This window comes from Porcincola sp. LCP21S3_C12, from assembly GCF_052118625.1.
Taxonomy (GTDB): Bacteria; Bacillota; Clostridia; order Lachnospirales; family Lachnospiraceae; genus Porcincola.
The window spans coordinates 115344-173014 of sequence record NZ_JBQKGW010000003.1 but is presented as its reverse complement, the minus strand read 5'-3'; the positions used below and the strand labels follow the sequence as shown (position 1 = coordinate 173014).

Annotated in this window: 48 protein-coding genes and 1 tRNA gene (2 of these 49 cut by a window edge); 9 read left to right on the top strand and 40 right to left on the bottom strand. The window is 55.6% G+C overall.

Going from position 1 to position 57671, the window contains the following annotated elements; genetic code table 11:
* A protein-coding gene (locus ACTQ1N_RS02805; protein ID WP_441954405.1) for an alpha-amylase family glycosyl hydrolase crosses the window boundary here: on the bottom strand, positions 1-1982 show its 5' portion. 10 nt of this gene lie to the left of the window's left edge; only the first 1982 of its 1992 coding nucleotides appear in the window; it begins with the start codon at positions 1980-1982; the stop codon falls past the left edge of the window.
* Between the two features lie 276 nt (positions 1983-2258).
* Between ACTQ1N_RS02805 and ACTQ1N_RS02800 the strand changes: the two genes are divergently transcribed.
* Positions 2259-3419 (top strand): iron-containing alcohol dehydrogenase, encoded by a 1161-nt coding sequence (locus ACTQ1N_RS02800; protein ID WP_441954403.1) that lies wholly within the window; start codon positions 2259-2261, stop codon positions 3417-3419.
* A 167-nt stretch (positions 3420-3586) separates the two neighbouring features.
* Here the strand turns inward: ACTQ1N_RS02800 and ACTQ1N_RS02795 are convergent, their stop codons facing one another.
* Positions 3587-4150: a chromate transporter gene (locus ACTQ1N_RS02795; protein WP_321049746.1), complete on the bottom strand. Its 564-nt coding sequence runs from the start codon at positions 4148-4150 to the stop codon at positions 3587-3589.
* The gene (locus tag ACTQ1N_RS02790) at positions 4150-4854 is read right to left on the bottom strand and encodes a chromate transporter (RefSeq protein ID WP_441954401.1); all 705 of its coding nucleotides are present in this window, start codon (positions 4852-4854) and stop codon (positions 4150-4152) included. Before ACTQ1N_RS02790 ends, ACTQ1N_RS02795 begins: the two co-directional genes overlap by 1 nt.
* 216 nt (positions 4855-5070) lie before the next feature.
* Here ACTQ1N_RS02790 and ACTQ1N_RS02785 point away from each other — a divergent pair, with 216 nt between their 5' ends.
* On the top strand, positions 5071-5994 hold the full coding sequence (locus tag ACTQ1N_RS02785) for a ribokinase (protein WP_441954399.1): 924 nt from the start codon (positions 5071-5073) through the stop codon (positions 5992-5994).
* Between the two features lie 96 nt (positions 5995-6090).
* On the opposite strand, the gene ACTQ1N_RS02780 is transcribed toward ACTQ1N_RS02785, so the two are convergent.
* The 3 genes from ACTQ1N_RS02780 to ACTQ1N_RS02770 all read right to left on the bottom strand — a co-directional run bounded on the left by ACTQ1N_RS02780 (position 6091) and on the right by ACTQ1N_RS02770 (position 9059).
* Complete coding sequence (locus ACTQ1N_RS02780; RefSeq protein ID WP_441954397.1) at positions 6091-6678, bottom strand: hypothetical protein; 588 nt, start codon at positions 6676-6678, stop codon at positions 6091-6093.
* A 228-nt stretch (positions 6679-6906) separates the two neighbouring features.
* Positions 6907-6980, bottom strand: a tRNA-Pro gene (locus ACTQ1N_RS02775).
* Positions 6981-7163: 183 nt separating this feature from the next.
* On the bottom strand, positions 7164-9059 hold the full coding sequence (locus tag ACTQ1N_RS02770) for an RsmF rRNA methyltransferase first C-terminal domain-containing protein (protein ID WP_441954395.1): 1896 nt from the start codon (positions 9057-9059) through the stop codon (positions 7164-7166).
* A 355-nt stretch (positions 9060-9414) separates the two neighbouring features.
* On the opposite strand from ACTQ1N_RS02770, the gene ACTQ1N_RS02765 reads away from it, so the two are divergent.
* Complete coding sequence (locus ACTQ1N_RS02765; RefSeq protein ID WP_441954393.1) at positions 9415-9750, top strand: hypothetical protein; 336 nt, start codon at positions 9415-9417, stop codon at positions 9748-9750.
* A 53-nt stretch (positions 9751-9803) separates the two neighbouring features.
* Here ACTQ1N_RS02765 and ACTQ1N_RS02760 read toward each other — a convergent pair whose 3' ends face one another.
* From ACTQ1N_RS02760 to ACTQ1N_RS02630, 27 genes are all read right to left on the bottom strand, one after another.
* Entirely contained in the window at positions 9804-11618 is a 1815-nt protein-coding gene (locus tag ACTQ1N_RS02760; protein WP_441954391.1) for a hypothetical protein, read from the bottom strand.
* A gap of 3 nt (positions 11619-11621) precedes the next feature.
* Positions 11622-12572, bottom strand: a complete 951-nt coding sequence (locus ACTQ1N_RS02755) for an AAA family ATPase (RefSeq protein WP_441954389.1) — start codon at positions 12570-12572, stop codon at positions 11622-11624.
* A gap of 94 nt (positions 12573-12666) precedes the next feature.
* Positions 12667-13677 carry an ATPase P gene (locus ACTQ1N_RS02750; protein WP_441954387.1) on the bottom strand — a complete coding sequence of 337 codons (1011 nt, stop codon included), beginning with the start codon at positions 13675-13677 and terminating at the stop codon, positions 12667-12669.
* Positions 13678-13826: 149 nt separating this feature from the next.
* Positions 13827-15287, bottom strand: a complete 1461-nt coding sequence (locus ACTQ1N_RS02745) for a carbon starvation CstA family protein (RefSeq protein WP_441954385.1) — start codon at positions 15285-15287, stop codon at positions 13827-13829.
* Between the two features lie 290 nt (positions 15288-15577).
* Positions 15578-16747 (bottom strand): pyridoxal phosphate-dependent aminotransferase, encoded by a 1170-nt coding sequence (locus tag ACTQ1N_RS02740; protein ID WP_441954383.1) that lies wholly within the window; start codon positions 16745-16747, stop codon positions 15578-15580.
* Positions 16744-17226 (bottom strand): Lrp/AsnC family transcriptional regulator, encoded by a 483-nt coding sequence (locus ACTQ1N_RS02735; RefSeq protein WP_441954381.1) that lies wholly within the window; start codon positions 17224-17226, stop codon positions 16744-16746. The genes ACTQ1N_RS02740 and ACTQ1N_RS02735 overlap by 4 nt, the downstream gene beginning before the upstream one ends.
* 156 nt (positions 17227-17382) lie before the next feature.
* The gene (locus ACTQ1N_RS02730; RefSeq protein ID WP_441954379.1) at positions 17383-18483 is read right to left on the bottom strand and encodes an AIR synthase-related protein; all 1101 of its coding nucleotides are present in this window, start codon (positions 18481-18483) and stop codon (positions 17383-17385) included.
* A gap of 15 nt (positions 18484-18498) precedes the next feature.
* On the bottom strand, positions 18499-20085 hold the full coding sequence (locus tag ACTQ1N_RS02725) for a VanW family protein (protein WP_441954377.1): 1587 nt from the start codon (positions 20083-20085) through the stop codon (positions 18499-18501).
* Positions 20086-20160: 75 nt separating this feature from the next.
* Positions 20161-20310, bottom strand: coding sequence for a hypothetical protein (locus ACTQ1N_RS02720; RefSeq protein ID WP_441954375.1), 150 nt, complete (start codon positions 20308-20310; stop codon positions 20161-20163).
* 221 nt (positions 20311-20531) lie between these two features.
* Entirely contained in the window at positions 20532-21464 is a 933-nt protein-coding gene (locus tag ACTQ1N_RS02715) for an ROK family glucokinase (RefSeq protein ID WP_441954373.1), read from the bottom strand.
* 19 nt (positions 21465-21483) lie between these two features.
* Entirely contained in the window at positions 21484-22428 is a 945-nt protein-coding gene (gene hprK / locus ACTQ1N_RS02710; protein ID WP_441954371.1) for an HPr(Ser) kinase/phosphatase, read from the bottom strand.
* Between the two features lie 149 nt (positions 22429-22577).
* Positions 22578-24539 carry an excinuclease ABC subunit UvrC gene (gene uvrC, locus ACTQ1N_RS02705; protein ID WP_441954369.1) on the bottom strand — a complete coding sequence of 654 codons (1962 nt, stop codon included), beginning with the start codon at positions 24537-24539 and terminating at the stop codon, positions 22578-22580.
* Positions 24540-24665: 126 nt separating this feature from the next.
* Positions 24666-25370: a phosphatase PAP2 family protein gene (locus tag ACTQ1N_RS02700; RefSeq protein ID WP_441954367.1), complete on the bottom strand. Its 705-nt coding sequence runs from the start codon at positions 25368-25370 to the stop codon at positions 24666-24668.
* A 186-nt stretch (positions 25371-25556) separates the two neighbouring features.
* Positions 25557-27464, bottom strand: a complete 1908-nt coding sequence (gene ftsH, locus ACTQ1N_RS02695) for an ATP-dependent zinc metalloprotease FtsH (RefSeq protein WP_441954365.1) — start codon at positions 27462-27464, stop codon at positions 25557-25559.
* A 74-nt stretch (positions 27465-27538) separates the two neighbouring features.
* The gene (locus tag ACTQ1N_RS02690; RefSeq protein ID WP_441954363.1) at positions 27539-28171 is read right to left on the bottom strand and encodes an AAA family ATPase; all 633 of its coding nucleotides are present in this window, start codon (positions 28169-28171) and stop codon (positions 27539-27541) included.
* Between the two features lie 60 nt (positions 28172-28231).
* Complete coding sequence (gene cobT, locus ACTQ1N_RS02685) at positions 28232-29302, bottom strand: nicotinate-nucleotide--dimethylbenzimidazole phosphoribosyltransferase (RefSeq protein ID WP_441954361.1); 1071 nt, start codon at positions 29300-29302, stop codon at positions 28232-28234.
* A 37-nt stretch (positions 29303-29339) separates the two neighbouring features.
* Entirely contained in the window at positions 29340-30038 is a 699-nt protein-coding gene (locus tag ACTQ1N_RS02680) for a DnaJ domain-containing protein (protein ID WP_441954359.1), read from the bottom strand.
* The gene (locus tag ACTQ1N_RS02675; RefSeq protein ID WP_441954357.1) at positions 30022-30864 is read right to left on the bottom strand and encodes a DUF5685 family protein; all 843 of its coding nucleotides are present in this window, start codon (positions 30862-30864) and stop codon (positions 30022-30024) included. The genes ACTQ1N_RS02680 and ACTQ1N_RS02675 overlap by 17 nt, the downstream gene beginning before the upstream one ends.
* An 80-nt stretch (positions 30865-30944) precedes the next feature.
* Entirely contained in the window at positions 30945-31367 is a 423-nt protein-coding gene (locus ACTQ1N_RS02670; RefSeq protein WP_441954355.1) for a hypothetical protein, read from the bottom strand.
* 202 nt (positions 31368-31569) lie between these two features.
* Positions 31570-33957 carry a sensor histidine kinase gene (locus ACTQ1N_RS02665; protein ID WP_441954353.1) on the bottom strand — a complete coding sequence of 796 codons (2388 nt, stop codon included), beginning with the start codon at positions 33955-33957 and terminating at the stop codon, positions 31570-31572.
* A gap of 100 nt (positions 33958-34057) precedes the next feature.
* Entirely contained in the window at positions 34058-34765 is a 708-nt protein-coding gene (locus ACTQ1N_RS02660; protein WP_441954351.1) for a response regulator transcription factor, read from the bottom strand.
* A 160-nt stretch (positions 34766-34925) separates the two neighbouring features.
* On the bottom strand, positions 34926-35666 hold the full coding sequence (locus tag ACTQ1N_RS02655; protein WP_441954349.1) for a lysophospholipid acyltransferase family protein: 741 nt from the start codon (positions 35664-35666) through the stop codon (positions 34926-34928).
* 117 nt (positions 35667-35783) lie between these two features.
* Positions 35784-37415 carry a 4-alpha-glucanotransferase gene (gene malQ / locus ACTQ1N_RS02650; protein WP_441954347.1) on the bottom strand — a complete coding sequence of 544 codons (1632 nt, stop codon included), beginning with the start codon at positions 37413-37415 and terminating at the stop codon, positions 35784-35786.
* Positions 37416-37687: 272 nt separating this feature from the next.
* Positions 37688-37957 (bottom strand): septation regulator SpoVG, encoded by a 270-nt coding sequence (spoVG, locus tag ACTQ1N_RS02645; protein WP_441954345.1) that lies wholly within the window; start codon positions 37955-37957, stop codon positions 37688-37690.
* A 41-nt stretch (positions 37958-37998) separates the two neighbouring features.
* Positions 37999-39117, bottom strand: coding sequence for a glucose-1-phosphate adenylyltransferase subunit GlgD (gene glgD / locus ACTQ1N_RS02640; RefSeq protein ID WP_441954343.1), 1119 nt, complete (start codon positions 39115-39117; stop codon positions 37999-38001).
* Positions 39114-40388, bottom strand: coding sequence for a glucose-1-phosphate adenylyltransferase (locus ACTQ1N_RS02635; protein ID WP_277067914.1), 1275 nt, complete (start codon positions 40386-40388; stop codon positions 39114-39116). The genes glgD and ACTQ1N_RS02635 overlap by 4 nt, the downstream gene beginning before the upstream one ends.
* 220 nt (positions 40389-40608) lie before the next feature.
* Positions 40609-42951 carry a GGDEF domain-containing protein gene (locus ACTQ1N_RS02630; RefSeq protein ID WP_441954341.1) on the bottom strand — a complete coding sequence of 781 codons (2343 nt, stop codon included), beginning with the start codon at positions 42949-42951 and terminating at the stop codon, positions 40609-40611.
* A 230-nt stretch (positions 42952-43181) separates the two neighbouring features.
* Here ACTQ1N_RS02630 and murC point away from each other — a divergent pair, with 230 nt between their 5' ends.
* The 4 genes from murC (at position 43182) to ACTQ1N_RS02610 (ending at position 48636) form a co-directional block, all read left to right on the top strand.
* Positions 43182-44564 (top strand): UDP-N-acetylmuramate--L-alanine ligase, encoded by a 1383-nt coding sequence (gene murC / locus ACTQ1N_RS02625; protein WP_441954339.1) that lies wholly within the window; start codon positions 43182-43184, stop codon positions 44562-44564.
* 269 nt (positions 44565-44833) lie between these two features.
* Positions 44834-46198, top strand: a complete 1365-nt coding sequence (locus ACTQ1N_RS02620; RefSeq protein WP_441954337.1) for a DnaD domain protein — start codon at positions 44834-44836, stop codon at positions 46196-46198.
* A gap of 7 nt (positions 46199-46205) precedes the next feature.
* Positions 46206-47255, top strand: a complete 1050-nt coding sequence (locus ACTQ1N_RS02615; protein WP_441954335.1) for an ATP-binding protein — start codon at positions 46206-46208, stop codon at positions 47253-47255.
* 178 nt (positions 47256-47433) lie between these two features.
* Positions 47434-48636: a ribose-phosphate pyrophosphokinase gene (locus ACTQ1N_RS02610; RefSeq protein ID WP_441954333.1), complete on the top strand. Its 1203-nt coding sequence runs from the start codon at positions 47434-47436 to the stop codon at positions 48634-48636.
* Between the two features lie 282 nt (positions 48637-48918).
* On the opposite strand, the gene ACTQ1N_RS02605 is transcribed toward ACTQ1N_RS02610, so the two are convergent.
* From ACTQ1N_RS02605 to ACTQ1N_RS02590, 4 genes are all read right to left on the bottom strand, one after another.
* Positions 48919-50100 (bottom strand): phosphoribosylaminoimidazolecarboxamide formyltransferase, encoded by a 1182-nt coding sequence (locus ACTQ1N_RS02605; RefSeq protein WP_441954331.1) that lies wholly within the window; start codon positions 50098-50100, stop codon positions 48919-48921.
* Positions 50097-50822 (bottom strand): IMP cyclohydrolase, encoded by a 726-nt coding sequence (locus ACTQ1N_RS02600; RefSeq protein WP_441954329.1) that lies wholly within the window; start codon positions 50820-50822, stop codon positions 50097-50099. The genes ACTQ1N_RS02605 and ACTQ1N_RS02600 overlap by 4 nt, the downstream gene beginning before the upstream one ends.
* Positions 50823-51093: 271 nt before the next feature.
* Positions 51094-53151: an ATP-binding protein gene (locus ACTQ1N_RS02595; RefSeq protein WP_441954327.1), complete on the bottom strand. Its 2058-nt coding sequence runs from the start codon at positions 53149-53151 to the stop codon at positions 51094-51096.
* Positions 53152-53299: 148 nt separating this feature from the next.
* Positions 53300-54445, bottom strand: coding sequence for a metallophosphoesterase family protein (locus tag ACTQ1N_RS02590; RefSeq protein ID WP_441954325.1), 1146 nt, complete (start codon positions 54443-54445; stop codon positions 53300-53302).
* A 99-nt stretch (positions 54446-54544) separates the two neighbouring features.
* Between ACTQ1N_RS02590 and deoC the strand changes: the two genes are divergently transcribed.
* Together deoC and mscL are read left to right on the top strand one after the other, a co-directional pair.
* Positions 54545-55204, top strand: coding sequence for a deoxyribose-phosphate aldolase (deoC, locus tag ACTQ1N_RS02585; RefSeq protein WP_441954323.1), 660 nt, complete (start codon positions 54545-54547; stop codon positions 55202-55204).
* 160 nt (positions 55205-55364) lie between these two features.
* Positions 55365-55823, top strand: coding sequence for a large conductance mechanosensitive channel protein MscL (gene mscL, locus ACTQ1N_RS02580; protein ID WP_441954321.1), 459 nt, complete (start codon positions 55365-55367; stop codon positions 55821-55823).
* A 107-nt stretch (positions 55824-55930) separates the two neighbouring features.
* Here mscL and ACTQ1N_RS02575 read toward each other — a convergent pair whose 3' ends face one another.
* The 3 genes in view from ACTQ1N_RS02575 to ACTQ1N_RS02565 are tightly spaced (at most 13 nt apart) and all read right to left on the bottom strand, a layout consistent with a single transcriptional unit that may run on beyond the window.
* Positions 55931-56617: a D-lyxose/D-mannose family sugar isomerase gene (locus ACTQ1N_RS02575; protein WP_441954319.1), complete on the bottom strand. Its 687-nt coding sequence runs from the start codon at positions 56615-56617 to the stop codon at positions 55931-55933.
* A gap of 4 nt (positions 56618-56621) precedes the next feature.
* Positions 56622-57491, bottom strand: coding sequence for a class II fructose-bisphosphate aldolase (locus ACTQ1N_RS02570; RefSeq protein ID WP_441954317.1), 870 nt, complete (start codon positions 57489-57491; stop codon positions 56622-56624).
* A gap of 13 nt (positions 57492-57504) precedes the next feature.
* Positions 57505-57671: the end of a carbohydrate kinase family protein gene (locus tag ACTQ1N_RS02565; RefSeq protein WP_441954315.1), read on the bottom strand. It continues 961 nt past the right edge of the window; only the last 167 of its 1128 coding nucleotides appear in the window; its start codon lies off the right edge, out of view; the stop codon is at positions 57505-57507.

Genomic DNA, 57671 nt, shown 5'->3' with positions numbered 1-57671 from the left:
ACCTCCAGATATGCTCTCCCGGTGAACGGCGGAAGTCCGATGGGTTCCCCGAAGGACCGGGTCTTCCCTGTCACCCTTGTTCCGCCGCCATATCGTTCATCATCCGAATCAATCAGAAGCTGAAGGCCAAAGGTTCCCCCGGCTCCCGCGCGGACAGCCCCCTGCTCTTCCCCGTACAAGAACTCCTGGCACTGATCGGACAGGTTGAAGACACACAGGATTGTCTGTCCCATCGTCCTGCGCTCGAAGGCGTAGACAACATGCTCCGTATCATCGGCAGACAGCCAGTGAAAGCCATCCTCCACATAGTCCTCCTGCCAGAGCGCCGGATACTTCAGATAGAAAGCGCCGAGATCCCGGAAATAGCGGTGGAACGCATCGTGAATCGGATATTTCAGCAGCATGAAATCCTGCTGCCGCTTCTCATCCCACTCGCGGAACTGTGCAAATTCATTGCCCATGAAGTTCAGCTTCTTGCCCGGATGCAGGAACATATACAGATACAGGGCTCTCGCCTGCGGGAACTTTCTGTCATAATCCCCGGCCATCTTCTGGATGACCGTCGCCTTCCCATGGACCACCTCGTCATGGGAGAGCGGAAGCAGATATCGCTCGTTGTAGAAATAAGCCATCGAGAAGGTCAGCTTGTGATACTCCTGCGGGCGGTAGGGCGGATCGGTCCGGAAGAAATTCAGCGTGTCGTTCATCCAGCCCATATCCCACTTGTAGTCAAAGCCCAGGCCGCCCTCCGAGACCGGTTTTGTGACCCCCGGATACGCCGACGAGTCCTCTGCAATCAGCATTGTATCCGGATACAGCCGTTTCAGCCCGCTGTTCATCTTCTTCAGGAATTCGACGGTATTCGTATTGACCCCGCGCCGCTCGTCCCCCATCCAGTAGATCAGATTGCCGACCGCGTCAAATCGCAATCCATCGAAATGATACTGATCCAGCCAGAAAGCGCTGGCGGAATTCAGAAAGCTTGCGATATCGCCTCTCGAATGGTTGAAGTTGCAGCTCCCCCACTCACTCACGTTCACCGCGTCATTCGGGTATTCATACAGCTGCGTCCCATCGTAGCGGGCAAGCGCATAGTCATTGGTCGCAAAATGGACGGTCACGATGTCCAGGATCACGCTGATATCCGCCTGATGGAGCCGGTCCACCAGCTTCTTCAGGCCATCCGGCGTACCATAGCGCGAGGTCGCGCTGAAAAATCCGGTCGCCTGGTACCCCCAGGACTCGTCCGCCGGGTATTCATTGAGCGGCATGAACTCCACCGCATTGAAATGATTTTCCTTCAGATACGGGACAAGGAGATCTGCAATCTCCTCATACCGGTACCAGCCGGAGGAAACATCGATGCCCTCCCCCTTCTCCTTCGCCTCGTCAAGCTTCCTGGCCAGCTCTTCGGGATCATCCCTGCGCTTCCAGGAGCCCAGGTGAAGCTCATAGATGTTGAGCGGCCTGTCGAAGAACGGCGGCTGCTCCGGCCGGACTGTCACGTCTCCACTGTCCGGAATACTGGACGCGGCATCCGCCCCGATTCCGGCCCCGGACAGGCCATTTTGGCCGGACGCCCTGGTCCCAGTCATGCCGGCGCTGCCGCATCTGCGCCGCTTCATGTAGGCGCCGTCACGGAACCTGTAAGCACCCATATCCCAGATGATGGAAGCCGTCTCCGGGCGGAGCTGGGAACTGAAGGCATACGGATCGGCATGGTCGTACATCCCGGATCCGGAGGTAATCTGAAACTTATACATCTGTCCCGGCCTTGCCTCCGCAATCTCCGTCTCGAAAAACTGTCCATTCAGAATCCGGTGCATCGGAGTCCCCCTCCAGCCGTTGAACTCCCCGATCACAGATACCTCACGCGCCGAAGGCGCATAAGTTCTGAACACCACGCCTGACGGGGTCACGTGCGCCCCTAAGAATTCATAGAGAGAAAACTCCTGCCCGTCATAGAATTTCTGAAGATCCATCTGTCCACCTCCAAAAGGCTTATCCCATGAAGGCCTGCCGCCCCGGCTTCAGCAGTCTGAAACCCCCGCTGACCGGTCTCAGCCGCCTGGCGCCCGGCAGGGCCTGCGTCTTTCACGCTTTACAACTGTATATATCATACCCGAAAGCACACAGGCCGGCAACCGATATGTTCGAACATGAATGTGGAATTTCTGTGGAAGTAGTGGCAGAATGGATTCTGTGCGTTATAATAGCAGTAAATTCTGATGAAAATCTTTCACAATAAGGAGGTATATATGTACAATTTCACACTGCAGATGCCCACCCGGATTCATTTTGGAACGGGACAGATCTCTCACCTGAGTGAGCTGAAGGAAAGCGGCAGCAAGGTTCTGCTCGTGTATGGCGGCGGAAGCATCAAGCGGAATGGCATCTACGATGCTGCCATGAAGATTCTGAAGGAGGCAGGCCTGACGGTCGAAGAACTGTCCGGCGTCGAGCCGAACCCGAAGATCGAGACTGTCAGAAAAGGCGTCGCGCTCTGTAAGGAAGACGGCATTGATATGGTGCTGGCCATCGGCGGCGGGAGCACCATCGACTGCGCCAAGGTTGTCGCGGCCGGCGCAAAGTACGACGGCGATGCCTGGGATCTGGTCATCCACCCGGAGAAGATCCAGGGTGCTCTTCCGATCTATTCTGTCCTGACGCTGTCGGCAACTGGCTCCGAGATGGATGAGTTCGCGGTCATTTCCGATATGACGAAGAATGAGAAGTGGGGAACCGCCGCTCCGTGCCTGAAACCGGCGATGTCCGTACTGGATCCGACCTACACCTACTCCGTCTCGAAGAAGCAGACGGCGGCAGGAACCGCGGACATGATCAGCCACACCTTCGAGAATTACTTCAGCTTTGAAACCGGCGCTGATGTCCAGAAGCGTTTCGGAGAAAGCCTGCTGAAGGTCATGTTCAAGTATGGCCCTGTGGCGCTCCGTGAACCAGAGAACTACGATGCCCGTGCGAATCTGATGTGGGCGGCTTCCCTCGCGATCAACGGACTGACCCGTGTCGGCAACGCGCCTGCATGGTGCGTCCATCCGATGGAGCATGAGCTCTCAGCCTTCTACGACATCACCCACGGACAGGGGCTTGCGATTCTGACCCCGGTCTGGATGGAGCACATCCTCTCCGGCAAGACCGCACCGATTTTCGCCGAATACGGCCGCAATGTCTGGGGGATCACAGCTGCCGATGACATGAGCGCCGCCAAAGAAGCCATCGGGAAGACCAGAGAATTCTTCTTCACGACCATGGAGCTTCCGAAAAACCTCCGCGAAGTCGGCATCACCGAGCAGACGCATTTTGAGAAAATGGCCGAGAAGGCCGCTGCCGGCTGCGTCGGGTGCTTCGTCCCGCTAAGCAAGGAGGACATCATCGAGATCTTCAAGGCAGCGTTCTGATCCTGACGCTGATTGATTTAGTCTCTTAAAAATTGGACTCTTAAAAAAAGAAAAGATCGCCCCTGATCCGGAATCGTACAGATTCCCACCAGATCAGGGAGCGGTCTTTACTTTGTCTATGGCTGTTGAGTGAAACCGGCCCCAAGGTTCTCAGATTGATGAACACTTTAGAGCTGAAAGATGATTCCAGCTGCCGCGGCAGCCGCGATATACAGGATCGGATGTTTCCGGAACTTCACCAGCGTGATGTAGATCACCGCTGCCAGAAGGATCAGTTTCCAGTTGAAGAGGCTCAGCACAGAGCCCGTCTTGTGAAACAGGTCTGTTCGGAGCAGGGCGATCTTCGCGACCCCAAGACCGGCGGCTGCGATCAGGCCGGTCGATGCCGGACGAAGCCCATAAAAGAGACTCTGAACCACCTTTGCCTCCTTGAACGCAGTCAGAATCCTGGCAATGATCATGATCACCACAATCGCCGGGGCAATCAACCCGAGGGTGGCGACAATTCCGCCTATAATCCCGGCTGTCTTATGCCCGACATAGGTCGCCATGTTGATCCCCAGAGGTCCCGGCGTTGATTCAGAGACGGCAACCATGTCTGCGATGTCGGCCGTCGTGAACCAGCCTGTCTTGGCCGAAATATCATACAGAAACGGCAGCGTCGCGAGCCCGCCCCCGACGGAGAAGAGACCGACCTTGAAAAACTCCCAGAACAGCTGAAGATAAATCATCACGCTCTGTCCTCCTTCTCTCCATCCAGTGTGCCGGACATCTCAGGCTCCATCCCGGATGTTTCACCATCGTCAGCCGTTCCCGACGTCTCCCCGGAAGGCCTATCCTCTTTCATCCAGTCAGCCGTCTTCGCTGCACGTCTCTCTTCCACCGGCTTCAGAACAATACCCGCCACACCAGAGAGCACAACGAGAAGAACCGGCGAGATGCCGCTCAGCAGAGAAACCATCAGCACACACAGAAAGATAATCCATCCCCAGAGGTCCCGGATCGACTTTTTACCCAGCTTGATCACAGAATCCATGATCAGAACACAGACGGCCGCACGGATCCCATTGAATGCATGCTTCACAACCGACAGATCCGCGAAATTCTGAAGAAAGATCGAGATGATGGTGATGATAATGACGGACGGCGATACGACACCAAGCGTCGCGACAATCCCGCCGATCATGCCAGCCTTCGTATTACCAATGAAGGTCGCGGTATTGACCGCGATAATGCCCGGTGTGCACTGCCCGATTGCATAATAGTCCATCAGCTGCTCTTCCGTCGCCCAGTGCCGCTTCTCCACAAGCTCCCGCTGCAGAATCGGAAGCATGGCGTATCCGCCGCCAAAGGTTGTCGCCCCGATCTCCGCAAACAGGAAAAACAGCTCCAGAAGGACCGGTATGTGCTTCTTATCTTTCCTTTCCATTTCCATTCTGATTCTCCTCAAACGATTATTCAGACGGTATCGTATCACATTTTGGGGGCAGCATGTGTATAGTCCCTGTACAATCCCAGTCATACCGGTCTTTACTGACGGCCTTCGGCTGACAGACTTCAGCGGCCGGGATGTATCTTGTTGAAACATTTTCCAGCTTATGATATGAATAAGGTAATTTGGCGCGATGCCGCAGAAAGAGAGGTCTGTACGATGTCAGACACAATGAATCACAAAATTCTTTGCTTCGGATCCCTGAACATCGACCACGTCTATTCGGTTGATCATTTTGTAGCAAAGGGAGAAACCCTGTCTTCCCAGAAGCTCGAGACCTTCACCGGCGGAAAGGGGCTCAACCAGTCTGTCGCCCTCGCCAGGGCCGGGGCCGAGACGTACCATGCAGGCGCCATCGGACCGGATGGGTCTTTTCTCCTGGATACAATGAAAGAAGCCGGTGTCCACACCGACTATGTCACCGTGATCCCGGATGAGCATACCGGACATGCGATCATCCAGAGAGACAAAGAAGGGGACAACTGCATCCTGCTGTATGGCGGAACCAACCAGTTGATCACGAAGGAGCAGGTTGACAGCGTTCTCGAGCACTTTTCAGCAGGGGATTATCTTGTCCTGCAGAACGAAATCAATCAGCTTCCCTATATTGTGGAGAAAGCGCACACGCTTGGAATGACGATCGTCCTGAACCCGTCGCCGATGAATGAAAAGATCCTCCGGCTTCCACTCGATGAGGTCGATATCTTCCTTCTCAATGAAGTGGAAGCCGGCCAGATTCTGGGAAGCCAGGCAGCAGAGGGCGATGAGCTTGCCGCCGCTCTGCGGGAGCGTTTTCCGAACGCCACCGTTGTCCTGACGCTGGGCGGGGACGGCTCTGTCTGCGCATGCGGCGACGGGACATTCTTCCAGCCTGCGTACAAAACCCAGGTTGCGGATACAACTGCTGCTGGAGATACCTACACAGGCTATTTCCTTGCCTGTCTGCTTCATGGCAGCTCTGTTCCGGATTCGATGAAGGCCGCCTCCGCTGCCGCGTCGATTGCCTGCTCCAGAAAAGGGGCTGCCCCGTCCATTCCGGCTGAAGCGGAAGTGACAGCATTCCTGAACGCACAGGACAGTTAACGCGGGAAAACAGGATCAGAACAGATAAGATCCATCGAAAAAGGGGAAAGCGCCTCAGACGCTCTCCCCTTTCTTTTCTTCCTGTGATAGCTGAAGTTACTGGTCAACTGTCACATTGAAAGTAGCCTTTTGTTCAACATCGTTTCCGTCATAATGCTCCACATTGATTTTGAAGCTGCCTGGATTGTCCACGCCAATGCACACCTGTCCCTCACAAGTTGCGCCGACAGGGGTTTCCTGAGGATACATCGTGATATCTCCCGGGTATGAGTAACCCATCTTTCCTCCGGCATCGACAATACTGTCATCAAGTATAAAATACAAACCATCTGAAAGTCCATCCGGGTCCTTATATCCAATATTCTCGTACGTAAAGGTTACAATGTAAACGGCTGCCGGATGATAATCAGAGTATTCATTTCTCTCGTCCGTCTCTTCAACAGAATCAACCGTCAGCTTCCACTGTCCCTCGACGACCCATGGTTCTCCAATATTGTATTCATCCTGGTTTGTTGACTTTCCGGCAGCCAGCTGTTCTCTCAGATCAGCAACCGTTTCCTGTAATGCCGCGACCTCTGATTCCAGTTCCGCAATCCGATCATCTTTCGAATCTGCCAGCGCTGTAATCGGTGTTGCAGCAATCAGCCCACAAAGCAATCCAATAATCATCCTTCGATCCATCATACTCCCTCCCTGATTTGTTATTGTTTTCATCATATAGAGCGGTAAATATTCTGTCAAGCTGCCCTTAATCTCTTCACTGCGGCTCATGGACACAGGCACTTTTGTACCTGGTGCTGTGTTTAAAAAATTGCATCCCACATGGAAAGAGCCATCATTCAAAAACTTTTAGAGAACAAAAAAACCGGAGAACAACTTAAAAAGTCATTCTCCGGTGTCTCTCCCAAGAAGTCGATGCGACTGGATTTGAACCAGCGGCCTCTGCGTCCCGAACGCAGCGCTCTACCAAACTGAGCCACGCATCGATACCTGCAATTTCTTAAGCAAGCTTCGTTAGTATACCGCTATCTTTCAGAGATTGCAAGTGTTTTTTTCAATTTTCCAAGCGAACCCTCTGCTGCAAATCCATGCCATCAGGAAGACTCTTTATACTTCCAAAAAAACGTATACGTATTGGGAGAAAGGCATTCCGAACCGAATCATCGCATTTACCCGGGAATCCGCCAGCCTGCCGGGTATTTATTCTTCAGCTGGCCGCCTACGAGCTTGCCCCAGCCGATCGGATACCGTCCGGCGCACAGCAGTTTCCAGCCGTTTTGGCCGGCCTGCCGGACAGGAATTGTCTCTCCGTGGAGATAACGTTCGAGCCTGTCGTCCGCCGGATCGAGGCAGACATAGCGTTCTTCAACATCTTCCTTCACATCTTCCGCCACAGGCAATGGTTGTGCTGCGCCTGTCTGCAATCCCCCACTCGGAAATGGCGCCGCCGGCAGCATCATGGCGAGCTCCTGGGCTGGCTCGAAGCGGTTTTTCTTCAACTCTCCAAGATACAGACCTGCCCGCAGAGTCGGGATTCCGGGCACCCTCTCCACGCCCGCAGGCATCAGGTACACCTGGCCGTCATGCACCTCCAGCCTGCCTTTCTGCAGTTCCTCCCGGAGCAGCACGGCGAGTCTGTCCTCAGCCGTCCTGGCAGCAGCCTTGTCTTCCGCCCGAAGCGTCATATCACCCTGACTGCAGCAGATGTTTCCCGTCTCTGTCTCCGCTGCTGTGGCAGGCTGCGGCTGCTGCAGATAACCGGCAACAAAGTCCTGAATCATCTGCATTTCGTTTGTCTGGAGTTTCTCCGGCCCCGCTGCCCGGGACATGTTCCCTGCGCCGCCTCTCCTGCCAGCCTTCCCCGGCCTGCCCGCCCGATATGTCCCGTCCGTCTTTCCTGATCTGTCCGCTCGATATGTCCTGTCCGTTTTTCTCAGGCTGCCTGACTGTTCCGCCCCTGTGCGTTTCTCCGTTCTGCCTGTTCCATACGTCCTGTCTGTCTTTCCTGCTCTGCCGACTCCATGCGTCTCATCCGCTTCCCAGGCTGCTTCTCCGGGCTGCTCCTTTTGTGTCTCCCCGGCCTTTCGCTTCCTCAAAAGGGCACAGAAATGCCCCTCTCCCTCGATTTTATGCGGCCAGAGCCTGCAGGTTTGCGTGAGGTCTGCATTCAGCTCTCCCGCCGTCTCTTTATCCAGATACCCGAGCCGGATAAGCTGCTCCAGACTCATTCCCTCAGAAAAATACTGTCGGAAAGCGTCGTACGGAATCTCCATCAGCTCCATCTCCGGACGCTCTTTCAAAAGATGCAGGATGGTCAGTTCGTTTTCCTGCGGCGCGAATGTACAGGTCGAATACAGCATCATGCCGCCCGGCCTGAGCATATCTGCCGCACATGTGACAATTTCCCGCTGCATGCGGGCGCACTCCTGCACCTTCTCGGGATACCATGCCTGGGCGGCAGCCGTGTCCTTCCGGAACATGCCCTCCCCCGAGCACGGCGCATCGACCAGGATCCGGTCAAAGAAGGCCGGATAGCGCTCCAGAAGCCGGGCCGGTTCCGTGTTTGTCACACAGGCATTCGGGATGCCGAACAGCTCCAGATTCTTCATCAGAACGCGTGCGCGGGGCGCTGAGATCTCATTTGCCACCAGAAAACCCCGCCCCTGAAGGCGTGCTCCCAGCTCGGTTGCCTTTCCTCCCGGTGCCGCACAGAGATCCAGCACGGCCTCCCCCGGACTGACCGGCAGGATCTGCGCCGGCGCCATCGCGCTGGCCTCCTGCAGATAGTAAAGTCCCGCACTGTAGAAAGAATGGCGGGAAGGCTGGTCTTCCTCTTCATAATAAAATCCATTCTGTGTCCACGGGACCGGTGTCAGATGGAATCCGGTCTTCTTCCCGAATTCCCCGGCAAATGCTGCTGCATCCCTGACATCCAGCTTCAGCGTATTGATTCGAAGCGCCTTGCGGCAGGGACGACTGTACGAGTCCAGAAAGGCCTCGTACTCACTGCCAAGTATCTTTTTCATCTCATTCAGGTAGACGGAAGGAAGGTTGGATATACTCATACGTGTCTCACATCATCACTGTGCCGCACGGGCAAGGTACACTGTTATTCTTGTGGTCTCAAACCAACTTTTATCATTTCAGGTCATTTTTCCATCACAAGTCTGTGATCCTGATGATAGCACAGATTCCCGTCATACAGCGCTCCGAATGTGCTACACTCAGAACAGATGTCCCCGTATCCTGACAAGTCGTCCGGCAGTCAGGTGCCGGTGTCCATCCAGGCGCCTCAGGCAGATGGACATGCAGCCACGACGGACCGGTCACGATGCAGGCTGGCATCCATCCGGATCCCTTGGACATACAGCCGCTTCGCGCACAAGTCCGGACATCTGAACGAAAGGAGAAAACCATCACATGAGTCTGTTTGAAAAGAAGATTCCTGTATTCAGGAAGAGAGATAAGGAAACCTGCGAGAAGATCAAAACCGCACTCAGGGAGGCGGGGATCCGCTGCAGAACCGGTCACTACCAGATGGAAAACATCGTACAGGCCGGATACGCCGGTCTCGACATCCGGAACCTGGGACCAAAGGGCCGGATCGACCGGGATGTCTACTACGTCAATGTCCCGCTGTCCGAGAAGGAGCATGCGCTCGACGTCATCCGCGCGGCCGGACTCGTCACCGAAGTCCTGACCGTTGACCAGATGATGGAGGACGCCCCGAAGAAATATCCTGAATTAAACCGCTGAGCTGCCGCCTGGCGGCCCTGCCCCGGTCCGGTTCAGACACTGGCCTGGTTCATTCAGGCGCCCCCTCTGTCCTCCAGCGCCCTCTTGAGCAGGGCGCCGACGGCGTCCGAGAACTGGCTCAGGCTGCGGATCCGGACATAATTCTGTCCGTAGATCTGGTGGACATTGTCAAGATGGGCAGCCGCCCCGAAGAAAATCGCTGCTGTCCGGATTCCGTCCCGCTGCAGCTGCCGGACAGCAGCCGCAGCGTCCTGAACCGCCAGATCCCCCTCATATTCTCTGGCAAGCAGATGGTTCTCATCAGGCGGAACCTGCATGGAATCATTCGGGCTGGCATCCGTGAGCACCAGCAGAATGCGCTGGGAAGCCATCGTCTCCTGCTCATCCTTCATCAGATAATCCATCGTCTTCAGGCACAGACCATCCCTGTTCCAGCCCCCGGCATAATACCGGAAAATCCCCTCGCACTTTTTATCCCTGTACGGCTTCAGCCGCTGCAGGACTGTGTAGCCGCGCAGCGAGCGAAATGCACTGACCCGGACCGGGATGCCGCAGCTCTCAAAGCTCTTTGCGATAATATATGCCTGGGATGCGATCATTTCCTGGTTGTTCATCCGGGACTGGGAGGCGTCAAGCAGCAGATCGACGGTCACGGAGAACTCCGTGATATCCGAATCCGACCAGAATACATCCGGGTCCGACAGAACCGGAAGTCTCCAGGCTTTTTCCGCATCAATTCTTCCCCGTCTCGACCGCTTCGGCAGATCATGCATATAGGATGCAAAGATCGTATCCGTCTGTGCCGTCAGATCGCGGATGTTTTCCTGAATCCGGAAGATATGCGCCTGATAAAACCGGACATTCCGGAGCCGCTGATTCTCCTGATCCTGCTGAAGAAGCTTTGCCTGGTTCTGCGCTGCACCTGCCTCCCTCACAGAATGATTTGTGACTGGCTCTTCTGCTGAAGCAGCGCCCCCATACCTGGAACCGCTGCCATCCGCAATCCACAGTCTGCAGGCGGCATCTGTCCCTGTGCAGAGCGCATTTTCAAGAATATGCATCTCCCGGTCTGAATACAGGCAGGGCCCGAAGCAGTCCCGGATATAAACCTGATCCTTCTCCGTGCTGCCAGACGTATGCGCCTGTCCGATCCGGTGTCCCAACTGGACGCTGCCCTTCTGGTCTCCATTTCCGGATCCCTTCCTCAGAATCAGAAGGTCCGCGCTCCGGAGCTCTCTTCTCATGAACCGCCTTGCAAATGCATCTGCAAGCCCTCTGACCGTGATTTTCCTGTAGGACGGCTCCGTTCCATGTCCGGACCTGAGCCGAAACCGTTCCTCGCAGATCCTGGCCATTTCCCTGATGACGCCGTCTGTATCGAGATCTCCCGAAAACGACAGTTCCTTCGCCAGCTTTGAGGCAGCCGGAGAAAGCACCGCCTTCCTGCCGAGCACGCCTGCCCATCTGGCCTGCTCCTGGTCGAACACCTTCATGCTCTGGAGCATCATCTGCTGCCTTGACAGTCCCGAACTGTATACGTAAAAGGCTTCTGCCCGTTCTCTTCGAAGCTGCGTCAGGATGGGGCGGTCCGGGAGCTCCTTCTGATAGACGCAGTTTTCAATCCCAAGCCACAGAACCGCTGATGCCTCCTGCGCCGTGTTTGAAAGCCCCAGCCCGTCAAAAAAAGTGTTCAGCCGGTCGAGATCCAGCCATTTTGCCGCAAGGCCGATCACCAGATTGAAGTAATCGTCCGTGTCTCCATTTGGAAAAAAGGCCAGAAACGGCGGATCGAAGTCGTACCTCCCGGCGGCGTTCCATATGACGTTAACCGCACGGCGGCTGCTCCCCGTATAGTGCTGTCTGATCACTGCTCATTCTCCCTGTCCTGCCGTCTGTTCGAACACATCCTCCCGCTTCAGATCGGTCGGAATCCTGCTTTTGATGACATCCATCACAAGCCTGCGCTCATACGCGTCGAAGGTCTTGTTGACAATGCACATCTCCAGTGCGTCGCCTGAACTGATTCCCTTTTCCACCAGCCGGATTGCGTCGATCAGTCCTCTCAGGTCCAGCGCCCGCTCGGAAATCTCCGCCGCCTGCGCCTTCTTCTCAATCTCATAGAACAGATAGACGAACTGCTGGCAGATCTTCGGCTTGATCGCCGGGAAAACATCCTTCAGCAGCCGTTCCAGATCCGGTTCCGCAATCAGCGGCATATCCAGAACCGCGAAGCGTGAACAAAGCGCCTCATTCAGATCTCTCGTCCCTGCGTAGCCGTAGTTCATGGTTCCGATAAACCGGGCAGCCGGGCTCACGGAAATCCGGTCGTACCCTGCCACATCGATCACGTGGCGGAAATCGAGCGTGGCGTGAAGAACCGCCAGCGCTTCATTTCTCGCCATGTTGATCTCATCGAGCACACCAAAGCCGCCATAAACCGCACAATTGTAAATCGGACCAGGGCGAAATGTCACCCTGCTGCCATCGTAGGTGTCGGTTCCGATCAGATAGGAGGCGTCTACGTTGACATGAAAGCTGACGTCCCAGAGCGGGCGGCCGAACAGCTCGGCCAGGTTCTCGGCAAGGACATTCTTCCCTGTTGCCTTCGGCCCGGCCAGCAGCAGGTTTTCACCACTCAGGAGCGCGGCGACCGCCTTCTCCCAGACGCCCGTTCCGTAATAGCGGATCTTCGTCTGCGGAATCCGTCGGCTGGTTTCCGCCGGAATCTCCATGGTGTTATATCTCTTTCTGTATTCGGCTACGCGGTCCAGCAGCAGGCTGCTGACTCCCTCCTGCCTCAGAAACTCCATCAGGCTTTTCATAGATTCGCTGACTCTCCTTTACTGTCCTGGATCTTCTTTTCTCCCCATGCCGGTGCGCGGGTCATTGATGTGCAGCCCACCGGCAGATAGATCATCACTGATAGCTGCTCACAATGAACAGCGGTTTGATCGTCACAACCTCATCATATTCCTGCTGCGAGACGGTCACACTGGCGTTGAGCGCCTTCAGATCCTTCTTGACAGCCTCCAGCGCGCCTTCCTCGTCCGCCGCCCTGCCCTCCCGCACGACGCGGATCATCCGGTCCAGCACGACCGGGTGCGCGTACTGCGGCGGCACCGGGAATGTATCTGTCTTCCCGATGTAACCCTTCATCTGCCTCAGGGCCTCTTCCCAGTCCGCCTGCGCCGTCTTCCGGTTGCGGTGCGGCGTCGGCAGAATCTGCGAAGCCGCCACCGACAGGATAAATGCACCGCCGAACAGGGCAAGGTAAATGCCCATGCTGTTCCCCTTCATAAGCCGTAGATACAGTCCTGCAGCGATGAGAGCCGCAGAGCCGGCATCAATCAAGACAGCCAGGGTCTTCAGAGATGTCTTTGTCCCGTCAAGCGACCGCTTCTGCTTTGCCGCAAAGACGATCATCTTGCTGTAGCGCTCGTCCTGCTGTAGATATGTCTTTGCCTTCTCCAGATTTCTGACCGCAGCCGCCGCATCCTCCGGCAGCTTTTTCAGGTACCTGGCTTCCTGCTCTGCCTTTGCCTTCCGCAGCTTTTTTTCAGACTCCGCACTGTAGACCGGAATCTCCGGATGCCTTTTGTGAATCTCCTCCAGAGCCTCGTCGACCTCCGCCTCAATCTTGAAATTGCACTGCTGCTCAGTGCCATCGCTTCTCTGGACAACCAGGTACGGTGTTGTCGCAAAAATTCCTTTTCCTGTAAAGCCGCCCTTCGACATGGCGACTCTCTTGAATACCCTCCGGATGTCCTGCCAGCAGGTATAGTAGCATCGGCTGATATAAAAACTGTTTGTATACAGGGCACGCCCGCCGATTCCGACCGGGCCGATTTTATGGCACTGCTTCTTATCCTCAGCCAGTGTCTCCCGGCTCAGGGCTGTTTGTCCAAGTCTTGTAGGTGCGACTATCATATCTCGTTCGTTATGCTCCCGCTTCCGTAATTGCCTGCGTCGTGTATTGCTTCGTTCATTTTGAAAAAGGCGGGAGGCTTCCGCCTTCCGCCTTCTTCCGCGCAGGTCCAGGCGCCTGCGCCGTACAATTCAGTTATTCCTTTGTTCCGTCAAGCCTTGCGGTACTTCTTCGAGTTGACCATAAACAGGCACAGGCAGAACGCTGCAAAGATGATGCCAACCGGATAAGAAACTGCATGATTGTCATTCAGTGCCTTGATGTGACCGAGTGTCTCCGGTGCCATCATGAAGTAGGTGGATGTCACCGCGCTCATGAAGGTTGCCGGAACTGCGGCAATCCAGTAGTTCTTCTTCTCCTTCGCCAGGAACATAGCGCCGGCCCACAGCACCAGCATTGCCAGTGTCTGATTGGACCATGCGAAGTAGTTCCAGATGACATTGTAGTTCAGCCAACCGAAGGTCTGGCCGAAGCCGAGAAGTGCGCCGACACCGAGAACCGGGATGCAGACCGCAAGCCGCTTGCCATAGCCCTGCTGGTCAATCTTGAACCAGTCACAGATGGTCAGACGCGCGGAACGGAACGCTGTATCGCCGGATGTAATCGGGCATGCGATGACGCCGAGCATTGCAAGAATGAATCCGACGCCGCCCATCGTGCTCTTGCTCATGAAGTAGACGGTCGTGGAGTTTCCGCCGCCGGCAGCAAGAAGATCCGCTCCTGTGTACCAGGTGCAGGCTGCAGCCGCCCAGATCAGAGCGATGATGCCCTCCGCAACCATCGCACCGTAGAAGACGAAGTGTCCCTGACGCTCGCTCTTCATGCAGCGCGCCATCAGCGGAGACTGTGTGGAGTGGAAGCCGGAGCAGGCACCGCACGCAACCGTGATGAACATGTAAGACCAGACAGCCTTTCCTGCCGGATGCATATTGTAGAAATGCGTGAACAGCTCCGGGATGTCCTTTCCGCGGAGGATCAGCGTCCCGCCGCCGACACCAAGCGCCATCACAATCAGCGCAACACCGAAAACCGGATAGATCTTTCCGATGATCTTGTCGATGGAGATAAAGGTCGCGATGAAATAGTAGACCAGGATCACTGCCAGCCAGAAGGTCGAATTGACCAGGATGCCGGACTTCATGCCGGTATCGGTGAACAGCGCCTTCAGAAGGCCTGCCGGGCCGACCGCGAAGACCGTGCCGGTCATAATCAGAAGGATGACACAGAAGACACGCATGATGTTCTGCATCACCGGACCGAGCAGTCTTCCGGTTACCTCGGAGATCGACGCACCGTTCTCACGCTCGGACATCATCCCGGACAGATAATCGTGTACGCCGCCGGCAAAGATGGTTCCGAAGGTAATCCAGAGGAAGACAATCGGTCCCCACATCGCACCGGTGATGGCGCCGAAGATCGGTCCCAGACCGGCAATATTCAGCAGCTGTACCAGAAACAGCTTCCAGGCAGGCATGACAACATAGTCCACACCATCGTTGATCGCAACCGCAGGGGTCTCACGGTCATCCGGCGCGAATGTGTTGTCCACAAACTTGCCGTACGTGAAATACCCGGCGATCAGGATCACCAGACAAAGCAAAAAGCCAAACATAATGTTTTCCCTCCCTTTTGTGCATCCGCATAGCGCGGTGCCGCACAAAATATCCGGCGCTAACCCTGTCCTGGAATCAGAGCATTACGCCGGAAACAATTGAGCAGCCAGGCACTTTAACAAGTTAAACTGATGATAACACGGAGGTTTATTTTTTTCAATATGCTGTTTTCAGGCCGGTATGCCGTATCTGTTTTTGTAAGATATTCACCCTTTTCCGCCGGATTTCAGGCTTTCACAAATCAAATTTTCTGAATAACGCTGGATCCCGGAACAGACTTTTCAGTCACTCACCGCTGCCGCAGTTTCGTGATAAACGCAGAAAGCCGCTCCATCGCCACCTTCAGGCTGTCCAGTGAGTAGGCATAGGAGATCCGCACGTAGCCTTCCCCGCTGTCACCGAATGCGCTGCCCGGTACGACCGCCACCTTCTGATCCTTCAGCAGCTCCGTCGCAAACTCATCGCTGCTCATGCCGAATTCCTGAATCGACGGGAACATATAGAAGGCGCCGAAGGGCTCGAAGCACGGAAGCTGCATCTTCTCAAACTCATGCAGAAGGAACCGTCTTCTCTGGTTATAGGCCTCCCGCATCTTCACTACCTCGCCATAGCAGTCCCGAAGCGCCGCTACCGCGGCATACTGGCTGTTGGTCGGCGCGCACATGATCGCGAACTGATGGACCTTTGTCATCTGATGAATGATCTCCTCGGGACCGCAGCAGTATCCGAGCCGCCAGCCCGTCATGGCGTACGCCTTGGAGAAGCCGTTGATCAGAATCGTCCGCTCCTTCATCCCCGGGATCTGGATAATAGAGCAGTGATCTTCTCCCGTGTAGGTCAGCTCCGAATATATCTCATCGGAGAGCACGTACAGATCATGCTCGATGCAGACCTTCGCGACCGCCTCGAGGTCCGCCCGCGTCATGACCGCTCCGGTCGGATTGTTCGGAAATGGAAGCACGAGGATCTTCGTCTTCGGTGTGACCGCCGCCTCCACCTCCTCCGCTGTCAGACGGAATTCATTCTTCTCCTTGAGCGGAATCACGACCGGGACCGCGTCCGCGAGGATTGCGCACGGCTTGTAGGAAACATAGCTGGGTTCCGGAATCAGCACCTCGTCCCCGGGATTGATCATGGCGCGAAAAGCCAGATCGATTCCTTCCGATCCGCCGACCGTGACAAGAATCTCGGAAATCGGGTTGTAATGGACCCCCAGCCTTCGATGGATGTAGGACGCAATCTCCGTCCGGAGTTCCTTCAGCCCGGAATTCGACGTATAGAACGTGCGTCCGCGCTCAAGAGAGTAGATGCCCTCGTCCCGGATCGCCCAGGGCGTGTCAAAATCAGGCTCCCCGACGCCGAGCGAGATGACATCATCCATCTCTGCCACAATATCAAAAAATTTTCTGATGCCGGAGGGCTTCAGCTCTGCGGCCTTTTTCCCGATCGGATCTCTCACGGCTCCACCAGCATCCTTTCATCTTTTTTCTTCTTGTCGAAGATGATTCCGTCATCCTTGTACTTCCTCAGAATGAAATGGGTGGCGGTCGAGATCACAGAGTCCAGCGTGGAAAGCTTGCTCGACACGAAGTGCGATACCTCCTTCAGCGTCTTTCCCTCAAGGATCACCAGCAGGTCATACCCGCCCGAAATCAGATAGACGGACTGAACCTCCGGATAGTTGTAAATGCGCTCCGCAATCTTGTCAAAGCCCTGTCCTCTGGTCGGGGTCACGCGCACCTCGATCAGGGCCGTGATCTTGTCGGCACCGGTCTTATCCCAGTCAATCAGCGTGTTGTACCCGCAGATGACATTCTCCTCCTCCATCTTTTTAATCTCAGAGGCGATGACTTCCTCTCCAGATCCGAGGAGGACGGCAATCTCAGCAGGAGTCATTCTGGAATTGCGTTCCAGAAGCTCCAGAATCTGTTCTCTCATAAATTTTTCGCTCCTATCTGCTTGATTTGAATTCAGTCCGAAAACTTTTCGGCATGGTGCCTTTGTTGTCTATATTTTTTCATTCTACCTGTTGGTACAGACTCTGTCAACCGGCTCCTCCCACGCCAGAGCCCGGGCGGAAGCTCATACAATCCCTCATCCTTCCTCAAACAGGGCGTCGCACTGCGGTTTCTCCAGGCACCGGGTGATATCCCGGTTGCGGATATACCGCCCGGGTCCCTTCGTCAGCTTTCCGATCACAGCCGCCTCAAGACCTTCCCTTTCCAGTTTCCGCAGAACGGCTTCCCCGTTGCGCACAACGGCCAGAAGACCGCCTGTACCATACAGCCTGTATGGGTTCCGGTTCAGCGCCTCACAGATCTCGATCGTCTCCTGCCGGATCGGAATCAGATGAATGTCCGCATCCATCCCGCAGGAAAGGCGCCCGCACAGCGTCCACAGCGCTGAAAAGACGCCTCCCTCTCCGATGCACTGAAGCTGTGCGTCTTTTTCCTCCGCCCGGATCAGAGCCGCCGCTTTTCCTGTCAGCAGCTTCTCTCCCATCCGCTCCGCGCCCTTTAAAAATCCTGCCGGAAATTGTCCGGAAAGCCGCTCCGGGAAGCTTCGCAGCAGAACCGCTGTCCCGGCAGCCCCGCACGGCCCAGCCATCAGAAGATCCCAGCCTTCCGTCATCCTGTCATCCGTGAGACCGCTTTTCCCTCTGGCTTCGGTGGCTGCGCCGCCAATCCCCTCCGACTGCATCAGGGAGGCAGTCATTTCAGGCGTCCATATCCTCCCTGCTGCCGCGCTGATGACCGGATTCATCACAGATTCACTGACGGCGGCGGAGAATGCCTCCACCTCTGCGCCGGCCTTCTTCGCTTCCTGTCCCAGCCGCCGCACCAGTTTCTTCAGATCTTCTTCCTCCATATCCGGCGGGAGAATCGCAGAGACCGATACCTCTGCCAGACCATACCCGTTTTCTCCTTCTGCAGGAAAACCGGCTGCCGGTTCTGCCATCCGCCCCGGACTGTATACCGGTGCCTCATCCAGCCTGTTGACTGCTTCATCAAAAATCATCTCCGCCCCGGGAAGGCAAAAGCCGTCCGCAGCACCAGAAGCGGTGCTGTGGACGGCCAGTATACGCCCGGGAAGATCCAGGCAATGTCCCGCTCCTCCACTGAAAACACCTGCCGCCTCAAGCGGCCTTTCGATGGAGCGCTCATACACTGCCTGACTGACAATCCCTCTCCTCATATGATTCTTTCCTCGTTACTGTACAGATATCACAGCATTCCCGGAAGCATCGGTCTGCGAGGGGCCTGACTGACCGGCTGCGTCTGTCTGCGTCTGGGCATTCGTCTGCCCCTGTGCAGCATCCGTCTGGCCGGATGCACCGTTCTGCCCCTGGGCATTCGTCTGTCCCTGCGCTGCGTTCGTCCCGTACTTGATCACGTTCTGAACCTGGCTGACATCCCCGGATGCAATGGCGCTGTACATCGCCTGCGTCACAGCACTGCTCTGACTCACAACCCCGACATCATAGATTGTCCCGACTGCCTGATACGTACTGGAATTGACCTGCACGGAGTCGGTCAGCTGCCCGTCCACATAGATATTCTTCCACAACTCCGCCGTGTAGCCAGTATGAGGACTCTGTACCTGATTGATGTACCCGACATTCTGCGAGGTATCCGCCACAAGCTGAATCCCCTGCGGATCGGTCTGCGATGTGACCTTGCTTTCAAACTCAATGCTTCTGTTGGAAGGTCTCGTCTCATGGCCGTAGATGGTGAATGTGATCTGTCCGCCGTAGCAGTACCCGTAGATATAGATCGGCGAATCCGTGTTGTTCACGAATGCCATGTCCATGATTCCCTCGGCGATCGCCGCATCCTTGCTCGGCTGGACATAGTTGACAATCATCGTATGGTTTGATCTGGCCGTCACATCGAGCTCTGCCTTCAGCACTGCGTTGTACAGGGTCGTGGAAACCTGACAGATTCCGCCGCCATAGGAATCGACTACCCTGTTCTCCTCATAGGACGGCGCCTGCTGATACCCGTTCTCCGCCGTGAAAGGCGTCACCGCCCGGGTGACGGAAAACTCATCGCCCGGCCAGACCAGGGTCCCGCTGATCAGTCTGCAGCCGTTCTCTACATTAACCGCCCGGGCGGCGGTGGACGCCGAGTAGTCGGTCGTAGCGGTCCCCAGCACATCCTTCACCTTCGAGAGGGTTTCAGCCGATACATCAGGACTCTTTTTATCGACAACGAGATCCACCTTCAGATCGCCGCCCGTCCATCCGCTGATGGCATTCTCAACCGCCGCGACGGACTTGTCGACATTCAGCGTCAGGCCGTCTGTTCCGCCCTCCACATAGGGAATCCCGTCGCTGCCCATCTGGATCGATCCTTCCACCGGATCCGAATTATAGGCCGAGCAGCTTTCCACAAACGACTGTACTTTCGCGTTATCCGCGCAGAAGGTCATCGTGTAGTTCTTCGGTTCCTTCTCGATATCCTTCTTTTCCTTGTACCGCTCGACAATATTGCCAGATGACGCAAGCGTGAGGCACTTTCCGACGATATCGGTATTCGTCCAGGTATATCCCAGCTCGCCCAGTGTCGTCGTGACCGGGTTGTCCCCCATCATCAGCGTCACCTTCGTCTGCCCGAGCTGCTGCGCCTTCTCTTCAAGGGCCGCCTCCGCCTGGCTCTTCGACATGCCTCCGACGTCAACCCCCTCGATGCTGACGCCCTTTGTAATGGTTGCCTCTGACGCCTGTGCACCCCCCGCAGCTGCTGCGATCATCATCAGACCGCCGCAGGCGGCAAGCGCAAACCGTCTTCCCCCCATATTCTGTAGTCTTATCCTCTGTAGCCTGATCCGCAATCTATACTCCTTTGTTCCTGCCGTCTGTCCGCCGCTCCCTTACATAAGGAAGCTCGGAATCAGCGTCGCAACCATCGCGCCAGCCAGAATGATCGCAATCACGGCAGCGATGATCTGCTGTCTTCTCTGCCGCTTGTTCCCCTTCGGTCTACGGACGGTTTCCTCTGTATTTTTCAATCTGCTGCTCATACGCATTCTCCTGTTTCAGATCTGAACGGATGCTTCTCATCCATGCAGCGCCCCGCGCTGTTTCCTAATCCTATCTCATTTCCCTGTCTGTCACAAGGAAACCTTTCTTAAAAATTTGTGAACACAAAACCGCCGGGCTTTCTTCTGAAAGCGCCGGCGGCTGAATGCTCCTGTCTTCCCCTGGCTGGCCAGGCACACATCACAGTCTGCAGCCGTTCCCTTTACAAAACCACTTTGGCTGCGCCGTAGATTCCTGCATCGTTGCCAAGCGTGGCAAGCGCAAACTCCACTTCCTTGCAGGCCGCAAATGCATACTGGCGGTAATACTTCTGGATATAGTCCAGGACAACCGTCCCGGCCTTCGACATGCCGCCGCCGATAACAATCAGCTGCGGATCAGAGACAACCGTATAGATCGAAAGCTCTCTCCCGAGATAGAAGCCGAACTTCTCGGCGATCTCATCCGCAACCTCGTCACCCGCCTTGACTGCATCCCAGATGTCCTTTGCACTGAAATTTTTACCGCGCAGGACAGACGGCTTGTCATCCTTCCCGAGGCGCATCTTCGCCAGCCGGACAATCCCGGTCGCGGAGGCGACCTGCTCCAGGCAGCCGACATTGCCGCAGTTGCACGGTTCCGTCAGCTCCTCCGTTGCATGCCCATGTCCGATCTCTCCGCCGGCTCCATGCGCGCCTGCAATCACCTTGTCGTTGATGACGATTCCGCCGCCGATGCCCGTTCCGAGCGTTACCATAATCAGGTTGTGATAGCCGGCGCCGCCGCCCTTCCAGCACTCGCCGAGTGCTGCCGCATTGGCATCATTGAGTGCCTTTGTGCGAATCCCGGTCAGCTTCTCCATCTCTCCGACAATGTCCACGACCCCCCAGTGAAGGTTCACCGCGAAATCCACATGCCCGTCCTCATGAACTGGTCCCGGCACATCGATGCCGATTCCCTCGATTTCGGCCTTGTCAAGCCCTCTCTCCGCGATCTTGTCATTAATCGTCTGCGCGATATCCGGCAGGATCCTGCTGCCGTTCTCCTCTGTCCGCGTCGGAATCTCCCACTTTTCCAGAAGGTCGCCTTCTGTGTTGAAAAAACCGCACTTGACCGTGGTTCCTCCGATGTCAATCCCAAAACAATATTTCTTCATAATGCCCTCCACTCCTTCTTCAGTCACCGTTCATATTTTTCTTCAGGCCGGCCTGGACTCTGTCATAGAGCTCCTGAGCAGCATTATACCCCATTTTCTTCTGTCTGTGGTTGACAGCTGCCGTCTCGACAATCACGGCAAGGTTCCTTCCAGGCCTGATCGGAAGGGAATGGCAGGTCACCCGGTTCCCGAGGAATTCCGTGTACTCCTCCTCCAGACCGAGCCGGTCGTACTCCTTGTCCTTGTCCCATTCCTCCAGCTTGATGACCAGGTCGATATTCGACGTATCCTTGACGGACTCGACACCGAACAATGTCTTGACATTGATGATGCCGATTCCCCGGAGCTCTATGAAATGTCTGGTGATGTCGGGCGCCGTTCCGACAAGGGTGGTGTCCGACACCCGGCGGATCTCGACGACATCGTCGGATATGAGTCTGTGTCCTCTCTTGATCAGCTCCAGCGCAGCCTCCGACTTGCCGATCCCGCTCTCGCCCATGATGAGTACACCCTCACCAAATACATCCACAAGCACGCCGTGAATCGTGATGCTCGGCGCCATCTCGACATTCAGCCAGCGGATCACCTCGGCCATGAAGGCACTGGTACTCCGCTGCGTCACGAAGATCGGAATATTGTACTCCCCTGCCAGATTGATCATATCCTGGTCCGGCACCGTCCGAGTCGTATAGACCAGGCACGGAATCTTGTAGGAAAGCAGTTTTTCATAAATCGGAAGCTTCTGCTCTCTCGTCAGATGCTCCAGATACGTATACTCGACATATCCGATGATCTGGATACGTTCCGCGTCAAAATGATCGAAATACCCGGTGAGCTGAAGCGCCGGCCGGTTGATCTGCGGCGTCACAAGCTGTTTGTTTGTGATGTCAATCTCCGGCGTCAGGCACTTGAGCTTCATCTGTTCGACCATCTTTGTCAGCGGTACGGTAGACTGCGTGTTCATCCGGCACACCCCTTTTCAGCATTTCCGTCTCCTGCCGGAGCCCGTTTCGGATTGTTCCTGTCTGTGCCAGACACAGCAGCCGCTCCGTCTGCACTCGCCACTCCACCCCGCAGATTCCGCGGAAATGCACTGAAGTTTAAACATGTAAATCAATTTATCTTATCACGTCCGCTCTGTCCGGGCAACTGCCCGGATAGAAAAAGACTGCCATCTTCATCTGCTTTTTCTGCAGATTCTGCCGGATGAAAGAAATTCCAGACACTCCTTGCGCTTCTGGCATCCATCGAAGGCGCATGGGCAAGCTGATCGAGCCCGGCATCCCGCACAGCCTCCGCGGACCCGAACGCGCGGAGCAACGCCTTGCGCCTCGCCGGCCCGATGCCCTTGATCTCATCCAGCACAGAATGGGTCTGTGCCTTTGAGCGGAGGGAGCGATGATACTCGATTGCAAAGCGGTGCGCCTCATCCTGGATCCGTGTGATCAGCTTGAACCCCTCTGAGTGGGTGTCAATCGGCAGCTCGACATTCTGAAAGTAAAGTCCTCTGGTCCTGTGATAGTCATCCTTGACCATTCCGCAGACAGGGATCGACAGCCCCAGCTCCCGCAGGACGTCCTGAGCGATGTTCACCTGGCCGCGTCCGCCATCCATCATGACCAGATCCGGGAATACCGAGAAGCTTCCGAGGCTCGGATCCATTCCCTTTTCCCTCAGCTGCGCCGTCTCCTCAAGCCCGTGCGTAAACCGCCTTGTCAGAACCTCCTTCAGGGAGGCATAGTCATTGGGCCCCTGTACCGTCCTGATCCGGAACTTCCGGTAGTCGCCCGGCTTCGGCATCCCCTTCTCAAAGACGATCATCGAGCCGACCGACTCCACCCCGCTTGTGTTAGAGATATCGTACGCCTCAACCCGGCTGATATGGCTGATTCCAAGCAGGGCGGCAATCTCCTGCATGGCGCCGATCGTGCGGCCCTCCTGCTGTCTGATCCGCTCGCGGTCCTGCCGGAGTACGATCTCCGAATTCTCCCTGGCCATCGCGACCAGCTTTTCCTTCGCGCCTCTTTGTGGAACCCTGATGTGGACTGCCCTGCCTTTCCGCTGACTCATCCACTTTTCAAGGAGCGCCTGGTCGCTGATCTCCGTCTCCAGCATCACCTCGGACGGAAGCATCATGTTCCCGGCATAGAACTGACGGACAAAATCCGAAAGAATTTCCTTTCTGTCCTCGTCCAGCCCGATATGGAGAAACTGATGGTCCCGCCCGATGACCCGTCCGCCGCGGACATAGAACACGGAGACCACCGCCTCCGTCCCATCGACAGCCATCGCAATCACGTCCCGGTCATTTCCATCCTCCGACTCCATCTTCTGCTTCTCGGACACCTGGAGGACGCTGGCGCGGAGATCCCGCCACTGTGCCGCCTGCTCAAAATCAAGCTCCGACGATGCCTTCTCCATCCGCTCGGTCAGAAGCCGGACAACCGGTTTGTAGCTCCCGCCCAGAAAGCTGACGGCCTCATCCACGTTTCTGCGGTATTCCTCCTCGGAGACATACCCCTGGCAGGGCGCCTTGCACTGGCCGATCTGATAGTTCAGACAAGGCCGTTCCTTCCCCTGATCCCTCGGCAGATTCCGTGTACAGTCACGAATCTGAAACAGCTTCCGCATCAGCTCGATCGTATCCCGGACCGCGCCGGCACTCTTGAAGGGACCGAAATACCGGGATCCATCCTTTTTCAGCTTCCTCGTAAACAGCACCCGGGGGTAAGCTTCCCCGACCGTCACCTTGATGTACGGGTATGTCTTGTCATCCTTCAGGAGCGTATTGTACTTTGGACGATGCTCCTTGATCAGATTATTCTCGAGAATCAGCGCCTCCAGCTCGGAGTCGGTCACGATGTACTCAAAATACGCGATCTTTGTGACCATATACTCAATCTTCGGTCCGCGGTTGAGCTTTTTTACAAAATACTGATGCACCCGCCGCCTGAGATTGACCGCTTTCCCGACATACAGAATCGCATCGGTCCGGTCGTGCATGATGTAGACGCCCGGTTTTTCGGGAAGCTTCCTCAGCTCCTCCTTCAGATCAAAATGAAATTCATTCTCCATAGCCCATCCTGTCATTCATACGCAGCCGCCTGCCGGCCGTGGCACGGCGGCTGAAATAAAAAAGGCCCTTCCACCTCTCCGGCGTATGCGGAGTCTGGTGGAAAGGCCCTTCGGCATTGTCATGGTTCAGGCCCGCAAGCCTGACTCTCTCTGTTTCGATGAATAGATCCGGGCATCTGCATCCGCACGCTCTGGTTCTGTCTCGAAAATATGGTCGCAGATCACCTGAAGCACAACGCTCATGACAATTCCCGTTGTGACATCGATTATGGAATGCTGCTTGAGGAACATGGTAGACAGTACAATCAGAAGGGTCAGGACATCTGTCCCCGCAATCACCCACTTCTTTTTTCTCAGCGTCTCATTCGCGTTCACCGCATAGCAGACTGCCATGGAGTTGTACACATGGATACTCGGCAGCACGTTCGTCGGTGTATCGGTCCTGTAAAGATACCTGCAGAGGATGGCAAAGAGATCGTTCCCCTCTACCCGGGCAGGTCTCAGATCCAGCCGGTTCGGATAGACAACAGAGACAACGATAAAGATGGTCATCCCCATCATCAGCATTGTGATCAGCTTATAGTACTCATCCCTGTTTTTACAGCACATGACAAACCATGTGACAGCCGCGCCGATGAAGCCGAACCACAGAAAGTAAGGTACGACAAAGAATCTGCAGAATGGGATCTGTTCATCCAGCCAGGTGTGAATCACATGATAATGAACATGCCCCGCCTTCTCCACGGCATTGAACGCTGTCATATAAAAGGCACTGTACAAAAGAAACCACAGCGCATGCCTGTATGTTTTCAGTTTCTTTATTATCTTCATCTGTCCCACCGTAAGCCCTGCGAACACCTGCGCCGCACGGGCATATCATTCTTCGGTCAGCATGATCATATACACATGCCCCGGGACTGCATCTTACAGCCCCGGGGCTATTCTTGTCAAGCTTCCCTGTTCGTCTGCTCAGGACGTCTGCACAGGACACCGGCTCCGGCTCCCGTTCCTCATCTGTCAGGCCTGCGGTGTTTCTGTACTTTCTGTCCCCTCTGTGTGATCCGGCTGATCGACCTTCTCCAGGATATCCATGAATTCCTTCCCGGTGATGGTCTCCTTCTCAATCAGGAAGGCCGCGATCTGGTCAAGCGCCTTTCTGTGTTCTGTCAGGATCTTTCTCGCCTGTTCATAAGACTGCTTCATGATGGCCATGACTTCCTCGTCCACCTCTGCAGCGGTCTGCTCAGAGCAATTCATCACACGCCGGCCGTCATCCAGATACTGGGATGTCTGGCTCTCCAGCTGTACGAAGCCGAACCGTTTGCTCATGCCATACTGAGTCACCATCGCCCGCGCGATCCGGGTCGCCTTCTCGATATCGTTGGAGGCGCCTGTTGTGATAGAGCCGAACACGAGCTCCTCCGCCACACGGCCTGCCGTGAACTCCACAAGCATAGCCCGGATCTCCTCCTCGGAGTTGAGGTACTTCTCCTCCTCCGGGACATTCATGACATAGCCGAGGGCTCCCATGGTTCTCGGAACAATCGTAATCTTCTGCACCGGCTCAGAATGCTTCTGAATTGCAGACACCAGCGCATGTCCGACCTCGTGGTAGGATACGATCTTCCGCTCCTCCTTGCTGAGGACGCGGCTCTTCTTCTCCTTGCCGACAAGGACGACCTCGACGGAATCCAGCAGGTCCTTCTGGCTGACCGCCTTCCTGTGGTTCCGGACTGCCAGGATTGCTGCCTCATTGATCATATTTGCCAGATCCGCGCCGACCGCACCGGAGGTAGCAAGCGCCACCTCGCGGAAATCGACCGTCTCGTCCATCTTCACATTCTTTGCGTGGACCTTCAGAATCTGAATCCGTCCTTCAAGATCCGGCTTGTCAACAATGACGCGGCGGTCAAATCTGCCCGGACGGAGCAGCGCCTGATCCAGCACCTCCGGACGGTTGGTCGCGGCCAGAATCAGAATTCCCTTGGAGGAATCAAAACCGTCCATCTCGGACAGCAGCTGATTCAGCGTCTGCTCCCGCTCGTCATTGCCGCCATAGCCGCCGGCGTTTCTGCTCTTTCCGATGGCATCGATCTCATCAATGAATATGATGCACGGCGCGTTCTTCTTGGCCTCGTCGAACAGATCGCGGACACGGGATGCGCCGACACCGACGAACATCTCCACAAAATCCGATCCAGTCAGAGAGAAGAACGGCACCTTCGCCTCCCCGGCGACCGCCTTTGCCAGCAGCGTCTTGCCGGTTCCTGGAGGGCCGACCAGAAGAGCGCCCTTCGGAAGCTTCGCGCCGATCTCCGCATACCGTTCCGGATGCTCCAGGAAGTCGACCGCCTCCTGCAGGGATTCCTTGGCTTCATCCTCACCGGCGACATCCTTGAAGGTCACGCCGGTCTCATTCTGCATGTACATCTTGGCGCGGCTCTTGCCGACACCCATCATGCCGGTGCTGCTGTTCATCCTGCGGAGCAGCACGCCCATCAGAACCCAGATCAGAACCAGCGGCGCAAATGAAAGAAGCACATTCAGAATCAGGCTGGTGGTATTGTCCGGAATCTCCTCCTTGAACTCCACACCTGCCTTCTGCAGCCGGTCGACCAGCTTGTCGTCATCCATACGGCCTGTATAGTAGGTCACCTCGATGCCCTGGCTGGCAAGCGGCTGGTCCTTCTTCGTGACGATCTCCAGCTTGTTCGTATCGACCGTCACCGATTCAACCAGGTTGTTGTCCAGAAGGTCGAGGAACTGGTCGTAGGTGATTTCCTTGGTCGTTGTGCTCGTCATCGCCCGGTTGACCAGACTCATGATCCCGAGCGTGATGAAAGTTACAATGAGAAATGCAAGGATCGAACCGTGGTTGTTCCCCTGCCCGTTCGCCGGTCCCTGCTTTCTGTGGTCATCGTTCATATATTACCTCCGGCTGAGCGCCCTGATGCTGATGCGGCTGTGCGGATACCGGCTGCTGCAGCCCTCCCGGGTTCTCAGTTCTGTGATTTGTGCTGGCCTTTTTTCTTCTGCTCAAGATACAGCTCAATCATCCTGACGCAGCCGTCAATGCCGATGTCGCTTGTGTCGAGCGACAGATTGTAGCTTGATGCCGCTCCCCACTTCTTTTCCGTCTGAAAGTTATAGAAGGATGCCCTCTTCTTATCCGCCTTGAGGATCATGTCCTTCGCCTTGTTCTCATCAATATGCTCGAACTCCATCACTCTGTCAAGCCTGAACCGCATGCTGGAGTGAATGAAGACAGAGGTCAGCCGCGGGTTATCCCGAAGGATATAGTCAGCCGCGCGGCCGACAATCACGCAGCCCCCTTTTTCTCCCAACCGGCGGATCGTTTCGTACTGCGCCTGATAAACCTGCTGGCTGAGGGTGTTCCCCACATAGTTCATGGACGGATAGACATCCATCACGATGGAGTAAAGCAGACTGTTCGTCGGCTTTTCATCATAGTCCTGCAAAACCTGCTCGCAGATATTGCTCTGCTCCGCGACCGTCTTCAGCAGTTCCTTGTCGTAAAGCTTCAGCCCGAGCTCCGCCGCGATGCGCCTTCCGACCTCGTGTCCGCCTGAACCAAACTGTCTTCCGATGGTGATAATACTGTTTTCTGCCATAACTGCTCACACCTTTCTGTAGAGGGATGCGTTGTGACTGGTCTGTATACAGTATAGCACTCAGGAAAGCGGTTTATAAGCATCAATCCCACATTTCCCGAAATGCGGCAGGTTCCGGTATACATAAAGGGCCTCATCCAGAAGCGGGAGCAGGAGCGCTGCCCCGCTGCCTTCTCCGAGGTGCATCCCGAGGCGGAGGGGCGGGGAGAGCCGCAGTGCCTCCATCAGGATCCGGTCTCCCGGCTCCGTGCCCAGATGCCCCGGGATCAGATAATCTCTCACAGGGTCTGCCAGCCTTACGGCGATATAGGCCGACAGCGCGGCGATGAGTCCGTCGATAACCGCCGGAATCCCTTCTGCCGCGCTGCCGAGAAACAGCCCGGCCATTCCGGCGATGTCCAGACCGCCTACCTTCGAAAGAACGTCGAGAACGTCCCCCCGGTCCGGGCGGTTGACGCGCAGCGCGTCCCGGATCACCTCTGCCTTGTGCCGGACGCCTTCCTTCGTCAGGCCTGCCCCCGGTCCTGCGATCTCCTCCGGTTCCCTGCCAAAGAAAGCGCAGACACAGGCCGCGCTCGTTGTCGTGTTGCCGATTCCCATTTCCCCGGGAATCAGGATCTCACATCCCTGCGTCTTCAGCTCGTGCGCAATCTGGATCCCTTCCCCGATTGCCTGCAGGGCTTCCTGCCTGCTCATGGCCGGCCCTGTCCGGATGTCGCCGCTCCCTCTCCGGACAGCCCGGTTCAGGACACCGGGGCTGTTGACCGGCTCATTCAGCCCGATATCGACTGCAGCCACTTCCGCCCGCCGGAACCGCGCCATCTGGCAGACGGTACTGTCCCCCTTTGCCATGTTTCGCAGGACCTGCGCCGTCACCTCACTGCCGCACTGGCTGACGCCCTCCGCGACAACACCATTGTCAGCGCCCATGATCACGACCGCCGCTCTGCTGATGTCCGGCTGCTCCGTCTGCTGAATCGCGCCGATCTGCGATACCAGGTCCTCCAGCATTCCAAGTCCGTGAATCGGCTTGCAGAGGCTGTCCCAGCGCGCCTGACAGCGTCTGCGGAACACATCCTGCGGAGGACGAATCTGTCTGATTGTCTCTTCCATCAGCGTAAGGCTGTCCATACACCGCTCTCCCTGTCCGCCTGAAACTGTTCTGTCCTCAGATGCAGCAGAAGACACCCGGCCCGCAGACGCTGCACAATGCGCTTGTCAGGCAGGCATTGGAACATACGTCTCCTGCCGAATCCATCGGCGTCCCGTAGAAATCTCCCATGCCTCTGTACCAGGCTGAGCCGCTGTCAAGCTGCTGCTTCAGCTGCTGATACTGTACATTGGACGGCTCCATCGAGACCGCCCGGTCCGCCATCTGTCTGGCCGTCACATTGTTTCCGGCCCCTGAATTCGCCAGCGCGCTCAGGAAATACCACTGTGCAGTGCGGGAAGTCTCCGGGATCGAATCCAGCGTATTGAGCGCTTCCCGGAAATGGCGGCTCCCGATGTAATTGGAGGCCGCCCGCAGCCGGATGTCTCCCTCATCCTCCTGCCCTGCGGCACTCTGACCGCCAAAGCCGCCGAAGCCGCCAAACGGGCCGTAGCTGCCTGCTGCGCCGCCGAAAGGTCCGCCGCCATAGCCGCCGGAGGAACCTGTCCCGCCATACCCGAAGCGCCCGCTCTTCTCATCCTGGATCTGCTTGTAGGCCTGCTGAACCTCCTTGAACCGTTCCTCGGCAGATGCCTTATCCGGATTGTTGATGTTGGCATCCGGGTGATACTTCCGGCTCAGCTTCCGGTATGCTTTCTTGATCTCATCATCGGAGGCTCCCCTCGGAACCCCCAGTACTTCATACGGATCTCTCATTAAACTTCACCCAGATTCCGGAATACAGGATATTTCGGAGAATCTCCACATTCGTCACGATCGGAAGCCGCTCAAAGCTTCTGCAGCACCTGGCTGCCATGTCACACAGGACTTCCTTTACAATCTCCCCGGCGTGCTCCGGATCTGCCGCCTCCAGAGCCGCCAGCAGGTTATAGTTCCCGCTCTTCTGATCCTTCTCCCTGTCATCCCAGGCATCCAGGATGTATATGAACTTGCCGAGGTAAAACCCCACCCCGCGCAGATCCTCCGCCCACAGATCATTCCGAGGGGCGCAGACCTCTGCGAGGAAGCGGCCTGTACAGGCGGCTGCCTGGTCCAGCCGCTGCAGGATCCCGTCCTTCTCCTCCGGAACCGGCTCAGTCTCCAGACTGCTGAGATCAGCCACCGCCTTTCGGATTGCCTTCTCCTGCCTTGGCCAGAGGCTTTTCAGCTTCCGGTAATCCTTCGCATACGCCCGGAGCATCAGCCGCGCTGCCGGTTTTCTTTCGTCCTTCCAGTCATCTTCCGCCTTCAGATATCCCAGCAGGACATTCATGTCCGCTGCGTACGGCGTAAACCGGCTGACCGTCTCCCGGTGACGGACAATCGGATGGCGAAGACACCGGACAGACCGCTCCCCCTCTTCCGGCTCATAGACTCCATCCAGAAGCAGAATCAGAAACGTACAGTCGTAGCTCAGCAGCATCTGCGCCTTCACGCCGAAGCGGTGCTGGAGCTCATGACACAGGCCGCAGTAACAGGCCTGGTACGCTTCCAGGTTCTTCACCTTCATCTCCGGCTTGTTCAATGTGATATAACCAAACATCCAGCCCGCCGCCCTTCCGCCTTCCGGTGTTGTGTCTTTCCTTCGTCCGCCTATATAAAAGCGGTTCCGCAGCGCCCCTCTCAGGTACGCTTGCGGAACCTTGTTCTGCACTTCGGACAGGTAATCTCCACCATGCCGTGCCCTTTCGGGATGCGGATCTTCTGTCCGCACTTGGGGCAGCGGTAAATGCGGAAATCCGCCTGGGCCGGGGAACCATGCCCGCCCCGGCTTCCAAGTCCCCTGAAAAATGAAACAACCCTGTCCTTCACATCCAGATAGCGTCTGTTTTCCTCTGCTCTCCGCGCGGTATCCTTTGAAAGCATCCGGACGTACACCCACACCAGAAGAAGCCCGGCAATGATACCGAGAAAGGCTGAGTGCGTGAAGAAATTGACGATGATCACAATCAGGGTCACCACAAGCAGAAAATGCGACAGCTCGTCCTGCCCGTACCGTCCCTCCATAAAGTTCTGAAAGCGCTCCCGCCAGTTTGAGTTTCTCAAAATCTCCCACTCCTTGCAGATCGTATTGCCCCTTCCGGAAGAATCCTGCGTCCAGGGTACATCCGGACCGAAGCGGCTGTAATCACGATAGCACAATTTAATTTATCTGCAAGACAGATGCGGCAGAATTCACCAAACTTTCACGAAAACTCCGACGCGGATACCGGTGCGGCGAATCAGATCTCCGACGCGCATGCCGGCGTTACGAACGGGGTCCGGGGAGCACCGGAAACCTGAGTGAGGTTTCAAACGTATAGCCGCAGGCTTTCACACTGAACTGTCCGCCCATGAGCTCCGTCAGATTCTTCGCGATGGAAAGCCCGAGACCTGAGCCCTCCGAGCTGCTCCTTGCCTGGTCGCCCCGCACAAACCGTTCGAGGAGCTCGTCTCCGCTCTTCTCCAGATAGTCGCGGGAGGTATTGGAAAGCAGCACCTGCACATACCCGTCCTCCTGCGTCATGGTGAGGCGGACCTCCGTCCCCTCCTTTGCGTACTTCGCTGCGTTGGAAAAGAGGTTGTCCAGCACCCGGTACAGCTGAGAACCGTCAGCTGAAATCATCTCGGCACTCTCCGGAAGCGACATCCGGACCGTCAGCTTCGCATCCTCAAACCGCTCCTCAAACTCGCCCTCCGCCATCATCAGCATCGACCTCAGATCAAGCGGCTGCATATCCAGCTCAATATTCCCAGAGCTGATCTTGCTGGCATCGATCAGGTCCGAGATCAGCGACTTGAGACGCTGGGACTTATGGTCCAGGACATCGATGTACTCCTTCGCCCGCTCGTCCTTCAGGTCCAGCCGTTTCAGCAGATCCACATAGTTGATCACGGAGGTCAGCGGAGTCTTCAGGTCATGGGACACATTCGTGATCAGCTCAGCCTTCAGACGCTCATTTTTCACAATGGAGTTGACGGCCTCCTGCAGGCCGTCCCCCATCTCGTTGACGGCTCTTGCCATCTCAAGACTGTCCCCGGTCAGTCCGTGCGTGTCAATCTTGTAGTCCAGCCTGCCCTTCGAGATCTCCCTGAGTCCCTGCCGGACACTGAGCTTTCCGACCTGATCCCGCATCAGGTAGAGAATCAGCCCCATGTCCAGCACCAGCACCATGATGATGCCGATGGTGCCGAAGACGCGCAGGAACAGGAAGTTCGCGGCAATAAAGAGGGAATAGACCATCAGAAGCTTTCCGGATGTCACGCGGGCATTGATCACCTGCTGACTGACGCGAACGACCGTGTAGATGACCGAGTTGGTCGCAAATGTCTGATGCCTGCGTCTCCTGATGAAGCTGTAGAGTCCGCTCACACCGAGCAGGTACTCCGTCACTGCCAGCACCACATACCAGCTCTTCAGATGATCAGCAGGAAAGAACACACTTCCTCTCAGGCGCTGCATTACCCAGTACCAGACCATGACGGTTCCGATCAGCATCCCGGCCGCAATCTCCGTCGGAATCCGGTCAAACCAGCCCTCCTCTGCCAGCGTCTCCGAATTCTTTCTGCCGGTCACCATTCCTCCGAGCACAAGCAGCACAAGCAGACACAGAACAGACAAAACGCTCAGAACAACTGCGCCGATGGCAACCGGTCTGCGGCTCTGATAGGCCAGATAATCCTGATGCAGGGTGTCCCCGACCGGATATCCCGGCTCATAGGCAATGACAATCCGTTCATTTGAGCCCAGAAACACCGTGTCGATAAACTTCGATGTAACCGTCTTGTTCAGGGAGTGCTCCGTGTCGGCGACCATGATGTTCATCGTCCGGACGCCCTCGAACAGGAACCTTAAATCCTTTGACTTCTCAATCAGGCTCTTCGCCTCCGAGCAGCTTCTCGCATCCAGATTCGTATAGCACGCCTTGGTGGTCGTGTTCTCCGCAAAATAACGAATGTTCCCTGGCGCCTTCTGATGCGCCTCTCCCTTCGGATCACTGTGCTCGGCCGTATAGCTCTGGTACCTTCTGTACAGATCCGCGCTTGTCTGGCACAGATCACTGTAATACTCAGACAGCTTCGTGTACGGGCTCCCGGACAGCTTCGCCGTGTCCGCGAGTGTGCTGCCTGACACAGGAAGAATCTTCTCCATACCGGATGCAAGGGATGCCAGATTGTCAAATGAAGCATCCGACGGATTTTCCGAGTTGTCCAGCTTCTCGACGATCTCCTCAAGTTCCCCGGTATTCGGATAAAAATTGATCAGGTCCGAGAGCAGGTAGGTCGTATTCTCATTCTGATTGGCCGTATCGCTGACGCCCGCCACATACTGGCGGATATCGATCTTTTTGCTGAGATCCTCCTCGCCGCCGGTCTCGAACAGGGCTTCATTCCTCGTACAGTTGATCTTAGAGCGGACAATCCGCTCCACGTTATTCAGAAAGATGGACGTCTCCTCGAACGGTCTCCCCAGCTCTGCCAGGTTGTACGTATTGTCTGTCCAGTAGCCCACCGTCAGCGTGCAGACCGTGATGATCGCAACGCACAGGGCCTGAAGGCAGACAATTCCCGCCTTCAGGCCCAGGCTGTACTGTCTGTTGTTCTGTTTTCTGTCCGCCGCTCCGGTCCTACCGCTCTCGCTCGCTTTTCTCTTCATGTATCGCATCTTTCCGTTTGTCCGCCCTGCGCGTACAGCTGTCAGGCTTCAGCACGTATTACAGGGCCGTCTCTGCCGCCATCCGGTGCGCCGCCGGTCTTCAGGAATCCAGGTCCTCCACCTTGTAGCCGATTCCCCACATCACCTTCAGATACTTCGGGTTCTTCGGGTCAATCTCAATCTTCTCCCGGATATGGCGGATATGCACGGTCACGGTATTGTCCGCGCAGAACGCCTCCTCCTTCCAGATCTTCTCGTAGATCTGCTCGATCGAGAACACCTTTCCCTTGTTCTGCAGAAGAAACAGCAGAATGTTGTACTCAATCCGGGTCAGGCGGATCGGCTCACCGTCCACCGTCACTTCCTTCTTGTTGTCGTCAATCACCAGGCCGCCGGAATGGAAGACGTTCTCCTCCTCCGAGGCATTCTCGGCGATGTTGCCAAGCGCCGTATACCGCCGCATCTGACTCTTGACGCGCGCGACAAGCTCCAGCGGATTGAACGGCTTTGTGACATAATCGTCCGCCCCGACATTCAACCCGAGAATCTTGTCTGCATCCTGGGACTTCGCCGACAGCACGATAATCGGAATGCTGGATGTCTTCCGGATCTCCAGGATCGCATGGATTCCATCCATCTCCGGCATCATCAGGTCGATGATCAGAAGATGGATCTCTTCCTTCTTCATGATCTCCAGCGCCTGCTTCCCGTTGTAAGCCTTCAGCACCCTGTAGCCTTCCTGACTGAGGTAGATCTCGATCGCATCCGTGATCTCTTTCTCATCGTCACAGACAAGAATGTTGTACATCCCGCACTCCTTTCCATCAGACTGTCCTTTGATGACCGTGTCAGAAGTCCGACACCATGCGACATCATAGACACATAATAACAGATATCCCCGGCGCCATCCCTGAAGAAAGGCTTAAGACTTTCTGAAAAGTGCCTTCCCCTGCCGGGCCTTCCAGGGCTCAGAGCCTGTCATGGTTCTTCGCGACCATCTCCTGAACGACCTGACGGGTCTTTGCGCCGATCCCCTTCAGCTCTTCCCGGGTCATCTGAGCTGTCTCAATCGGTTTTCCGTATTCGATGATGACATGCCCGCCTTTCACCTTCGGGAAATGGTTCTCGAAGAGATCTCTCGTCCCGCAGATAGCCACCGGCACAATCGCGCACTTCGTCTTGGTCGCAACCTTGAACGAGCCCTCATGAAATGGCAGAAGCGCCCGCTCATCATCGCCCGTGTTCCGCTTCCCTTCCGGGAAGATGAACATCGAGACACCCTTCTTCACGGTTCCGATCGCCCGCACGATGCTCTCAAGATTCTGTCTGATGTCATCCTTCACGAGGAACTCGCAGTACAGCCGCTTCATCCAGATCGGCAGGATCGGCACCTTCTCAAAATCGCTCTTTGCCACGAACGCCGTGATCGGCGGCAGCTGCGGATAGGTCAGAATCACATCAAAATAGCTTCTGTGGTTCCCGACAAACAGCACCGGTCTGTCCTTGGGGATATTTTCAAGTCCGTAGGTATCCAGCCTGATCCCGCAGGGCAGTTTCACCATCCTGAAGCCGAACTGCACCATCCGGAAGCTTGTCCGATCACCGAGCGTCGGCCATCTTTTCCTGAGAAGTCCCAGAATTCCCAGATACGGCAGTGTCACAATCAGATAAAGAGCCGCCATGATCAGCGCGCCGATTGCTCTCAGCATCTCATTTCCTCCTGGTGCATCTCCTGCACCCCTTCATCCCGGTCTCTCCCGCGCCCAGTCAGCCGACTGCGCATGGTATGCTCCTTCTGCATCTATTTCACCGGATGTCCTCCTTGATTATTCCCGCGCGAACACTCTTGTATACCGCGCCAGCCAGTCACGTCTCCAGCCCTCCAGCTGCCCCTGCTCATAACGGAATGTCCAGTTGCCGGACGGTGCGCCCGGTGTGTTCATGCGGGCCTCGTTTCCAAGCTGAAGGACATCCTGCATCGGAAACAGAGCAAACCGAGCCACCGATGCCATCGCAAAACGGATGAAATCGAGGGAGACCCCGCCGCCGTCGCAGTTTCCGTAGAGCCGGATCCGGTCCTTGACTTCCTCCGGCTGATGCGTATACCAGCCCGTCGTCGTCTCGTTGTCGTGGGTACCCGTGTAGCAGACACAGTTTGTTGTCGTATACATATGCGGAATGTGAGCCCGGTCATTCATGTCCCCGAAGCCAAACTGAAGCACCTTCATCCCCGGAAAACCAAATCTGTCTCTCAGTGCCTCGACCCTGGGCGTGATGATTCCGAGGTCCTCCGCAATAATCGGAAGGCCCCTGCCCAGTTTTTTCTGGAGGGCTGTAAAAAGCGCGGCTCCCGGGCCTTTCACCCACTTTCCGCCCTCCGCCGTCTCATCCCCATACGGGACTGCCCAGCCGGACTCGAATGCCCGGAAATGGTCAATCCGGACATAATCCGACAACTCCATCTGCCTTCTGATCCGCGCGATCCACCAGGCAAATCCGGTCTCTTTATGCACAGCCCAGTCATAGAGCGGATTGCCCCAGAGCTGGCCGGTCGCGCTGAAATAATCCGGCGGAACACCCGCTACTTCGAGCGGATACCCCCTGGAATCCAGCCGGAACAGATTGCGCTGCGCCCAGAGATCCGCACAGTCAAGCGACATAAAGATCGGGATGTCCCCGATGATCCAGATGTCTTTCTGAGCTGCCAGCAGTCTGATCCGGTTCCACTGACGGTCAAACAGAAACTGGACAAACTCAAAGAACCGGATCTCATCCTTCTCCTTCCCCGCATAGGCAGCCATCGCCTCCGGCTTCCTGTCCCGGATGTCTGCATCCCAGTCCAGCCAGCAGCGTCCGCCGAATGCCTCCTTGACGGCCATGAACAGCGCATAATCCGGGAGCCAGTACCGTTCACGTTCCACGAATGCCTCAAACGCCGGAAGAAACCGTTCTTCCATCTCCGGGCGGCAGAAATGCTCATACGCCTTTCTCAAAAGGTCCATCTTGAAGGCAATCGCTTTCCCATAGTCCACCCTGCGCGGGTCAGACTGCGGAACCTCCCACAAATCTGATTCATCCAGAAGACCATCCTCTTTGAGCAGGTCCGGACTGATGATATAAGGCTGCCCTGCAAACGCGGACATAGCCTGGTATGGAGAGTCCCCGAAACCAGTCGGTCCGAGCGGCAGCGTCTGCCACAGATGCTGATGTGAAGCTGCCAGGAAATCAATAAAATCCTCCGCTCCCTTTCCGAGATCTCCGATCCCGTACCGGGACGGCAGCGATGTCGGATGAAGCAGAATGCCGCTCATCCGGGTATATTCCTTCCTTTCCTTCAGCGCCTTCTCAAGCGGTGTCAGCTCCTTCTCCGGACACTTGCTCCTGTGTGCTTCCTCTTTCGTCCTCCCGGTCACATGTTCTCCGGTCTCAATCTCCCCGGCCTCAATCTCTCTTTCCATACGCATTCCCTTCCCGTTTCTGTTCCGCAGCATCCTCATACGGCACTGCGCCTGAAGCTCTCTGTCCGCTTTTGCCCTGTCGGCTGCCTTTCTGCCCCCCCCCGCAGCAAAACTCCCTGTCCGCCTTTGCCCCGGCGGCAATCGTTTTCCAGTATACTAGCTCGCCTGGGCGTTCGCAAGAAAAGCCGCAGGACTCCCGTCCCGCGGCTCATATCACAGATCCATTACTGTTTGTGTTTGTGATGGATTCGTCATCAGAATTACATTCTAGTCTACTCTTCGGTCGTCTGAATGGCTTTCTCGTACTCGGTCAGGATGATATCCTGCATCTGCTGGCGGGTCTCGGAATTGATCGGATGCGCAATATCCCGGTACTCCCCCTCCGCAGTCTTGCGGGAAGGCATCGCAATAAACAACCCCTTCTCGCCCTCGATCACCTTGATGTCATGGACAACGAACTCGCCGTCAAGTGTGATCGAAACCACAGCTTTCATCTTGCCTTCTTTGGAGAACTTCCTTACTCTTACATCAGTAATCGTCATACAAATCACCTATCAGACATGCCTTTCTATCCCTACTTTTATTATAGGACGTAACGTTCATCTGACTCGATGACGATCTTGATACCATCATCTCCGTTATAATAAGTATTGGCGCGAATGGTGTCGCGACTTTCCACGATGCAGTTTTCCAAATGAACATTGTCACCAAGATACACATCGCTCAGCACGATGGAGTTCTTGATTACACAGTTTTCTCCTACAAATACATTGCTGAATAAAATCGAATTTTCAACAGCGCCATTGATGATCGATCCTGCGGAAACGAGACTGTTTTTTACCTCGCTCCCCGGATTGTACTTCGCCGGCGGAAGATCATCGACTTTCGAATGGACTTCCGGGTATTCCCGGAAGAAATAATCCCGGACCTCCCTCTTCAGGAAATCCATATTCGTCCGGAAATAAGATTCCACTGATGCGATGTTGCTCCAGTAGCTGTCAATCTTATACCCGAAGATCTTCCTGACTCCCTTATAACGAATCAGGATGTCACGGACGAAATCAAACCTCCCTTCCTCTGCACTCTTCTCAATCAGCTCGATCAGCTGCCGTCTCCGCACCACATAGATTCCGCACGATATTGTATTCGCATCGGAAGCCATCGGCTTTTCCTCAAACTGTTCAATCCTGCAGTTTTCATTCATCCTCAGGACACCGAACCTGGAAACGTCTTCTCCCGGCGGGAGCTGCTTGCACACGACCGTGATATCCGCCTTCTTGGCGATATGATACTCGAGCACCTTGTTAAAATCAAGCTTATAAACCCCATCCCCTGAGGCAATCACCACATACGGCTCATGGCAGTTCTTCAGAAAATCCAGATTCTGGTAAAGCGCATCCGCCGTCCCTCTGTACCAGAAGCTGTTGTCCGCCGTCACCGTCGGCGGAAAGACAAACAGTCCGCCCTGCTTCCTTCCGAAGTCCCACCACTTGGAGGAGCTCAGATGCTCGTTCAGGGAACGCGAATTGTACTGCGTCAGGACCGCAACCTTCTGGATCCTCGAATTGGACATTGAACTGAGTGCAAAGTCGATGCTTCTGAAGCTGCCTGCAATCGGCATCGCCGCGATCGCTCTTTTGTTGGATAACTCCCTCATGCGGTAGCTGTTGCCGCCTGCAAGGATCATACCTACCGCTCTCATGACACAACACCTGCCTTATCCAGAATCCCGCCGCTGGCGAGCTGTCCGTCCGGGTAGTCCTCCGGAACGGTCCTGCCGGTCACAGCGGTATTGCGCCCGATGCGCACATTCGGGGGCACCTCCGTGTCCTCCCCGACAACTGCAAGGCCGTAGCCGTAGATCTTCGGCTTCACCCGGTTCGGTACCGCGTCTCCGCAGCCTATGACCGCCCCCTGCCCGATATGGGCATTCTCCGCAACGATCGCCTTGTCCAGAACCGCTCCGTCTTCAATCACTGCACCATGCATCACAATGGAGTCGCGGATCTTTGCCCCGCGTCCGATCATGACACCATTGCCGATGACGGAATTGGTCACCTCTCCGCTGACCTCTGTCCCGTTCCCGATCAGGCACCGGTACAGCCGCGCATCCGGAGAAATGTACTGCGGCGGAATGATATCATTCTTCGTATAGATCTTCCAGAACTCCTCATACAGATTGAATTCCGGCACGATATCGATCAGCTCCATGTTGGCTTCCCAGTACGAGCCGAGTGTCCCGACATCCTTCCAGTAACCATTGAATTCATATGCGCACAGATTCCGGCCGCTGTTGAAGCAGTACGGAATGACATGCTTGCCAAAATCACAGTTCTCCTGCTCTGACAGCGCCACCAGCGCATCCCTCAGGACCGGCCAGCTGAAGATATAGATGCCCATCGATGCCAGATTGCTCTTCGGATGTTCAGGCTTCTCCTGAAATTCCTGGATTTTACCCTTCCCGTCCGTGATTACGATTCCAAACCGGGAGGCATCCTCCTGCGGAACCGGCATGACGGCAACCGTCACATCCGCGTTGTGCGATTTATGGTAGTCGAGCATCACCTCGTAGTCCATCTTATAGATATGGTCACCGGACAAGATCAGCACATAGTCCGGATGGTACTGCTCCATGTAAGCCAGATTCTGGTAAATCGCATTCGCAGTCCCTGTATACCACTCCGTCTTCCCCGCCTTCTCATACGGCGGGAGGATTGTGACGCCGCCCTCATTGCGGTCCAGATCCCACGGAATGCCGATGCCGATATGAGTATTGAGTCTCAGAGGCTGATACTGGGTCAGGACACCGACTGTGTCGATTCCCGAATTGATGCAGTTGCTGAGCGGAAAATCAATGATCCGGTACTTTCCCCCGAACGTAACGGCCGGCTTTGCAACCTTCGCCGTCAGTACGCCGAGGCGTGACCCCTGACCGCCCGCAAGAAGCATTGCGATCATCTCTTTTTTCATCACGCTATCACCCCTACCCCCTGTCATTTATTTGTGAGATGACAATATTATACCACAACCGGCTTAACCATGTGAACATTTTTCACAAATTCAGAAATTATATCGCATTTTTTTTGTTCTTATTGTTCAGTTATTTCATGATAAACACACGCTTGCACACAATTGCATTGTAAATGCATATAAAATCAGTGTTCCCTCTCTTCATTTCCTCGGTCAGATGTCTTCAAACGTCTGCATACGGCTCCTTCGCAACATCTGTTCTCTTATACTGCTTGTCCAGATACAAAAGTCTGTCCGCCATGCTGAACAAATGATCAAAATCAACCTGTTCCGTAATGCTGAAGAAATAGGTACCGATCGACGCCTCCACATAGAATGGTTTCCCGCTTACATCATTGAACGCGTCAAACGCTTTCCGGATTCTGTGCCGTATGGACTGCTCCGCCCCCCTTTCACTGCTCTCCGAGATTGTCCTGTCATTGATGAGAAGCGCCATGAACTCATCTCCGCCGTAGCGGCCGATGATATCCTCTCCACGCAGAACAGACCTCAGAATCCTGGCAAAGCTGCTGATGGCATAATCCCCGGCATTATGCCCGTAGCGGTCATTGATCTGCTTCAGGTTGTTGATATCCATGAAAAGCAGGATCCCCTCACACCCCTGATTCCGAGACATCGCCTTCTTCATGCTCTCGAGCAGGCCGCGGCGGTTATAGACCATTGTCAGAGAATCGTAGTTCGTGATCCGCTCCAGAATTCGATTCTTCTCTGATATGGTATTGATGGCACTTTGCAGCTGTTTCTCCAGCTCATAGTGCTGTCTCTGCAGCTGCACCACCTTTAAAGCACTTCCAATCTGGTGACTCGCCAGATATGCCTCGACATAATTGTTGCCGCCGACATCACAGAGCAGGAGGCCGAACTGCTCTCCCTCACTCTGAAGCACAAACACCATCCGTGCTGCCGCAGGAGCCTCCTCAGGGTATAGCTCTTCGAGCAAACCGTCCAGCTGCCTGTACTGAAGATGCTGCGGATCAGCCGGAAACTCGTGTTTCCCATCCACAAGCTTCAGGACAATCGCCGCCTTCTCCCCCGTCTGGAATGCTCCGTTCTTTCGATAAACCGGAAGGGGATCCGGAAACAGAAGAATGCAGGCATTCGATAGGTTCATTCTGACAAGTATCTCTGCAATCTGCCCCAGCATGGCCTTGTCAACATCGATATTGTGCGCGATTGCGTCGGCAAGCGACGGTGCCTCCAACGCGCTTTTCCCGACATCAACAACCTCCTCTCTGCTGTTCCGCTCATTAAACCGCATGAAATAAGTGACAGCGCGATAACGTCCCTGCTGGTATGCCAGTTTCCGCTCCACATCTCCTATACCCTCGCCAAGGATCTCCGCAGCACACCCATACACGGAAAGAAACAAGTTGGCAGACATGTGGAGCCGGTTCAGCTTTCTGGAAATGCTCTCAATATGCCTGAAAACCTCTTCATCCAGGTTTTCTCCCTCCGCCAGCTTCCATTCTGCAAAAAGGACGGCCTCCACATCTTCAAAAATCGCTGTTTCTTTCTTTTCAGAAGGTGCCCGCTTGTGCGAAAAGTCACAGATGGCTCTCGCAATCTTCGGAAGGCTTTCCTCTGTCATCGGGAACAATCGACGGATGGCTTCATCAAAATCAGACATTCCGGCCCTGCAGCCGCAGGACTGGCGGACCACAAGCCTGCTCGGGACATAGAATGTCTGCTGCGGCAGGCCCTCGAGCAGCCGGATCGCCTCATGCACACCCTCATAGCCGAGGGAATAGATTCCCGTCTCCACTGTCGTAATCGGACGGCTGACCCGCATGCTCTTCTCGATATTGTCGACACCAGTCACGGCGATGTCCACTCCCGGCTTATATCCCATCCTGCGCAGAACATCACAGGCACTGATCGCAACAAAATCATTGCTACAAACAACCGCCTGCAGATCCGGATGCCGTCGCACCAGATTCCGGACCAGCTCGCCCGAATCCGGCATAAAGGTTCCCGTCTCTACATAGTCATTCCCGCTGGGCAGGCCATACTTCTCCATCATCCCTTTGTAAATCTGGAAACGCAGATCCGCATCCGGAGATCCGACCGGTCCACGGATACACCCGATCCGCTTGTACCCATGATGCAGAATCAAATGCTCCATCATGCTGCGAATCGTCCCGGCCTGGTCCGTCCTCAGACAGCGGAATCCCGGCAGTTTGGTCTCCAGAATAATGCACGGTTTTTGCTCGATTTCACCCAGCAGGCGTTCGAAATTCTCTGGCTTATTACACTGCTTGATTCCATCATAAGCGACGACAACCGCATCCAGCCCCATCCGCGTACTATAGGAATACAAGACATTGCGGTTGTACCGGATGGCATTGGCTTCAGACTCATCTTCCGGGTCATTCACCATGAGCGCACTTGAAAATATATAAATGTCAGACCGGCTGTCTTCCGCTGCTCTCAGCGCTCCGTGCAGAAGCTCTGCGATATAGTCAGAAACAACCTGGTTGATCAGAAGGCCAACCCTCTTTCGCTGCATGCTGATCTTCCTCCCTGCTCCGGCTTTGTTCTCCGCCGCCATGTTCCGCTGCAATTGTGGTAATAAATTATATCACTTTGTTATCCTTTGTGGCGAAAATTACTATTTCTTTTACTCTGATTCATATATTTTGTCTCTTTTCAACAATGATGTTCTCCTATTTTCAAACCCCGGACAATAGCGTATACTGTGGATGCATCACTCAAACGCAAGGAAGGAGTTTCACAATCGTGTATCAGATAGATTTCATTCATCCCTGCCATGTCCATTTTATCGGAATCGGCGGGATTTCCATGAGCGGACTGGCGTCCGTCCTTGTCAAGGAAGGGTTCACAGTCACCGGTTCGGATGCGAAGAAGTCCAGGATGACGGAGGCACTTGAGGCCAGGGGAATCCGGATTGACTATCCCCAGAAGGCAGAGAATATCCGCCCGGAGGCCGACGTCATCGTCTACACGGCTGCCATCCATCCGGACAATCCCGAATTCTCAGAGGCTGTACGCCTCCGCAAGCCGATGCTCACCCGGGCGCAGCTGCTCGGTCAGATTATGGCGAACTACGACAATTCCATCGCCATATCCGGAACACACGGCAAGACAACCACGACCTCCATGCTTTCCTGCATTCAGCTGCAGGCTGCCATGGACCCGACCATTTCCGTGGGAGGAATTCTGAAGGAGATTGGCGGGAATATCCGGGTCGGGGATTCCGAGAACTTCATCACGGAAGCCTGTGAGTACACGAACAGTTTCCTGAGCCTCTACCCGAGAATCGGACTGATTCTGAACATCGACGCGGACCACCTGGACTTTTTCAAGGATCTGGATGACATCCGCCATTCTTTCCACCGTTTCGCCTGCAATATCAAGAAGGGCGGAACGCTTGTCATCAGCGGCGCAATCCCGAATCTTGCGGAGATCACAGCGGGCATCAGCGCCGACGTGGTGACCTACGGTACGGAAGGTTCCGACTACTATCCGGTGAACATTACCTACGATGAGCGGGGAATCGGTTCCTTCGACGTAAACCATCACGGAAAAATGCTCGGCCATTTCTGTCTCGAAATCCCGGGGGAACACAATATCCAGAACGCCACGGCCGCCATCGCCGTCTCTGATCTGCTCGGCATCTCCATGGAGGATGTCCGGGCGGGCCTTCTTTCCTTCGGCGGAGCAGACCGCCGCTTCCAGATCAAGGGCGAGTGGAAGGGTGCGACCATCATTGATGACTACGCGCATCATCCGACAGAAATCCGGGCAACTCTGAAGGCAGCGGAAAACTATCCGCACCGGAAGATCTGGTGCGTCTTCCAGCCTCATACCTATACCCGGACAAAAGCGCTTATGAACGACTTTGCCGACGCGCTGTCGATGGCAGATACGGTTGTGCTGGCAGATATCTTTGCCGCCCGTGAGAAAGACAATCTGGGCATCAGCTCCGACACGCTCCGGCAGAACATCGCAAACCTCGGAACGGACGCCTACTATTTCCCGTCCTTCCACCAGATTGAAGACTTTCTTGCTGAAAGCGTTCAGCCTGGAGATCTGGTCATCACGATGGGCGCCGGTGACATCGTGAAGGTTGGAGAAGAACTGCTGACCGGCGGACAGTAAGGATACCGCCCCACACTGTATGATCCATGCTCACCCCTGCGTCTCCGCAGGGGTGTTCTTTTCTCCGCTGCCGTCACAGGTGAGGATTTCTCAATTTCAGGGAAATGGTCAAGGCTGCCGTGTCACCGCCGCCGTCACCGATGTGGATTTCTCTGCGGATAAGGTGGGGATAAGTCGCCGCCTTCCCGGCGGTCGTCTGCCCGGTTCCTGTGTTATACTGTTCGTCACAGACAAAACCAGAATCAGATTCTGAAGGGAGCTCATGATCCATGATCGTAACCAGTCCGTCCGATAATGGCGTCACGCTGATTGATAATTCGTTCATCGACCACTATATGGCAGACGCCAATGGTGAATTTGTCAAAATATATCTGTATCTTGTCCGCTGCGCCTGCCCGGGCCGGGATGTCTCGATCCCCGGTATCGCAGATTTCTTCGAGCAGACCGAGGGAGATGTCCGGCGGGCGCTGAACTATTGGAAATCACAGGGGCTGGTGGATCTGGTGCAGGATGCCTCCGGTCAGATCTCTCAGATTGTTCTGCGGTCATGCAGCTGCGCCCCGGCAGGCGCAGCTTTTCAGACAAAAGGTGCATCCGTCCGTGTCACCGCTGCTTCTGTGCCTTCCGAGACCGGGCTGCCGCAGTCTGAGGCCCGGAGCCAGGCAGAAGCCGGGCTGCCACAGTCTGAGGCCCGGAGTCAGGCAGAAGCCGGGCTGCCGCAGGCCGCGCCCCGGAGCCAGGCAGAAGCCGGGCTGCCGCAGCCCGCGCCCCTAGGCCAGGCAGAAGCTGACCTCCCACCTTCTGATCTGCGGCAGAAAAATCCTGTATCCGGCGCCTTCGGACCGGATCCCGCTGCTATGACAGCTTCCGGTTCTGATGAACAGACCGCCGCAAAAGCCTCCGGCACGTCCCCCGCAGAGGAAGCCCATCAGCAGAAGCAGAACCGCCAGCTCAGGCGTACCGAGCTCGGAAGACTTTACTACGTTGCCGAGATCTATTTCCAGCGGAATCTCTCCTCCTCGGAGATCAGCATGCTCGAATATTTTGTAAACGATCTGAACATGTCCGTCGACCTGGTCGAGTATCTGCTTGAATACTGCATCGGCAAGGGGCACATAAGCGTGCGGTACATGGAGACCGTTGCGCAGAACTGGGTTGCGAAGAACATCACAACCGTCCAGCAGGCAAAGGATGAGTCGCGGAGCTTCGGCGGGGACTACACCGTGATCCTGCGCGAGCTTGGGCTGACCCGGAAGCCGGCCCCCGCAGAGACGGCCCTGATGGACAAATGGCTGTCGGAATACGCATTTTCACTCGACCTCATCAAGGAAGCCTGCCGGAGGACGGTGCTCCAGGCCTCCTCTCCCAGCCTGAGCTATACAGACAGCATCCTGACGCGCTGGCACAATGCTTCCGTCCGCTCACTGCAGGATGTTGCCAGGCTGGATGCCGACCATGAGGCTTCCAAATCCGATCAGAAGAGTGCGGAAAAGCCAAAAAGCGGGCAGAAGCGGACAGGACAGTCCAAAAGCCGGCTTCAGGCGGGCGGGCATTTCAGCAGCTACAGCCACGAGGACCTGGACTGGAACGCAATCGGGCTGCAGATCATGAAGAATCAGAAACAGGAGTCTTGAGAATAGTATGAGTCTCACCAGATCACAGTACGATGCTGTCATGCGTCTGTATGACAGAAGACAGATTGAAGACCACCGTGTCATGGAGGAGCGCCGCCGCAGGGCTTATGCGGCAATCCCGGAGCTTGCATCGATCGATGCGGGCGTCGCGGATGCTGCCGTCAGGCGGCTGCGTGGACTCTTCGGGATGGCCCCGCAGGAAACCGCGGATGCCGGATCGCCGATTCAGGCAGGCTCTGCTTCCTCCCCGCCGGCGATGACGCCGGAGGCGCGCAAGCGGACGCTTCTTCGTACGCACGGTTTTCCGGAAGACTATCTGGATCCGGTCTGGCAGTGCAGGGACTGCCACGACACCGGCTTTGTCGGGCAGAAGCAGTGCCACTGCTTCCGCCAGGCAGTTGTGAATCTTTTCTATACGCAGTCCGGTCTGGCGGATGTCCTTCAAAAGGAAAACTTTGATACATTTTCCCTGGACTGGTATCCGGATGACCTGATCAGCCCGGCAGCGGGCATGTCCTCCCGCCAGTTGATGGAGCATGTCCTGAGCGTGTGCCAGGATTTTGCCATGCGGTACGATTCGCAGCAGCGCCCCTACCTGCTTCTGTACGGCGAGTCCGGAAGGGGAAAAACCTTTCTCTCCCACTGCATCGCCAGGGAGCTGATAAACAGCGCCCACTCCGTGATGTACTACTCGGCGAAGGAGCTCTTTGACCGTCTGGCCGATCTCCGATTCCGCTCCGGCGCCGCTGACCGACAGGGAGCGGCTGAATCCGTCTCCTCCTTTGATCCGGAGTACCTCCTGACAAGTGATCTTCTGATCATCGACGACCTCGGAACCGAACTGCCGAACGATTTCACCAAGAGTGAATTCTTCGGAATGCTGAACGGAAGGCTCAGCGCCGGGAAAGGCATCATCATATCGACGAACCTCTCCCCTCAGGAGCTGTCGGATATCTATTCGCCGCGCATCATGTCGCGGATTCTGGAGAATTTCCAGCTGCTGAACCTCTTCGGAAGAGATATCCGGATTCAGAAACGGATGGCAGACAACCTGTGACACACTTGACCATTTCCCCCTTCATGGTAAAATGTACGCGGCATGGGAACTGCACCATGATGAACTGCCCGGCGAACTGTCCGGATGGCTGCCCCAGGGGGATGCCCGGACGGTCTCGTACTGCAGATGTGTGCAGCAGCGTGCCGGCGCTTTTGAAATACATATACAGGAGAATACTATGACTACAGCCGCAAAGCGAAATCGTGAATCTCTTCCGGTCGGCGACCTCGGGATCATTGCTCTGCAGTCGAGCAGAGAGCTCGGCAGCAAGGTGAACGATTACATTGTAGAATGGAGGTCCGAGCGGGATCACCGGCACAAGGCCCTCCCGCAGCTTGAAGGATATGCCCGGGACAACTACCTGATCCGCACGGAGAACCCAAGATTCGGAAGCGGGGAAGGCAAGGGGATCATCTACGACTCCATCCGCGGTGAAGATCTGTATATTCTGATCGACGTCTGCAATTACAGTCTCACCTACAAGATGCGCGGCAAAACGAACCATATGTCTCCGGACGATCATTTTCTGGATCTGGAACGGATGATTTCCGCCATCGGCGGCAAGGCCAGACGGATCAACATCATCATGCCGTACCTGTATGAGAGCCGCCAGACCGGCAGAAACGGACGCGAGTCGCTGGACTGTGCGCAGGCACTGAAGGATCTGGTCCAGATGGGCGTCGAGAATATCATCACCTTCGATGCACACGAGCCGAGAATCCAGAACGCAATCCCGCTCTCCGGCTTCGAGAACTTCCGTCCGATCTACCAGTTCATCAAGGGACTGTATCGCGCATGCCCGACATTTGACGTTTCTCCGGACAGACTGCTGATTGTCAGCCCGGATGAGGGAGGCGCTTCACGCGCCATCTATATGGCTAACGTGCTTGGCGTCGATATGGGCATGTTTTACAAGAGAAGGGATTATACCACCATCGTAAACGGGCAGCACCCGATCGTTGCGCACGAATTCCTCGGCGCGGATGTGGCCGGCAAGGATGTCGTCATCATCGATGACATGATCTCCTCCGGCGATGGGGTCATTGAGATTGCGAAGCAGCTGAAGAAGCGCAAGGCAGAACGGATCTTCATCTGTGCAACCTTCGGACTGTTCACGGACGGGCTTGAGAAGTTTGATAAGGCCTACAGGAAGGGGCTGTTCAATGCTATCCTGACGACAAACCTGACATATCAGAAACCAGGTCTCCTGGAACGGGAATGGTACCAGAGCTGCGACCTGTCCAAGTTCATCGCGCTGATCATCGATACCCTGAACCACGACGGTTCCCTCAGCGAGCTGCTGAACCCGGTGGACCGGATCAACAAGTTCCTCGCGAAGAAGGGCGTCGTGCGAGCTTCTGACGCAGAAACCAAGGTCTAACCTTCATGTGCTCCTGACTGAAGGGGACATACCTGGCATCGCCTGATCTCCGACGGAGCGGCAGGCTTTTATGGTGCTGCAGGGAGCGGAGCATAAGGTCTGTTGATCTCACAGCTGAAAAAGCAGCTGAGGAGACTCTGGCACTGCAGGCACAGGGAATGAACTCCCCGGATATATGAAAAAGAAAAAGGCGGGCTGCCCGCTGCGGATGGATTGGATTTCCGCAGAAGGGCTGCCCGCCTTTGATTTGCTGATGATCGGTTTCCGATGGCTGCGCCGCTGTCAGTGATGGAACAGGCGGATCCCTGTGAAGACCATCGTCATGCCATACTTGTCACAGCACTCGATGACAGCATCGTCCCGGATCGATCCGCCCGGCTCCGCCACATACTTCACGCCGCTTCTGTGCGCCCGCTCAATGTTGTCGGAGAATGGGAAGAAGGCATCTGATCCCAGCGTGACATCCGTGAGCTGGCTCAGCCATTCTCTCTTTTCCTGCACCGTAAACGGCTCCGGCTTTCTTGTGAAAACACGCTCCCAGGCACCGTCTTCGAGCACATCCTCCGGCCACTCTCCCATGTAGACATCGATCGCATTGTCGCGGTCCGCACGGTGTACGTCATCGCGGAAGGGCAGGTTCAGCACCTTCGGGGACTGTCTCAGCCACCAGTTGTCAGCCTTCGACCCTGCCAGGCGGGTGCAGTGAATCCTCGACTGCTGGCCTGCTCCGATTCCAATCGCCTGCCCGTCTTTGACGTAGCAGACGGAGTTGGACTGTGTATACTTCAGCGTAATCAGGGAGATCTTGATATCCCGGACGGCCTCCGGTGTCAGCTCCTTATTCTTTGTCACGATATTCGAGAGAAATGCATCATCGATGACCAGGTTCTGTCTGCCCTGCTCGAAAGTCACCCCGAACACCTGCTTGTGTTCGATGGCCGCCGGCTGATAGGAAGGATCAATCTGAATGACAACATAATTGCCCTTCTTCTTTCCCTTCAGAATCTCCAGCGCCTTCTCCGTGTATCCCGGCGCGATGACACCGTCGGACACCTCCCTGCGGATGACGGAAGCGGTGTCCTCGTCGCAGATGTCGGAAAGAGAGATGAAATCCCCGAACGAACTCATTCTGTCCGCCCCTCTCGCCCGGACATAGGCGCAGGCAAGCGGAGACAGGTCTTCCTTCATGTCATCCACCCAGTAGATTTTCCGGAGTGTTTCCGTCAGCGGAAGACCGACTGCCGCCCCTGCCGGGGAGACATGCTTGAAAGAAGTGGCTGCCGGAAGGCCTGTCTCACGCTTCAGCTCGCTGACGAGCTGCCAGCCGTTGAGCGCATCCAGAAAATTGATGTATCCCGGGCGTCCGTTCAGAACGGTCACCGGAAGGTCAGATCCATCCTCCATAAAGATTCTGGCCGGCTTCTGATTCGGGTTGCATCCATACTTCAGCTGAATTTCATTCATACTGTGCCTCCCTGGTTCTTATTGATAATTCTCGATTCATATCGTCCTGTTTCAATATTGATGTAACGAACAAACAGAGATACCTTGTTCTCCGCGTTCAGATTCTTCCAGATCAGATTCGTGAAGGCATCAATGTCCCCGGAAATTCCGACCTTCGTCGGCTCTCCCTCAAAGCTCGGAAGCGGGTTTCCATCCGATATGTACGTGTGGATAAAGTGCCCGACACCGGCCTTTGGATGTTCATAGTCGAATGTAAACCGCTCGCAGGAGGACGGATCCCCGTCCGCGCTCTTCAGGATGGACATCCTGTATTCAAAAGTTCCCTCCCGCACACTCAGCAGGGCGGATATCCTCGGCGTATAATTCGGCCCGTCCGGCTCAAACTCGCGGCATCTGAGCGACTGGCCAAAGGTCTGCCCTTTCTGAAGTCCCTCCCACACCGTGTCGGTCTGATCTCCGTTTGTGACGATGGTATTGGTTCCAAGCACTCTGACCGGCGCATAGATGATCAGGCTCGGATCCTCCATCTTCGACGGATCAAACGCCTGCGTCCGAATCCCCTCTCCATCCTGAACAAATATGCGGTTACGGCTGTTTGCGCTTCTGCCCATGATGAAATATGCTGTGACCGCGCTTTTCCCATCCTCGGTAACCCCGACAACGATCCCGCGCCCCGGGTACGGATTTCCTGAAAGTTCTGCGGCAAGTGATCTCAGTTCCATGCAAGCCTCCTGTCCCTGTTCTCTGTTTGATATGCCTGTCCGGCATCTGTCCGATTTCAGGCCGGTATCTTCTGCCGGCACGGTTAGAATAAGAAGAAACAATCCGGCTGTCAAGCTGACAGTTTTTTCGGCTGATGCCGGGCCGGATTCTGACTTGGTCACGGGTTTCCGGAAGCCCTCTTCCGGATTCACAGGGCTTCGGGCTCCCTGCCAGAGGCTTCTCTCGGACTCACAGGACTTCGGCCTTCGCGGTCAGAAGCCTCTCCCGCCTTTACAGAGCTTCGAGCTTCCCGGCCAGCAGCTTCTCACGGCTCTGACAGGTAAACAGAAGTGTCTGCCTTCCGCTTCCCGCCAGGAATGTCAGCGCAGCTTTCAGGCGTTCATCATCGTACATGGCAAAGGGCTCATCCAGGAGGATCGGCAGGTCTTTTCCTCCTGACAAAAGTTCCCCTGCCGCAATTCGCAGCGCAAAGTAGATCTGGTTCATCGTCCCGAAACTCACCTGGGAGATCTTCAACAGCCGGTCCGGCGTATTGATGTTGACATCCATCCGGTCATCCAGAGAGATGCTGTTGTACCTGCCCCCTGTCATCTGAACGAGCAGCCTGGATACACGCCGTGATAATTCTTCTCCCGTCTCCCGATAAATCGCACCGGACAGGCGCTGGATCCGTTCAATTGCAAGGCTCAGCGCATCCAGATCCTCGTCCTGTTTTCGAAGGCTGTCCTTCTCTCCGGACAGCTTCCCGAAGGCTTCATCCAGCTGAGCCAGCTTCTGCTGCTTTTCCATCAGCTCCCGCTCCAGCGCATCGTTCCGTCCGGAAACCGCTGCCTGCCTCAGCGCTGCGTTCTCCTGTCCCTGCGCATCGCTGGAATCCGCCGCCTGCCTCAGCGCTGCGTTCTCCTGCCCCTGCGCATCACGCTGACCGGCCGGAGGCTGCTGCTCCGTCCCCGCAGGCTGTTCGCCCCGTCCCTGACGTTCATCTGCCATAATCCTGGCAACATCCGCCGCCATCTCCTGCCGGGATCGTTTTTCCTCCTCGCGCATGACATCCTCGCGTCTTCGATCAAGACGGCGCATCCGCGCCTCCAGCTCCGGATCAACGGAATGATCCTTGTAGCCAAGCAGACGATTCAGAACCGTGTATCGTTTCACTGAACGCTCAGCCTCCCGCAGCCTGCGCCGGCTCCGTTCGCTCTGAAGCTCCTCTTTCCGGATCCGGAAGGCCGCAAGAAGCCCCAGGACAGCAAAGATGCCTGCAAAAACAAAAAGAAGAATGCGGAGAATGCCGCTCTGTGCAAACACACTGCACAGTACCGCCATCACAGCTGCCGCCGCAAGAAGAATCGGCAGAACCGGCGGAATCCGCTCCGGGGTCGTGTCCAGGCCGCCATCTGATGACTGCGCGGCTGCACGGTCCTGCCCCCAGCCTGTGTCCGGGCCGCCATCTGATGACTGCGCGGCTGCACGGTCCTGCCCCCAGCCTGTGTCCGGGCCGCCATCTGATGACTGCGCGGCTGCACGGCCCTGCTCCAAGCCTGCGCCTGTCTGTCCGGCTGACGGCTGTCCGTCTGCACGAGCTTCCTGCCGGTTCTCTGTCCCAGATGCGGCAGACTGCCCGAATCCGTTCTGGAGCCTCCTCTCAAAGGTGACCGGGCGGTCCTGCTGACTTTCCCTGAGCCGAGTCTGCAGGCGTCCGATTTCCGTGCGCACAAATTCAGCCTCCTGCCGGTTATCGGTCACAAGCCCGGAGAGCCTGTCAAGCTTCTGCTTTCTCTCTGCCTGAAGGACTCTGTGTCTCTTCTTCAGCTGATCAACCGCCGCCGTGACATCTGTCTGCGTGCTGCCCGCCTGCTCCACACGCACCAGGTAATCCCGAAGGTGCTCGCCCAGCTGGCTGTCAGTCTGCGCCTGTGCCTGACGGATATAGAATGTATTCAGAAAATCTCCTTCATTCAGACCGCCCGTCAGCTCTGTAAGAAACGCCTCCGGGTTCTCAAGCTCCCGGCCCTCCGTCTCGCAGACAACGCGAAGACTTTCGTCCTTCTTCAGAAAATTCCGCTCAATCCGGTAGATGGAATCCCTCTCATGCACCTTCATCACACCAGCAAAATAGTCCGGATTGTCCCAAGGCTGCCGAAGCTGATATTCATCGAGATTTTTCGATCTTGTTTTCTGAATTCCGTACAGCATTGCACAGATAAACGAAAGAATTGTACTCTTCCCGGATTCATTTCCTCCCTCTATAATGTTGAGCCCCGCATGAAATGAAATCCGCATATCCGAGAACTTCCCGTAATGCTTCAGCCAGCACTCAAGAATCTGCATCCTGCCCTCCTCCCGCATCGCCCCGCGCGCTATTCTGCCGCCTGCTGCGCATTGTTCTGCCTGATCATTCCATCGTCTGCCCCGGCCATGCCATCGTACGCCCTGGCCGCGTGATTGTTCTCCCGGCAGACAATGCCGGTATCCAGCCTCAGCTCTTTCCGGCAAGCAGCGCTTCCAGCCCCGCCATCAGGGCCTTTCGCTGCACATCCGACAGCCCCGCCAGCAGTCTCTGGTCATAGGATGCGTCCGTCTGGCCGGACGAAATACCAGTGGCACCTGACTGGCGTTCTGCCGCGTATTTCCGCTGCGCGTCCTGCTCGAAGCTTTCAATGTAGCGGCCGATCAGCTGCCCCTTGTATGTCTGACGGAGCATTTCCAGATGCAGCGCCGGCGCTGTCTGGTCGCTGACGCTCAGAATCATCCCGCAGCCGGCAATCAGCTCTGTGTCAAAATGAACCCCGATCCTGCGCTGTCCCTTGAGCACGATCTTGTAGATATTGCCGCTGCCGCGTTTTCTGATTGCAGATGCGACCTCGTCCCGGAGCGAAAGCGCTGTGTCCTCCTCATTCACCGTGACCGTCATCGTGACATACTCCCGCTTTGCCTTCTCCACGAACTGAAGATGGACAGAATGCCCGTGTGTCTCCCCGACGATATAGCCATGCGGTCCTTCATCGCCTGCGTCAATCGGCGAAAGCGCCCCGCTGTAGGCAGCCCTGTCCTTCAGAACGATCTGCGGCTTGTGGATGTGCCCAAGCGCGATATAGTCAAACCCGGAGCGCTCCATCTCCTCTGTCCGGTACGGAATGTGAAGCGCATCACCCCCGTGCGCCAGCAGGATATGGAAGGCATCATTCTCATCCGGCATGAGCCCGTCATAAAGCGGCTTGTCAATCTGGGGACGGTCATATGAAAAACCGTATACCTCGCAGCCAAACTGCGTAAATGTGATACACTCACAGCCATCCGGCCCAAGCACAGCGACATTATCAGGGAAATGAAACCGCCGCCACGCACTTTCCTTTGTCATGCAGTCATGATTTCCGGCAATCAGTGCAAAGCATACGCCCGGGCAGGACGAGAACAGGTAACTGACCTCCCGGAGCATCTGTTCATCCGGCGGGCTGTGAAACAGGTCCCCGGCAATCAGCACCAGGTCTGCATGCATATCCGCTGCGTCATGAACAGACTCCTGAAACGTCTCCCAGATCTCCCGGCGCCTCTGGCTGCCCCACTCCGTTTTTCCGTCCGGGACACAGCCCAGATGCACATCCGCCATATGAATAAAACGCATACGGTCTCCTTTTTCATTGACTTGCAGAGTTGGATTTCATAGCATATGGATAAGACTTCATTATCATACCAGACAGAACGGAAAGGTGGAATCATTGTTATGAATCATGCAGATATTTTAAGAAAAGTCGACCATACGCTACTCAAGCAGACCGCCACCTGGGAGCAGATCAGATCGCTCTGTGACGATGCGATCCACTATCAGACAGCCTCCGTCTGCATCCCGCCCTGTTATGTAAGACAGGCAAAGGAGTATGTCAGAGACCAGATGCGCATCTGTACGGTAATCGGCTTCCCCAACGGGAATACAACCACTGCAGTGAAAGCATTCGAGACAAAGGAGGCGCTTGACAACGGTGCGGACGAGATCGATATGGTGATCAACATCGGCGCGCTGAAAGAAGGCAATGATTCATACGTCCAAAATGAAATCCGGACCCTGAAGGAGATCTGCGGCAGCCACATCCTGAAGGTTATCATCGAGACCTGTCTGCTTACAGAAGAGGAAAAAATACGGATGTGCAGGATCGTAACGCAGGCCGGAGCAGACTTCATCAAAACATCGACCGGATTTTCGACGGCCGGTGCCACCTTTGATGATGTCAGATTGTTTGCGCAGCACATTGGCGGGCAGGTACGTATCAAGGCGGCCGGCGGAATCTCCTCATTTGATGATGCGGAAACCTTCATCCGGCTCGGCGCAGACAGACTCGGAACCAGCCGGCTGGTGAAGCTTGCAAAGAAAGAGCAGGAAGGCTGACTTGCTGGTTCCATCCATCCTCCTGCTTGGCAGCTCACCGGCGTGATGCTATACTGTGTTTGTTGATCGCTGTCATAGCTGGTGTGACAGGAGGGATTCCTGCCGGCCGGGGCGCCGCAATCCATATCCGTTCGCAACCTGCAGAGGGAGGAAGATTACCATGAGTCTTATAAAGGAATTCAGGGAGTTCATATCGCGCGGAAACGTCGTCGATATGGCTGTCGGTGTCATCGTCGGCGGCGCATTCAGTACCATCGTCAATTCGCTGGTCAACGACATCATCATGCCGGTGATTTCGATCGCAACGGGCAAGATCGACTTTTCCAGCATGTTCATCGCACTGAACGGTGAACACTACGCAAGCCTGAACGCCGCGAAGGATGCCGGCGCCGCTGTGTTTGCCTACGGCAGCTTCATCCAGAATGTCATCCAGTTCCTGCTGATTGCCTTTGTCCTGTTCATGGTCATCAAGGGAATCAACAAGGCGCACGATACCTTCGAAAAACCGAAGCCGGCAGAGGCTCCAACCACGAAGATCTGTCCGTTCTGCAAGAGCGAGATTCCGGTAGATGCAACCAGATGCCCGCACTGCACCTCAGAGCTTCCGAAGGAGTCCTGAATTCAAATCCTGCATATAGAAACGGCGGCCAGTCCGCAGGACCTGAAACATCCAGGTTCCGGACTGACCGCCGCTTTTTTCTGCTTTACGTTCCCACTTCTATTTGATCAGCTTTCCGCCGCAGGATACTCATTGCACAGCAGCCGATACGGAGGTTCATCCTCATCGATGGCCGGGAATCTTCCGACACGCTTGTCATAGAAGAAATTGTCGTGTTCGTCGTCATTGCACTGGGAAACTTCCCCGATCAGGATGTTGCCCGTTCCCGGTACGCCATGGAATTCATGGTACAGATGCGGATAGATTGTGATCGACTGTCCCGGCTTCAGCAGGACAGACGTCCCTGCCGGCACCATGTATCTCCTTCCATCTGACTGCACTTCCACGTCCTTGTCAGAGAGGCCACCCTTGCCGTCATCCAGAAAGACCTTAATCTTCAGATCACCACCGCCACGGTTGATGATATCCTCCGACTTATAATCATGGTAATGCATCGGCGCGTACATATCATCCCGCATGTAGATATACTTCTCTGCATATACCTTCGTGTACTTTGGATTGTGCTGGTTCCCGTTCCGAAGGGTAATCAGCGCAAATCCGCACTTGTTGAAGTCTCCGAGGCCGAAATCCGTGATGTCCCATCCAAGCATGTTGTCACGGATTTCATCGTATTCATGATTCTTGCTTTTCCAGTCCTCAGGTGTAAAGCTGCAGAAAGGCGGCAGAAAACATCTGTGCTCCCTCAGCATCCCTTCCATCTCTTTGATGACCGCATTGATATCAGATCGCTTCATATCCTCAGCTCTCCTTCAGATTCGAGAATACCGAAATTGTATGGATGTATGTCTTTTTCATCGACTCCATCCCCCAGGTCGCGATATCGTGGAAATAGACGTTCCCGTCTCCTGCCTCCGACACATGCTCTCGGACGGCGTCTCCTGCGAATTTTGCAGCATACGTGTAGAAGTTGATCTTCCGTACACCATTCTGGATACATCTGCGGAAGTCCTCATCGCTCAGACCGGATCCTCCGTGCATCACCACCGGCTTTCCGGTCTTTTCACGGATCACCTTGATCCGGTCGACATCCAGCTTCGGGGCCTTGAGATAAATGCCGTGAACCGTCCCGAAGGAGCAGGCCAGTGCATCAATGCCCGTATCCTTCACGAAGCGGGCTGCCTGATCCGGATCTGTGTAAGAGCTTTCACCCAGATCGGCCTCCGATCCGCCCGCAGACAGGAACTCCTCCCTGCCCATGGAGCCAATCTCAGCCTCTACCGATGCACCGAATCCCTGCGCAAGCTCGACCGTTGCGTCGGTCAAAGCGACATTCTTCTCGTAGGGGAGTGCGGAGCCATCAATCATGACGCTCGTAAAGCCCAGTTCCAGCGCCTCATGCACTTCCTCCAGATTGGCACCATGATCGAGATGCACGCAGACCGGCACTTTTGCTTCGTCTGCATACAGCAGCATGATCTGTCCAATCTCATGAAGGGATATATACCCGCTGTGAGCGGCATTCGCAAACTGAAGAATAACTGGCTGCCCTGTCTCTTCAGCGGCAGCGATCACCGCGCGGATTCCTTCCAGCGTTGTGACATTGAATGCCCCAATCGCCTTATTGTCTGCTTCTGCAAGACGCAGAATACTCTTCAATGTGACCAGCATATCGTTTCCTCCTTCACTCGTGAATCATCTTCTGTTTTGCCCAGCCGCTTCGGATTCTTTCCAAAAGCTGGTCCGCCGGAATCAGGCCGGAAAGTGCATCGTACTGCGTAATGCACATTGCGCCACACCCTGCCGCCATTTCCAGGCATGTTTCCGGGCTGAAGTCATGACTCAGGCTGT

What these genes read in the sequence shown, in the direction of transcription:
- ACTQ1N_RS02690 (WP_441954363.1), bottom strand. Translation starts at nt 28,171, where the DNA reads ATGGCAGAAAACAGTATTATCACCATCGGAAGACAGTTTGGTTCAGGC.
- ACTQ1N_RS02715 (WP_441954373.1), bottom strand. Translation starts at nt 21,464, where the DNA reads ATGAAGAAATATTGTTTTGGGATTGACATCGGAGGAACCACGGTCAAG.
- ACTQ1N_RS02785 (WP_441954399.1), top strand. Translation starts at nt 5,071, where the DNA reads ATGTCAGACACAATGAATCACAAAATTCTTTGCTTCGGATCCCTGAAC.
- ACTQ1N_RS02750 (WP_441954387.1), bottom strand. Translation starts at nt 13,677, where the DNA reads ATGATAGTCGCACCTACAAGACTTGGACAAACAGCCCTGAGCCGGGAG.
- ACTQ1N_RS02620 (WP_441954337.1), top strand. Translation starts at nt 44,834, where the DNA reads ATGATCGTAACCAGTCCGTCCGATAATGGCGTCACGCTGATTGATAAT.
- ACTQ1N_RS02590 (WP_441954325.1), bottom strand. Translation starts at nt 54,445, where the DNA reads ATGCGTTTTATTCATATGGCGGATGTGCATCTGGGCTGTGTCCCGGAC.
- glgD (WP_441954343.1), bottom strand. Translation starts at nt 39,117, where the DNA reads ATGAGAGCGGTAGGTATGATCCTTGCAGGCGGCAACAGCTACCGCATG.
- ACTQ1N_RS02700 (WP_441954367.1), bottom strand. Translation starts at nt 25,370, where the DNA reads ATGAAGATAATAAAGAAACTGAAAACATACAGGCATGCGCTGTGGTTT.
- ACTQ1N_RS02595 (WP_441954327.1), bottom strand. Translation starts at nt 53,151, where the DNA reads ATGCAGATTCTTGAGTGCTGGCTGAAGCATTACGGGAAGTTCTCGGAT.
- malQ (WP_441954347.1), bottom strand. Translation starts at nt 37,415, where the DNA reads ATGGAAAGAGAGATTGAGGCCGGGGAGATTGAGACCGGAGAACATGTG.
- ACTQ1N_RS02780 (WP_441954397.1), bottom strand. Translation starts at nt 6,678, where the DNA reads ATGATGGATCGAAGGATGATTATTGGATTGCTTTGTGGGCTGATTGCT.
- spoVG (WP_441954345.1), bottom strand. Translation starts at nt 37,957, where the DNA reads ATGACGATTACTGATGTAAGAGTAAGGAAGTTCTCCAAAGAAGGCAAG.
- ACTQ1N_RS02630 (WP_441954341.1), bottom strand. Translation starts at nt 42,951, where the DNA reads ATGCAGCGAAAGAGGGTTGGCCTTCTGATCAACCAGGTTGTTTCTGAC.
- ACTQ1N_RS02770 (WP_441954395.1), bottom strand. Translation starts at nt 9,059, where the DNA reads ATGAGTATATCCAACCTTCCTTCCGTCTACCTGAATGAGATGAAAAAG.
- deoC (WP_441954323.1), top strand. Translation starts at nt 54,545, where the DNA reads ATGAATCATGCAGATATTTTAAGAAAAGTCGACCATACGCTACTCAAG.
- ACTQ1N_RS02735 (WP_441954381.1), bottom strand. Translation starts at nt 17,226, where the DNA reads ATGAGAGAACAGATTCTGGAGCTTCTGGAACGCAATTCCAGAATGACT.
- ACTQ1N_RS02575 (WP_441954319.1), bottom strand. Translation starts at nt 56,617, where the DNA reads ATGAAGCGATCTGATATCAATGCGGTCATCAAAGAGATGGAAGGGATG.
- ACTQ1N_RS02745 (WP_441954385.1), bottom strand. Translation starts at nt 15,287, where the DNA reads ATGTTTGGCTTTTTGCTTTGTCTGGTGATCCTGATCGCCGGGTATTTC.
- ACTQ1N_RS02725 (WP_441954377.1), bottom strand. Translation starts at nt 20,085, where the DNA reads ATGGGGGGAAGACGGTTTGCGCTTGCCGCCTGCGGCGGTCTGATGATG.
- ACTQ1N_RS02665 (WP_441954353.1), bottom strand. Translation starts at nt 33,957, where the DNA reads ATGAAGAGAAAAGCGAGCGAGAGCGGTAGGACCGGAGCGGCGGACAGA.
- mscL (WP_441954321.1), top strand. Translation starts at nt 55,365, where the DNA reads ATGAGTCTTATAAAGGAATTCAGGGAGTTCATATCGCGCGGAAACGTC.
- ACTQ1N_RS02720 (WP_441954375.1), bottom strand. Translation starts at nt 20,310, where the DNA reads ATGAGCAGCAGATTGAAAAATACAGAGGAAACCGTCCGTAGACCGAAG.
- ACTQ1N_RS02675 (WP_441954357.1), bottom strand. Translation starts at nt 30,864, where the DNA reads ATGTTTGGTTATATCACATTGAACAAGCCGGAGATGAAGGTGAAGAAC.
- ACTQ1N_RS02790 (WP_441954401.1), bottom strand. Translation starts at nt 4,854, where the DNA reads ATGGAAATGGAAAGGAAAGATAAGAAGCACATACCGGTCCTTCTGGAG.
- ftsH (WP_441954365.1), bottom strand. Translation starts at nt 27,464, where the DNA reads ATGAACGATGACCACAGAAAGCAGGGACCGGCGAACGGGCAGGGGAAC.
- ACTQ1N_RS02765 (WP_441954393.1), top strand. Translation starts at nt 9,415, where the DNA reads ATGAGTCTGTTTGAAAAGAAGATTCCTGTATTCAGGAAGAGAGATAAG.
- cobT (WP_441954361.1), bottom strand. Translation starts at nt 29,302, where the DNA reads ATGGACAGCCTTACGCTGATGGAAGAGACAATCAGACAGATTCGTCCT.
- ACTQ1N_RS02730 (WP_441954379.1), bottom strand. Translation starts at nt 18,483, where the DNA reads ATGAGGAGAGGGATTGTCAGTCAGGCAGTGTATGAGCGCTCCATCGAA.
- ACTQ1N_RS02755 (WP_441954389.1), bottom strand. Translation starts at nt 12,572, where the DNA reads ATGAAAAGCCTGATGGAGTTTCTGAGGCAGGAGGGAGTCAGCAGCCTG.
- ACTQ1N_RS02800 (WP_441954403.1), top strand. Translation starts at nt 2,259, where the DNA reads ATGTACAATTTCACACTGCAGATGCCCACCCGGATTCATTTTGGAACG.
- ACTQ1N_RS02600 (WP_441954329.1), bottom strand. Translation starts at nt 50,822, where the DNA reads ATGGAACTGAGATCACTTGCCGCAGAACTTTCAGGAAATCCGTACCCG.
- ACTQ1N_RS02680 (WP_441954359.1), bottom strand. Translation starts at nt 30,038, where the DNA reads ATGAGAGATCCGTATGAAGTACTGGGGGTTCCGAGGGGAGCCTCCGAT.
- ACTQ1N_RS02655 (WP_441954349.1), bottom strand. Translation starts at nt 35,666, where the DNA reads ATGCTGAGAGCAATCGGCGCGCTGATCATGGCGGCTCTTTATCTGATT.
- ACTQ1N_RS02795 (WP_321049746.1), bottom strand. Translation starts at nt 4,150, where the DNA reads ATGATTTATCTTCAGCTGTTCTGGGAGTTTTTCAAGGTCGGTCTCTTC.
- ACTQ1N_RS02570 (WP_441954317.1), bottom strand. Translation starts at nt 57,491, where the DNA reads ATGCTGGTCACATTGAAGAGTATTCTGCGTCTTGCAGAAGCAGACAAT.
- uvrC (WP_441954369.1), bottom strand. Translation starts at nt 24,539, where the DNA reads ATGGAGAATGAATTTCATTTTGATCTGAAGGAGGAGCTGAGGAAGCTT.
- ACTQ1N_RS02615 (WP_441954335.1), top strand. Translation starts at nt 46,206, where the DNA reads ATGAGTCTCACCAGATCACAGTACGATGCTGTCATGCGTCTGTATGAC.
- ACTQ1N_RS02605 (WP_441954331.1), bottom strand. Translation starts at nt 50,100, where the DNA reads ATGAATGAAATTCAGCTGAAGTATGGATGCAACCCGAATCAGAAGCCG.
- ACTQ1N_RS02660 (WP_441954351.1), bottom strand. Translation starts at nt 34,765, where the DNA reads ATGTACAACATTCTTGTCTGTGACGATGAGAAAGAGATCACGGATGCG.
- hprK (WP_441954371.1), bottom strand. Translation starts at nt 22,428, where the DNA reads ATGAACACGCAGTCTACCGTACCGCTGACAAAGATGGTCGAACAGATG.
- ACTQ1N_RS02610 (WP_441954333.1), top strand. Translation starts at nt 47,434, where the DNA reads ATGACTACAGCCGCAAAGCGAAATCGTGAATCTCTTCCGGTCGGCGAC.